Annotated in this window: 49 protein-coding genes, 1 pseudogene and 1 CRISPR repeat array; of the genes and pseudogenes, 18 read left to right on the top strand and 32 right to left on the bottom strand. The window is 59.6% G+C overall.

Annotated features, from left to right (window positions below; genetic code table 11):
- Positions 1 to 77 precede the first annotated feature (77 nt).
- The 31 genes and pseudogenes from Q8N04_11315 to Q8N04_11165 all read right to left on the bottom strand — a co-directional run bounded on the left by Q8N04_11315 (position 78) and on the right by Q8N04_11165 (position 31,045).
- The gene (locus Q8N04_11315) at positions 78 to 395 is read right to left on the bottom strand and encodes a hypothetical protein (protein ID MDP3091261.1); all 318 of its coding nucleotides are present in this window, start codon (positions 393 to 395) and stop codon (positions 78 to 80) included.
- A 24-nt stretch (positions 396 to 419) separates the two neighbouring features.
- Complete coding sequence (locus tag Q8N04_11310) at positions 420 to 584, bottom strand: hypothetical protein (GenBank protein MDP3091260.1); 165 nt, start codon at positions 582 to 584, stop codon at positions 420 to 422.
- On the bottom strand, positions 581 to 838 hold the full coding sequence (locus tag Q8N04_11305; protein ID MDP3091259.1) for a hypothetical protein: 258 nt from the start codon (positions 836 to 838) through the stop codon (positions 581 to 583). The genes Q8N04_11310 and Q8N04_11305 overlap by 4 nt, the downstream gene beginning before the upstream one ends.
- A gap of 300 nt (positions 839 to 1,138) precedes the next feature.
- Positions 1,139 to 1,275, bottom strand: a pseudogene (locus Q8N04_11300) (transposase).
- A gap of 351 nt (positions 1,276 to 1,626) precedes the next feature.
- Positions 1,627 to 2,424 (bottom strand): sulfate adenylyltransferase subunit CysD, encoded by a 798-nt coding sequence (cysD, locus tag Q8N04_11295; GenBank protein MDP3091258.1) that lies wholly within the window; start codon positions 2,422 to 2,424, stop codon positions 1,627 to 1,629.
- Between the two features lie 204 nt (positions 2,425 to 2,628).
- On the bottom strand, positions 2,629 to 2,931 hold the full coding sequence (locus Q8N04_11290) for a hypothetical protein (protein ID MDP3091257.1): 303 nt from the start codon (positions 2,929 to 2,931) through the stop codon (positions 2,629 to 2,631).
- A gap of 949 nt (positions 2,932 to 3,880) precedes the next feature.
- A complete protein-coding gene (locus Q8N04_11285) occupies positions 3,881 to 4,246 on the bottom strand; it encodes a hypothetical protein (GenBank protein ID MDP3091256.1) in 366 nt (121 codons plus the stop codon).
- Positions 4,247 to 4,272: 26 nt separating this feature from the next.
- Positions 4,273 to 6,651, bottom strand: coding sequence for a hypothetical protein (locus Q8N04_11280; GenBank protein ID MDP3091255.1), 2,379 nt, complete (start codon positions 6,649 to 6,651; stop codon positions 4,273 to 4,275).
- A 20-nt stretch (positions 6,652 to 6,671) separates the two neighbouring features.
- On the bottom strand, positions 6,672 to 7,046 hold the full coding sequence (locus tag Q8N04_11275) for a hypothetical protein (protein MDP3091254.1): 375 nt from the start codon (positions 7,044 to 7,046) through the stop codon (positions 6,672 to 6,674).
- 93 nt (positions 7,047 to 7,139) lie between these two features.
- On the bottom strand, positions 7,140 to 8,129 hold the full coding sequence (locus Q8N04_11270; GenBank protein MDP3091253.1) for an alkaline phosphatase family protein: 990 nt from the start codon (positions 8,127 to 8,129) through the stop codon (positions 7,140 to 7,142).
- Positions 8,130 to 8,595: 466 nt separating this feature from the next.
- Positions 8,596 to 9,564, bottom strand: a complete 969-nt coding sequence (locus Q8N04_11265; protein ID MDP3091252.1) for a hypothetical protein — start codon at positions 9,562 to 9,564, stop codon at positions 8,596 to 8,598.
- Positions 9,565 to 9,866: 302 nt separating this feature from the next.
- Positions 9,867 to 10,109: a hypothetical protein gene (locus Q8N04_11260; GenBank protein MDP3091251.1), complete on the bottom strand. Its 243-nt coding sequence runs from the start codon at positions 10,107 to 10,109 to the stop codon at positions 9,867 to 9,869.
- Positions 10,110 to 10,340, bottom strand: a complete 231-nt coding sequence (locus Q8N04_11255) for an alkaline phosphatase family protein (GenBank protein ID MDP3091250.1) — start codon at positions 10,338 to 10,340, stop codon at positions 10,110 to 10,112.
- Positions 10,310 to 11,551, bottom strand: coding sequence for a hypothetical protein (locus tag Q8N04_11250; GenBank protein MDP3091249.1), 1,242 nt, complete (start codon positions 11,549 to 11,551; stop codon positions 10,310 to 10,312). Before Q8N04_11250 ends, Q8N04_11255 begins: the two co-directional genes overlap by 31 nt.
- A gap of 166 nt (positions 11,552 to 11,717) precedes the next feature.
- Complete coding sequence (gene larB, locus Q8N04_11245) at positions 11,718 to 12,479, bottom strand: nickel pincer cofactor biosynthesis protein LarB (protein ID MDP3091248.1); 762 nt, start codon at positions 12,477 to 12,479, stop codon at positions 11,718 to 11,720.
- A 210-nt stretch (positions 12,480 to 12,689) separates the two neighbouring features.
- The gene (locus tag Q8N04_11240) at positions 12,690 to 12,989 is read right to left on the bottom strand and encodes a universal stress protein (GenBank protein ID MDP3091247.1); all 300 of its coding nucleotides are present in this window, start codon (positions 12,987 to 12,989) and stop codon (positions 12,690 to 12,692) included.
- A gap of 103 nt (positions 12,990 to 13,092) precedes the next feature.
- Positions 13,093 to 14,421: a SulP family inorganic anion transporter gene (locus tag Q8N04_11235; protein MDP3091246.1), complete on the bottom strand. Its 1,329-nt coding sequence runs from the start codon at positions 14,419 to 14,421 to the stop codon at positions 13,093 to 13,095.
- A gap of 15 nt (positions 14,422 to 14,436) precedes the next feature.
- On the bottom strand, positions 14,437 to 15,201 hold the full coding sequence (locus tag Q8N04_11230; protein ID MDP3091245.1) for a hypothetical protein: 765 nt from the start codon (positions 15,199 to 15,201) through the stop codon (positions 14,437 to 14,439).
- A gap of 46 nt (positions 15,202 to 15,247) precedes the next feature.
- Positions 15,248 to 16,051, bottom strand: a complete 804-nt coding sequence (modA, locus tag Q8N04_11225; GenBank protein MDP3091244.1) for a molybdate ABC transporter substrate-binding protein — start codon at positions 16,049 to 16,051, stop codon at positions 15,248 to 15,250.
- A 36-nt stretch (positions 16,052 to 16,087) separates the two neighbouring features.
- Entirely contained in the window at positions 16,088 to 17,467 is a 1,380-nt protein-coding gene (locus Q8N04_11220) for a hypothetical protein (GenBank protein MDP3091243.1), read from the bottom strand.
- Between the two features lie 704 nt (positions 17,468 to 18,171).
- Complete coding sequence (locus Q8N04_11215) at positions 18,172 to 19,002, bottom strand: hypothetical protein (GenBank protein ID MDP3091242.1); 831 nt, start codon at positions 19,000 to 19,002, stop codon at positions 18,172 to 18,174.
- Positions 19,003 to 19,031: 29 nt separating this feature from the next.
- Entirely contained in the window at positions 19,032 to 19,787 is a 756-nt protein-coding gene (gene bioD, locus Q8N04_11210; protein ID MDP3091241.1) for a dethiobiotin synthase, read from the bottom strand.
- 4 nt (positions 19,788 to 19,791) lie between these two features.
- Positions 19,792 to 21,465 (bottom strand): dihydroxy-acid dehydratase, encoded by a 1,674-nt coding sequence (gene ilvD / locus Q8N04_11205; GenBank protein MDP3091240.1) that lies wholly within the window; start codon positions 21,463 to 21,465, stop codon positions 19,792 to 19,794.
- Between the two features lie 274 nt (positions 21,466 to 21,739).
- The gene (locus Q8N04_11200; protein ID MDP3091239.1) at positions 21,740 to 22,000 is read right to left on the bottom strand and encodes a hypothetical protein; all 261 of its coding nucleotides are present in this window, start codon (positions 21,998 to 22,000) and stop codon (positions 21,740 to 21,742) included.
- Positions 22,001 to 22,415: 415 nt separating this feature from the next.
- On the bottom strand, positions 22,416 to 22,898 hold the full coding sequence (locus tag Q8N04_11195) for a hypothetical protein (protein ID MDP3091238.1): 483 nt from the start codon (positions 22,896 to 22,898) through the stop codon (positions 22,416 to 22,418).
- A gap of 290 nt (positions 22,899 to 23,188) precedes the next feature.
- Complete coding sequence (locus Q8N04_11190) at positions 23,189 to 24,589, bottom strand: sigma-54 dependent transcriptional regulator (protein ID MDP3091237.1); 1,401 nt, start codon at positions 24,587 to 24,589, stop codon at positions 23,189 to 23,191.
- On the bottom strand, positions 24,586 to 26,574 hold the full coding sequence (locus Q8N04_11185; protein ID MDP3091236.1) for a PAS domain S-box protein: 1,989 nt from the start codon (positions 26,572 to 26,574) through the stop codon (positions 24,586 to 24,588). Before Q8N04_11185 ends, Q8N04_11190 begins: the two co-directional genes overlap by 4 nt.
- Before the next feature lie 122 nt (positions 26,575 to 26,696).
- Positions 26,697 to 27,026, bottom strand: a complete 330-nt coding sequence (locus Q8N04_11180) for a DUF190 domain-containing protein (GenBank protein ID MDP3091235.1) — start codon at positions 27,024 to 27,026, stop codon at positions 26,697 to 26,699.
- Positions 27,027 to 27,130: 104 nt separating this feature from the next.
- Positions 27,131 to 28,822, bottom strand: a complete 1,692-nt coding sequence (locus tag Q8N04_11175; protein ID MDP3091234.1) for a proton-conducting transporter membrane subunit — start codon at positions 28,820 to 28,822, stop codon at positions 27,131 to 27,133.
- Between the two features lie 209 nt (positions 28,823 to 29,031).
- Positions 29,032 to 29,547, bottom strand: coding sequence for a peptidylprolyl isomerase (locus Q8N04_11170; GenBank protein MDP3091233.1), 516 nt, complete (start codon positions 29,545 to 29,547; stop codon positions 29,032 to 29,034).
- Positions 29,548 to 29,656: 109 nt separating this feature from the next.
- A complete protein-coding gene (locus Q8N04_11165; GenBank protein MDP3091232.1) occupies positions 29,657 to 31,045 on the bottom strand; it encodes an MFS transporter in 1,389 nt (462 codons plus the stop codon).
- A gap of 127 nt (positions 31,046 to 31,172) precedes the next feature.
- Between Q8N04_11165 and Q8N04_11160 the strand changes: the two genes are divergently transcribed.
- From Q8N04_11160 to Q8N04_11130, 7 genes are all read left to right on the top strand, one after another.
- Positions 31,173 to 34,559, top strand: coding sequence for an AsmA-like C-terminal domain-containing protein (locus tag Q8N04_11160; protein MDP3091231.1), 3,387 nt, complete (start codon positions 31,173 to 31,175; stop codon positions 34,557 to 34,559).
- Between the two features lie 85 nt (positions 34,560 to 34,644).
- Entirely contained in the window at positions 34,645 to 35,793 is a 1,149-nt protein-coding gene (locus Q8N04_11155) for a Xaa-Pro peptidase family protein (protein MDP3091230.1), read from the top strand.
- Between the two features lie 109 nt (positions 35,794 to 35,902).
- A complete protein-coding gene (locus tag Q8N04_11150) occupies positions 35,903 to 36,865 on the top strand; it encodes a 2Fe-2S iron-sulfur cluster-binding protein (protein ID MDP3091229.1) in 963 nt (320 codons plus the stop codon).
- Positions 36,866 to 36,877: 12 nt separating this feature from the next.
- Entirely contained in the window at positions 36,878 to 37,312 is a 435-nt protein-coding gene (locus Q8N04_11145) for an archease (GenBank protein ID MDP3091228.1), read from the top strand.
- Positions 37,313 to 37,377: 65 nt separating this feature from the next.
- Complete coding sequence (locus tag Q8N04_11140) at positions 37,378 to 38,832, top strand: RtcB family protein (protein MDP3091227.1); 1,455 nt, start codon at positions 37,378 to 37,380, stop codon at positions 38,830 to 38,832.
- 34 nt (positions 38,833 to 38,866) lie between these two features.
- On the top strand, positions 38,867 to 39,217 hold the full coding sequence (locus Q8N04_11135) for a PilZ domain-containing protein (protein ID MDP3091226.1): 351 nt from the start codon (positions 38,867 to 38,869) through the stop codon (positions 39,215 to 39,217).
- Positions 39,218 to 39,301: 84 nt separating this feature from the next.
- Positions 39,302 to 40,021: a hypothetical protein gene (locus tag Q8N04_11130; protein ID MDP3091225.1), complete on the top strand. Its 720-nt coding sequence runs from the start codon at positions 39,302 to 39,304 to the stop codon at positions 40,019 to 40,021.
- On the opposite strand, the gene Q8N04_11125 is transcribed toward Q8N04_11130, so the two are convergent.
- A complete protein-coding gene (locus Q8N04_11125) occupies positions 39,987 to 41,684 on the bottom strand; it encodes a tetratricopeptide repeat protein (protein MDP3091224.1) in 1,698 nt (565 codons plus the stop codon). The two genes, Q8N04_11130 and Q8N04_11125, sit on opposite strands and share 35 nt — an antisense overlap.
- 211 nt (positions 41,685 to 41,895) lie before the next feature.
- Here Q8N04_11125 and Q8N04_11120 point away from each other — a divergent pair, with 211 nt between their 5' ends.
- From Q8N04_11120 to cas2e, 11 genes are all read left to right on the top strand, one after another.
- Positions 41,896 to 42,882 (top strand): WYL domain-containing protein, encoded by a 987-nt coding sequence (locus tag Q8N04_11120; GenBank protein ID MDP3091223.1) that lies wholly within the window; start codon positions 41,896 to 41,898, stop codon positions 42,880 to 42,882.
- 164 nt (positions 42,883 to 43,046) lie between these two features.
- Entirely contained in the window at positions 43,047 to 43,736 is a 690-nt protein-coding gene (locus tag Q8N04_11115; protein ID MDP3091222.1) for a vWA domain-containing protein, read from the top strand.
- 20 nt (positions 43,737 to 43,756) lie between these two features.
- Positions 43,757 to 44,191 carry a hypothetical protein gene (locus Q8N04_11110; GenBank protein ID MDP3091221.1) on the top strand — a complete coding sequence of 145 codons (435 nt, stop codon included), beginning with the start codon at positions 43,757 to 43,759 and terminating at the stop codon, positions 44,189 to 44,191.
- Positions 44,192 to 44,452: 261 nt separating this feature from the next.
- Entirely contained in the window at positions 44,453 to 47,185 is a 2,733-nt protein-coding gene (gene cas3 / locus Q8N04_11105) for a CRISPR-associated helicase Cas3' (GenBank protein MDP3091220.1), read from the top strand.
- Positions 47,169 to 48,734 carry a type I-E CRISPR-associated protein Cse1/CasA gene (gene casA, locus Q8N04_11100; GenBank protein ID MDP3091219.1) on the top strand — a complete coding sequence of 522 codons (1,566 nt, stop codon included), beginning with the start codon at positions 47,169 to 47,171 and terminating at the stop codon, positions 48,732 to 48,734. The genes cas3 and casA overlap by 17 nt, the downstream gene beginning before the upstream one ends.
- Before the next feature lie 18 nt (positions 48,735 to 48,752).
- Positions 48,753 to 49,298: a type I-E CRISPR-associated protein Cse2/CasB gene (gene casB / locus Q8N04_11095; protein ID MDP3091218.1), complete on the top strand. Its 546-nt coding sequence runs from the start codon at positions 48,753 to 48,755 to the stop codon at positions 49,296 to 49,298.
- A gap of 33 nt (positions 49,299 to 49,331) precedes the next feature.
- A complete protein-coding gene (cas7e, locus tag Q8N04_11090; GenBank protein MDP3091217.1) occupies positions 49,332 to 50,408 on the top strand; it encodes a type I-E CRISPR-associated protein Cas7/Cse4/CasC in 1,077 nt (358 codons plus the stop codon).
- A complete protein-coding gene (cas5e, locus tag Q8N04_11085) occupies positions 50,408 to 51,223 on the top strand; it encodes a type I-E CRISPR-associated protein Cas5/CasD (GenBank protein MDP3091216.1) in 816 nt (271 codons plus the stop codon). The genes cas7e and cas5e overlap by 1 nt, the downstream gene beginning before the upstream one ends.
- Positions 51,220 to 51,918, top strand: coding sequence for a type I-E CRISPR-associated protein Cas6/Cse3/CasE (gene cas6e, locus Q8N04_11080; GenBank protein ID MDP3091215.1), 699 nt, complete (start codon positions 51,220 to 51,222; stop codon positions 51,916 to 51,918). Before cas5e ends, cas6e begins: the two co-directional genes overlap by 4 nt.
- A 24-nt stretch (positions 51,919 to 51,942) precedes the next feature.
- A complete protein-coding gene (gene cas1e / locus Q8N04_11075) occupies positions 51,943 to 52,863 on the top strand; it encodes a type I-E CRISPR-associated endonuclease Cas1e (protein MDP3091214.1) in 921 nt (306 codons plus the stop codon).
- Positions 52,844 to 53,155, top strand: a complete 312-nt coding sequence (gene cas2e, locus Q8N04_11070; GenBank protein ID MDP3091213.1) for a type I-E CRISPR-associated endoribonuclease Cas2e — start codon at positions 52,844 to 52,846, stop codon at positions 53,153 to 53,155. The genes cas1e and cas2e overlap by 20 nt, the downstream gene beginning before the upstream one ends.
- A gap of 79 nt (positions 53,156 to 53,234) precedes the next feature.
- Positions 53,235 to 54,483: a CRISPR direct-repeat array (repeat unit 23 nt; unit sequence GTGTTCCCCGCGCGAGTGGGGAT).

The raw sequence follows: 54,483 nt of genomic DNA, 5'->3' as shown, positions 1-54,483 counted from the left end.
GCGACGGCAACGGTGCTGCTTGAGCGTGTGAAAAGCTATTTGATGGAAATCTAAAAATCTGTGTGAGGAAAACCCGATCAAATTTTCCCCACAATGCAGGGTTGCAGGCAAAATTGATGAGAAGACCGACAGGCTGCTAGGACTGTTCCTACTATGATCAGCACGAAATAAGGAACGGCGGGCTGTGTGTTCTTGAACTTTAAAAACAGATACACAAAGCCAACATAACCAGCCATGGATATCAGGCCCATCTGTATGCGCACGCCGTTCCAGAACGTATCGGCGGATACCATTCCTTCAGGAAGCTCATAGGTGAACGTAAGAAACTTGAGGGCAATCTTCAAACCGGCGCCCGCCAGCAGCCTTTCGACCAGATACACCGGCACGGCAACCAAAATATATCGCTGCCAGTTGAATTTCTATATGACGGCTTGAAAGGTCGCAGTCAGGAAAACTGCAAAGGCCATATTCCCCAGGCCAAAGCTGGTCACGCCCACGGCCAACACCGGCGCCAGGCCTGCCGCGATTTCCGGCCAGCCGATATAGTTGCCAGGCCTGATCCAGGCATTGAGCCAGCCGATCAAGCAGGCAACGCGACGGTGGCCAACCCCACCTTGATGGGATACTTGGACATCATGGCGATGCCCACCGTCAATGGAATAGCCATTGACCCAGCGATCAATCCGGCTGCGACATCGCGACCAGCGTATTGTGCCTGAAAATCAGCTGATCCAGGTATGGTAACCGGCCCTGTATTTACAGGCATCTCGTCCCTTGTACTGTTTGTATCTTTGGGTTCGTGTGACGATACAGTTCTTTCTTTTTCACGAGTTGTCATCGGTAGTGTCTCAACATCATTCGCACAGATTGAACTGGTTGATAAAGTCCGGCAACATGCGTTCTACTTCCGAGGGGAAAAGTAGTTGATCTAAGGAAGGTCTGAATAATTCCCGATTTCTATCAACCAGCGTACGAAACGCAGGGAATCTGGTTGGTTCCTGACCAGAACTTCGAATTAATCAGACCTTCCCTAAGAGAATTCGCTCGAAGATCGTCAGGCTCTCTTCAGGGTTTTGGCCAGGCTGGCGGAGAGGGTGCCAGGCGCTTCTTGACGATGCGCCCCCGGCGCGTAGATGGACATCGCGATCCAGATTTGTGTTGTGCGGCGTTCTCTTCGGTGCCAAAGCGCGCCTTGAAACGAAGAAGCTGCTTGATCCACTTGAGGAACAACTCGATCTGCCAGCGCAGCCGGTAGCGCTTCGTAATCGTGAGTGCTGCTGTGTATCGGTGTAGGGCATCGGCTTGTCCTTCGTCTATATCATGCTGTTCACAACTCCCGCTGCGGTCCTCATATCTCATATACATACAGCTACATACAGCAAGAAGAAGGCCGCGACACGGTATTCCTTCAATGGTGGAATGTAACCTTCTCGTGAATAAGGAGAAACCGTGCACCGGCGTTGCCGAACGACTCGTAAGCACAGAGCCACATGCTCAAGTGCAAGTGCATAGACACACGCTCGTGCGGGCCTACACGCGGGCGCAGTCACGACAATCTGTCGTGCAGGGAAAGACCACAGATTGGGAGATCGGGAAAAAGGGAGTAGGCCGCACGAAACCGAGCGGTTACATGTGTCCGAGCTTGCGGAGGGTTTCCATCCCGCGGCCTTCGTCTTGCGCCCGCCCGGAACGCTCAGCGATCGTCGTGGTCCGCAATTCCGTGATGATCTGCGGAATGGTGATGGCGCACGACGATACCGTCCCTGTGCAGGGCACGCAACCGAGGCTTCGATAGCGGGTACCGTTGCCTCGGTCGAAGTAGAGGTTGGGCAAAGGAATCTGCTCCAGTTCGAGGTATTCCCAAATATTGAGTTCGGTCCAGTCGAGGAGGGGATGTACGCGAACGTGTGAACCGGCGGGAAATGTGGTCTTATATTGATCCCAGAGTTCAGGCGGCTGATCGCGAAAATCCCATTCTCCGTGTTTGTCGCGGAGCGAGAAGTACCGCTCTTTCGCCCGCGTGCCTTCCTCGTCCGCGCGAATGCCGAGGATGACGGCGGTCCACCCGTGCTGGGCAATGGTCTGTTTGAGCGCCTCGATCTTTAGGGCCGAGCAGCAGGCGACGCGTCCGACCGTGTGGTTCATGCCGGCGGCCAGCGCCTCGCGGTTCTGGCCGACGACCAGATCGAGCCGCCATTCGCGGCAGAGCCGGTCCCGATAGTCGATCAACTCGGGCATCTCGTAACCGGTATCGATGTGGACGAGCGGAAACGGCACGTGGCCAAAGAACGCTTTCCGCGCCAGCCAGAGCAGCACCGTCGAGTCCTTGCCCATCGACCAGAGCATGGCGAGATGGTCGAAGTGTTTGTAGGCTTCACGAATAATATAGACGCTTTGGTCTTCGAGTTGGCGCAAGTGGTTCATTTGCTATTCCCCAGTTCTTCTCCCGCTCGTCTCATCGATGCGAGCCACGTTTTGACACCTGGCGCAACGCGATGCCATCGCTCACCGTCACATGCGACTCGCTGAAACCTCGGAGCAGCTGCCATCGAACCGCGCACGCCGGTTCCCCGGTAGTCCGAAACACAGCGGAGCGAGTTGCATCATGAGCTTGTACTCGTAGTACAATCAGTGCACGCAAAACTCCAGAAAGGTCAGCGGGAAATCATGCCGCTCAGCGAGCTGCCGTTCATACTCGGTATAGAGACAGGCGAGGTAGCCGCCACAGTAATCCGGCGTGACACCACGGTCGGCAAAGGTCTGCCGAACCGCCTCATGATCGATCCGGCGCGTCACGCGTCGAGGGTTCTCCTCCCGAACTTCGCGGGCGATGCTCGCCGGGATCTCCCTCGGCACATCCAGCCCGGTCTGCTTGCGCATCCACTCGGCGATGGTCCACTCCGCTCGCGACATGTCTCCGATGCGCGTCATAGTGTCAGCTCTGCACGAGCTCGGTTACTCACGGGCGTCGAGGGTCTCTTCCATGACGACCGCTTCCGCGGCGAACTAGTCTCACAGGTCATGCCCTTCCCGCTGCCCTTCCCGCTTCCACAACTCATGGGCTTTCTTCGTAATCTGTCCCACATCCCGTCGGGGAGCTCGACTGGTTGCTTCGTCGTTGCTCCGGCGAGAGTCGCACGGGTCTGCGAGGCGCCGCGCTTCTTCTCTGTCCCCTTCGGATTCATCAGGCCCTTGGTTCGAACGCTGGCTGGAGGTAGACAGGGTAGGAGGCTTCAGAGGAACCTTCGTAGTCCTGTCGAACCCAGGCTAGGGCCCCTTGAGAACCATGATTTCCTGGGCCATTGCCAGGAACGCCCACAGGGCAGTACCGTCTCCCTGAAACGCATGAATTAGTGCTAGGACTGTGACATGATCGCCTTCTGAAACAGTCCTGACAGCTCCGGGGCGACCACAGACTCCACGAACTGCTACCTCGATAGAACCCGTCTGGTCCTCAAGCGTAAAACGATATGAGTCATACTGCTCACACGGAGACCCATCTTCCCAGACTGTGGGAAGCCCGGCCTGAAGCGTACGGACCGTTCCCTGTAGGGTGACCGAATGAAGATGATAAGACATGCCTGACCTCAGAACACTGTGGATCGGTAGAGAATCATTGGCAGCAACTACTTCTCCAACCCATACCACAATCATTAACATTAGCGGCGTGAGGGTTCTTGTTTTGTGATCACCCAGATTGGACTCCATCATGTTCCCAAGCTCTTATCGTGACGGATGAGGAGTCTGGGCAATACCACCGGCTAGGAGCCTGTCCGAGTATTCAAAAATATGCCAATTTCAGGGGTATCTGAACACCCCTCACCGAAGTGCGATCGTTGATCCTGCGCCAAATGTGCACGTAGAGATTTTGCGAAACCGATTACTCGGACAGGCTCCTAGCATTCCGAATTTCCCAATTCCCCAAATTTGCGGTGCCTCCTGCGACAAACACATTACCGTTTAAAAACAGACTGCACGTAAAACTCAGATCTCGCGAGGCCCAAAAACTTCCGTTTGAGATGAATCCCCCGTTTCCATCGCGAATTTCCCAAGTACCAGCCGAAGCAAGGCCACCACCGATGAACGGGTTTCCATTTGAAAGACGTACTGCGCATTGGCTTGAGCGGCTAGCCCATAACGACCCCTGCGAGACAAACGACCAGAGCATGGCGAGATGGTCGAAGTGCTTATAGGCTTCACGAAGAATATAGACGCTCTGGTCTTCAAGGGCGCGAAGATGCTGCATGGCATTCCTTTGCCCGCCGCCTGCGTTTAGTAGGCGGCGGGACCGGAAAACGTGCGATTCGATACGAGATCCAGCACGTGCAATCCGTCGAACTGGGCCGCCGTCCGGCCGATGGTGATCAGTCCGATCAGCCCCTCCTGTGGAATCCACTCGTCCGCTACCGCAGCCACCTGCGCACCGTCGACGAACACGCTGAGCCGGCCGCGATCGAGATGAATGAAATTGATCCGTTGAACCCGCAGGCTGTGCCAGGGGCGCTGAGCCAATTTGACCGTAATTTCCCCCAGCACCGTCGTGCGGCCATCGAGCACGCGCCTGGAGGTTAACTTGCCCGTCGTGGGATTGAGCGTGACCGCATAGAAATTTCGGTTGTCGCGCACAGCCAGCGCGATCCCGGCTTCGCCGGCTCCGTCCGCCGACAGATCTTGCACTTGCACGGTGACATCCGGAAAGGTGGTGCGGATGCGGTCGGCTAGCAGGAGATGCGCGCACTCACTTGCCACACAAGGGCGATCCTGGACGACCAGGTTGCCCCGCGTGGGGATCTGGCCGTCCGGGAGCACACGCCAGCCGGAGGGCTCCGCTCCAGGCGTGCTCCAGGCCACAAATCCCGCGGGCGGCGCATCGAGCGCGTCCTGGTCGAAGTTCCACTGCCACACGATATCTTGCCGCCGCGGTTTGGCGTGGACTTCGACATTGAGTACATCCGATGCACGAACCGGCGTCGGCAATGTCACCTGCTCGGTGTTCGGCAGCAAGGCTTTCACGACATCGTTCCCGACCAGATAGGGCCAGACGCCGACGGCGCCGGAGACGCGATCGTGCCAGATTTTCGCGGTCTGCAATCGTTCCTGCAGATGCGCCGGTTCGCGAGGCACACGCAGGGCCTCCACCAGGACCAGCGCATAGGCCGCCAGGAGCTTCTCGACGGGAGTCTCCACCTGGCTCAACGCCTGCTCGGCTTCCTGGCGGGCCTGCTCCAGCCACGGATGACCATGGCGCCGCTCCCAGGAGAGCCACTGAATCCGGTCCCAGGCGAGTTCGGATAAGAGCCGGCCGTGCAGCGATCCTCCTGAGGCGGTATCTTTCAGTAGCGCTTCATGCGCCGCGAGCGCGGAGGGGGCATCGTTGTTCCATCGATAGAGCGCGCCGAGCTGCCGCCGCCGTTCGGGGGGCGCCTGTCCGCCGGCTGTCACACGTTCAAACGATTCAATGGCCTGATAGAGGGCCTCCGCTGCCGTGGAGTGACCCATTGCGACCTCGGTGAGCTCCTGGCGCCAGGTCTGCGCCTGAAGGTTCCAGTACAGCTCGGCCAGCCTCGTCGCCACGGCCTCATCCGGTCCTGAGATTCCGCTCTTGGTCAGACCCTCCCGAAGAAATGTCTGGAGCCGATCGTCGGCAATGACGGTGTGCAGCGCCGGATCGGCTTGATCGATGAGCGTGAGCCTGGTCAGCAGCCTCGCTCGTTCGGTAGAGCGCGGCATCTGTTCGGCGCGGGCCAGCCCGGCGGCAAAGGCTTGGTTCGCGTCCTTCCTGTCCCACCAGCGAGCGGAACCCAGGACAAGCCCGCCGGCCCCCAAGCGACTCTTCACCTCATCGTTCTGCCGCCCACCGGGATCGGCTGATTGCGGAAGACGCCCGTAGTGAATGCCGACCTGCACCGGGGCACCGGAAAGGGCCTCGTTGACGACGGCCTGATCGACTGGATATCCCAGCTTTCGCAATCCTGAAACCACCACGAAGCGGACCGTCACTTCCCTGACAGGACCGTACCGGCGCAGGACGCCGCTGGCCCACCACACCTCTCCGGGGCGCAGCGCGAGGGGAGCCGTCAGCGGATCCGGGTAGGATACCCGAACCTCGACGGTATGGCCGGAAACCCGTACCGGCTCTTGGCCCGTGAGATTGTTCAACGCGAACGGCCTGACGGGCGAGGCGTTGAGGACCTCAAGGACGGGGCCTGGTCCCCCATCTTTGCCGATCACGGCAGGGGAGACGACGACCGCCGGCATATAGTCCTTCCAGTAATCGGCATGACGATGCGTTTCGGACAGCAAGCCGAAACCGACCCCCCGCCCCCCCGTCTCGAAGATTCCGGTTTCCGGTTGATCCTGGACTAATTCACGATGGGCTTTCAGCGTGTCGTCCCAGCAGGTCCTGTCGGTTTGCTCAGATGCGCCTCGTTGGCGTCTGAGTGTCAAGCAGCCCAGATCGAGCGCAGCCCACTCCGCCACCCGGTTACCGGCGAGCGCCGCACCATATTGCGACACCATGCGAGCCGGGCCGCTCTGTCCGGACGTTGTCGGCTTGGCCCCAATGGCCGCCGATCCGTCGTGAGCCAGTGTCGGCCCGACCATTGCCAGCATCACGAACAACCATTTCGTCAAGCGATGTTGCATTCCCATAGTGCCTCTCTGTTCCTTGTTCATGGAGCGAGGGGATACTCCGGTTGTCCCCCATGCGGGTAGGTCCGCTTGCAGCGCACGATCAAGGTTGCGGTGCCCCGTCCGTCCACGCATTGATTGAGCGACGAGGCATACGCTACCATTCCCTCCGGCGTCACCTCAAAGGGAAAGTCGAACGTAAAACTGATAAATTTGTAATGCCCCGGCTGTAACTGAAGCACGCGAGGCTCCGACGTCCGATAGGCATCGGACGTTTCAATATCGGAGGTCCAAATCGAGGGCGTCACGCCCGGCACCTGCCACCAACTCTGCGACACAATCGAGGTGGCATTGATGGTGATGGGGTATTGAATTGCCGATGGCTCGCGCGATTCGGCAATGGCGGCGGACCCCATCCACGCAGTCCATGCGACAACGGCGCAACCCAGGATCATGCGCCGGATTTGTGGAGCGAGATACGATCTGTACTCGGAAGAGGTCATGAGTCCTCACCGTCCCTTCGTTGGAATAACGGAGACAACACTGGTGTCGCGAAAGATCTCCTCGACTGCACGGCTGTCCCACTCGGTATGGGTCTCAAGTTGAAGCGCCCGCAATACGGTGGCTCCGGTATCGACAAGGGAGACGGACTGACGAATCGCATGTCCGCTCTTGATCCCGGCGCCGGAGGCAATCCATGGGACGAGCGATGAGACTGTCGTGGATTGGCTCGGCGCCGCGCCGGTTCCACTTAAGGACGTGACGAGCACCGTGGTGCGCGTGAGCAGTCCGTGTTCTTTGAAGATCTCCAGCACCGACCCCATGGCCCGATCCACCGACCGGAGCGCCGCGCGGTAGTCCGTCGAGGTCCAGCCCTGCGCGACACCGGCGCGCCCTCCATCCGGCAGATGCACCACGAGGAGATGCGGCAGCGCCAGAATCGCATGCCCGTATCCGTGCCCGCTCGCGGCCTTCTTGAAATACTGCTTGATGTAGGAGACGAGCCGCTCAGGACTGCACTCAGGCTTGAGCGGCCCGCACATCTGGTAATCCGTATAGGGTTCCGGTTTTGCCAGCTGGTACAGCGATTCGTCCATGAAAAAGATGGCGCTGTCTCGTCCGCCGCTGAGGTCGAGATAATCGAAGACCGTCGGAGGCCGGGGATAGCCTCGGCTGAATTCAAACGCGTCCCAGGTGATGCCGTGTTTTTCAACCGGCAGTCCGGTGAGGAGGGAGGCCATCGCGGGCAGCCGGAGAGGGGGCGTGACGGTCTTGGCCGACCACGTCGCCGATCCCTGGTTCACCAGCCGACTTAACACCGGCATCGGCCCCGCCTTGAGTGCCGGTTGATCGATGCCCTCCAGCACAAACAGAATCACATGCTCAGGAACCGTCTGTTCCGACGAAGATGAAGGTGTCGCGGGAACGGCGTGAGCCGTCGCTGCCCAGGCAGACGCACCGGTCAGAAGCAAGGCGATGACGAAGGACATAGTCTTCATGGGCCGCTCTCTCCCTGGTTATTGCCGAAAGCTACTGCAAAGAGAGTTCCGCAGTCTGCTCAGAGTCAGCAGTGTGCGGAGGATTGAGTAACTCCGCACAGCGATTCACGAATCTGTCAGTGGACCGCTCATCCACTGACAGGAACCGGATGAGCCATCTCCTATGTCGCCGGTGATGCCGTGCGTGGAGGCACGTTGCGCCCGGTGGTCGTGTGTGGCCGCACGGCACAGCGTTCTGTGTGAAGCGTGGCTTGTCGAGTTGATCTGGTTCATCTGGTTTGTTTTGTTCAACGAGTCGGCCTTGTTCAACCAAACACACGAGACAGACCAAATAAACGAGAGAAACCAGCGGCTGCTCCCCCTTCACGAGGCTCGCTTCACGAGTCACGGCCTGTGAATGACGGCGGACTTTTTCCGCATCCTGACAGGGCGCGTACGCGATCGTGCAATGAGTCTACGCTGCTCCTCAGAAATATTGGGTAATGCCGAACGGAACGAGCGAGTTCGGTGTCGGGGCCGGCAACTGGGCGAAGTCCACACGCAGCAATGTGTTCGAAAGAAACCTCGGCACCACTCTGAAGCCGGCCCCGATATTCACGGCGCCACGCCAACTGCGCAGCTGACCTTGGTCAGTGAAGCGTTGGAAGGCGCCGGCATCTGAAAAGACGACTCCTTGGAGCGCCCAGCGTGCCGCGAGCTGGATCGCGTGGCGCAGTTCAAGGTTGCTATAGGTCTGCGCCCGGTTTCGAAACAGATTGTCCGACAGTCCCCGGACTCCGGCGATACTGCCGAGGAGGACGCTGTGGTTGGGATTGCCCCTGTTGACCGCTTCGGCGACGCCGTTGATCATGAGCACCGGCGTCGAGGCGAGGGGGATGCCTTGCAGGTAGCGAAGACGCGCTTCATGGCGATTCTGGTTGGCGCCTAGAAAGTAGCCGGGGCGGAATTCCGCTGAGACATGGTCCCACGTCACTTCGGGCGCGAGGCCGACAAAGTATCCGTTGGAGGGATGCGGTCCTTTCGCGTCTTCGACGGTCTCCTGATACGCTCTCAGAACGGCTTCGTATCGCAACGGCGATCCGTAGAGGCAAGGACCTTTGAGTTCATATTCTCCTCCAAGGCACCGGCGATCCCAGGCCGCCTGTGAATCGGAAAATCTGATGCCGTTCGCATTGTACGAGGCCTCTGCTTCCTGAGCCCACCGGATGGGGTGGAAACTGTGCTGGGAGAGCCACCGGTCAACGTTGGTGCTCCGCTGGCTATAGCTCAATTGACCGCCAAGCTGGGTTCCTGTCCCGCCGATGTTGTATTCCACCAGGCCGGCGGTAGCGCTGAGATCTGGCAGACTGCTCCCTGTCGAAAAGTTGAGGATCGGTGCCAGGGTGAACTTTTCCAGCACCTCCACCGTCAACATCCGATCCCCGACGGCGACCACGACACAGTCGAAGAGGCTGCGGTTGCGGATACGGCGTTCAAATTCCTGCAGTTCGGTCCGAGTAAACCGGCCAGGGACTGTGCGAGGGAGCAGCCCCAGAATGGTGCCTTCTTGCGTGCGACGAAGACCATGAATGATGACCGCTCAATCTCGATCTCATTGCGGACCATGATCGCGCCAGCGGAACTGGCCGCATCGTGATGCCCGCCCGACCCCGATCCATAACCGGGCGTGGTGGAAACGCTGACCGCGAGCAAGCCAAAGACCATTCGCCTGATCATTTCGAGATGAGTCATAAGAGTCTACCGTCCCTTCGTCGGAATAGCGGAGATGGCGTCGGCGTCGCGAAAGATCTCCTCGATCACACGGCTGTCCCATTCCATATGGGTCTCGAGCCCGAGGGTCCGCATCACCGTCGCGCCCGTATCGATAATGGAAATCGGCTGATGGATGGGGTGACCTGCCTTGATCCCAGCCCCGAAGGCAATCCATGGGACGAGCGATGAGACTGTCGTGGATTGCCCCCTGTGCCACGCCGGTTCCACTTACTGTAAGGACGTGACAAAGACCGTGGTGCGTGTGAGCAGACCCTGTTCTTTCAAGATCTCCAGCACCGCTCCCATCGCTCGATCCACCGCCCGGCGCGCCGTGCGATAGTCCTTCGAGGTCCAGCCCTGTGCGGCGCCGGCGCGCCCTCCATCCAGCAGATGAACCACAAGGAGATGAGGCGCCGGGAGGGAGGGTCTTACATGGTGAGCGAGCGGGCATCCTCCAATTGGTACTGCCCTCGGACGACCATGGGATAGAGAGAAAAGATGGGGGTGTGGGCGGGCACCAGGGCGCTGGTGATACCCGGGAGCAGTTGCAGGTGCAAGTTGATGAAATTAAAACTAAGCCCTTCCTGCCACAGCTGCCGTCCTGCTCCGGCGTAGGCCCCGATCTTTTCCGTGGTGTAGGTCCGTGTCAGCAGGCCGGCACCGCCCTGCAGCCCGTATTCATGCAGGTCGGGGGCACCCTGGAGGAGCAAATTGACGGCGGTCGCGTCGAACCAGACTTTGATGTTGCAGCCGATTTGCACGTATGGGCCGAGGGTGTTTGTGCCGTCGAGAAAGGCCCGGGGAAGTCCGATCTCGAAGGGGAGATCCGGGGACATGGCACGGTTCACCGTGCCCACGTTCGGGTTGTCCATCGGCGCGGCGGACACGAAGAGGAGATGCGGGTCGGTCATCTCCACATCGAGGACCTGATCGTCGTAGAAGCTGACCAGCCTGCCCATTTCATACCGCAGCGGAAACGAATATCCCATTTTCACGTACCAGATGCGGACGCCGGCATCGAGAGGGTCCTCCGGGGAGCGGCTGATCTTGAGGTCGAACGGCAGCATGATGTGCCAGGCTCCGGTCCTGGCCTGCATGAAGGGGGCGCACGCGCCGGGAAATTCCTTGTGCACGGTGGGATTGTCCGGCTCGAAGGTCCTGATCTGGCTGGTGAAGTGCTGGGCGATCTTCGCTTCCTTGGACAGGCGATATTTCCGTTGAAAGTAGTCCGTAGCCAGCTGTTGGGCAATCGAGAAGAAGTAATCCGGCATGTCGGTCTCGATTACGATCCGCTGTTGAGTTGCGACGGCCTGGTCGCCTCCAGGACGGTGCGGCTTCAACGCGGCGGTATAGAAGTCGAGTTCGGTGGTGAGGCGCTGGATGTCCTGCTGAATCTGCCTGGCGAGGGCCGCATCGTGGAAGCGGGTTCTCGGGAGCAGCTCGAAGGCTTTGCGGAGGCAATCCAGCTTGTGGCCGTACCGCTTCGGCTCATCGGCGAAGGCGTCGGCGGTCGCCATCATCAGGTTGAACTGCTCTTCCGGCGTCAGGCCAGCCCCGGCAAAGCTATGGTCCTTGATGAAGGTGAATGCCATCGGGCCGAACGATTCGGCTTTACGGATGCAGAGCGTAAGAAGGAAGTTGTAATGCGCTCGTGCTTCTTCAGGGGTCATGTGGTGCTCCTCGTAAGGTTATGATTCTACTTTGAGGGTTTCTGCCTGGGCAAGATGCGGCCTCCAGCGAATACGATTTCCAGGGTGGCGCCATCCATGGGCCGCAGTGGCGAAAAGCCGATCGATGACAAGTTTTTCTGAACAGGTCTCTCGAGGAAGGGAGGGGTCAGAACCGATCGGCCGTGCGCAGAATGCGCGCCGCGGCGAAGGCGGCGCCAAAGCCGTTATCGATGTTGCAGACCGTAATCCCGGAGGCACAGCTCGTGAGCATGCAGGCCAGCGCCGTCACCCCGCCGAATGCAGCCCCATATCCGACCGACGTCGGGACCGCGATCACCGGGATTGAGACCAGCCCACCCACCGCACTGGGCAGCGCCCCTTCCATGCCCGCCACCACAATCGCCAGGGCAGTCCGGTCAAAGAGCTCGCGGCGGTCGAGGAGCCGGTGAATGCCCGCGACCCCCACGTCATAGAGGCGTTCGACGCGAATGCCCAGCAGGCGCAGCGTCTCGGCGCATTCCTCCGCCACCGGCACATCGGCCGTGCCTGCGCAGACGAGCGCGACAGGGAGCTTGCCGAGCGGCGCAATCGGCGCCTGCTCCCAGGTCGCCGTGCGCGCGAGTTCGTGATAGTTCAGCAAGGGCAGTGTCTGTGTCACCGTGACCGCTTTTTCCCGATCGAGCCGCGTGATCAGCACGTTCTGGCCTGCCCGCGCAAGTTCCTCCGCGATCCCCACGATCTGCTCCGCGGTCTTCCCCAATCCGAAGATGACCTCAGGCGTCCCTTGTCGCAGTGCGCGATGGTGGTCGACCATGGCATAGCCGAGGTCGGCGAACGGGAGATCCTTCAACTCGCGCAGCGCGTCCTCAAGACTCACGCCACCGGCACGGACACGTTCAAGGAGGTTGTGCAGTTGGAGTATATCCATGATCAGGGGTTGCAGCGGTCACACTCGAACGGCGTAGCGGTCACCCGGCGCAGGGCGCTCGTCTCGATCATCTGTAGACGAGTCAATCTAGATAATGGACTGTTTAACGTGGGCGGACCAGGAGCATAGATGCGTCCACCTTGGCGACCAATTGCTCGGCTACTGAGCCGAGCACCAGACGGTCCAATCCGCGACGATTTGCCGTTCCCACTACCAAGCAAGTCGGCCCCATTCGTTGGCCGCATCGGTAATGGCTTCTGTAATACCAGTTAAGCCATATTCTGCTTGAGCTTGCAGTAAACGGGTTTCCAGGTTCAACCCATTCTTCACAGCAGCCTTAGCCTGCTCCCATAGTTCTATGCCTGCCTGCTGATCAGCATCGTCTGAATCGGCAACAGCATAGACGATGCACAGCGTGCCATGACAGGAGGTGGCAATGTTCTCCGCTTCCTTTAGTGCTTCCAGCGAAATCTCGCTTCCGTCGATAGCAACCATAATTTTCTTGAACATAATGGTGCTCCTTCCTGGATATGTGATTTTCGTCGAAGGACACGGAAATCTGCCTCCCTGTCCTCAGATGTCTGCGGCGTTATCAGTGTGAACCAGGTCGGCGCTAGCTTACATTGCTGCCGTTCCTTTTGAGGTCATCAATGTACCTTTTCACAATATCCCTTCCAGGCATTTTATCGAGATTGGCATACATCATATAATGGACAATGCCGTGCACCGCCAGGGCAATCAGCAAGCCCTCGAAAATCCCCACCCTGAAGACCAGCACGCCGCATAAAATAGCCAGGATCATGGCATAGGGGCCGTGATGGGTCACATGGACGAGTCCCTCAATCATCTTCCAGCCCGTGAATATCATGATCCCCGCCAAGGCAAACTTCGGAAGATAGGCCAGGTATTCGACATTGAATGTAAAGAAGGTCACCACGCAACCAATAATCAGGACGGAAAACTTGGTATGGGCTCCAGCCAGCGCATTGGTGGTGCTTTTGGCCAGCCCGTCCAGATTGGTCATGCCGCCGAAGAAGCTCGCCCCCATATTGGCGATCCAAATGGCAAGCAAGCTGTTATTGCTGTTGCACTTGCGCTTGAGCGGGTCGATTTTTTCAATCGCCGCGTTGCTCATCACCTGCTCGATCACATCAATCGCCGCCAACAACAAGGCGAATCCGATCATATAGACCACGGTTAACGCACTGTCAAAATGCAGGATCGGCCACGCGAGCTTGAGGTTCATATCGTTGACGGAGAGCATGGGCACCGACACGAGTTGCGCGAGCACTGCGCCGCCGATGATCAGCACGAAATAGGGCACGGCAGGTTGCGTCTTCTTGAATTTTAAAAACAGTAAGACAAAACCGACATACCCGATCAGGGAGATGGCGGCCATCTGGATGCGCGCGCCGTTCCAGAATGTATCGACAGATTCCAGCCCCTCGGAAATCTCATAGGTGAAGGTCAGAAATTTGAGGGCGATCTTCAAGCCGACGCCCGCCAGTAATCCTTCGACTAGATACACCGGCACGGCGATCAAAATATATCGCTGCCAATTGAATTTCCAGATGATGGCTTGAAAAGTGGCCGTCAGGAACACGGCGAACGCCATATTTTCCAGGCCGAAACTGGCCACGCCCACGGCCAGCACCGGTGCCAGACCTGCCGCAATGCCCGGGCAGCCGATATAGTTGCCCGGCCGGATCCAGGCATTGATCCAGCCGATCAAGCAGGCGAAGGCAACGGTCGCCAACCCGACCTTGATGGGAAACTCGGACATCATGGCGATGCCCACCGTCAGGGGGATCGCCATGGACCCCGCAATCAGCCCGGCCGCGATATCACGGCCAGCGTATTGTGCCTGAAACGCGGCTGATCCAGGTATGGTGACTGGGCACGCATAGACTGGTCCCAAGCCCACTGCACTCTTTGTATCCATAGGCGTTCGTATGTCCTACCGAGAGGATAGCTCGCTGCTTTCAAGGGTTTTATAGGGCTGCAACTCGGCCAGCGCTTCCCGGAATCTGACGGCGAGGGCCGCCAAGGGGGCCTGTGTCAGCCAACTGCCCCATGAGGTTTCGGCCACCATGTACTTTTCAGGATCAAAGGTCAGGGTGAAGGCGATGGTGGCTTTAGGGATGTTCGGCATCTCCCGAATGTACTGATTAATGTCAGCCACCGGCCCGTGTACGTGCTGGACTTCGCTCAGCAGGAGGTGCAACAACGGCCCCCGAACGATGACCCATCCCGTTGTGCTCTCTTCCCCTCCCATCGTGGCAGGCCGGCCCAAGGCCACGCCAGGCATGCCGGTTTGGAGGGGAGTCGTCCCCTTCTCGCCTCCCCCAGAGCCCGGCCGTCCCAGATGAAAAAACACCCGCTCGTCAGGCGTGGCTTGCGCCAAGGCGTGGGAGAGCGCAGGAGCCAGGAGAACGATTTCATCCTCACGGAAGGCCCGGCGCCTGATCGCTTCCCCGCTGATCAGACGGTGCAGAAAGTTGCGCTGCTCGCCATAGAGCACCCGGTGGAGCAACGTGCCGATCTCCGTCGGCGACAACGTGACTGGGTGGTCGTTGCGTTGTGCCCCATTCTCCGGCACCAGGCGCACCTCGTTGAACCCGGCGACGAACATGACTCTTCCCTTGACCTCGGGGATCTCGGCACATCCGATGAGGGTGAGGCTCAGGAGGAGCGCTAACCTGTGTCTCAGAGGGTTCATCATGCTTGCACGAATCCGCGGTTATTCTTCACAGCTTGAGCACCGGCAGTTAATCCATTTGCGAAGACGTGGGCTGGAACCCGTGTTTGCGTAACACGCGCTGCACGGCTGGATCGAGCATAAAGTCCAGGAATTTCCGCGCAAGAGGGAGCGCGGACGGCTTACAGGTCCACACGACAGCCGCGCCAAACTCCACGGGAGCGTGGAGGCCGTCCGGTGCGTCATCAAGAATCCGGACGGTCCTGTTGTGCAACGCATCGACGCGGTACACGATCCCGACGTCTGCTTCGCCGCTGGATACGAGGCCGATAATCTCGCTGTGATGGCCGTAGATGATCCGAGATTGCAGCCGCTTCGCGGGATCGACGTTTGACATGAGCTGAGCGGTGATGGCTCCCAGCGCATCCGTGGCCGGATTCGCGACTGCAATGCGGCCGGCGGCGTCCGACCCCAGCGTCTGAAAGGACACAGGAACCGCAGCAGTCTCGGCGGAGGCGATCAAGACCACGGACGTCCTGGCGTAAATTCTCGGCGGTCCATCGATGGTCAGTCCTTGGGATTGGAGATGGCTCACTTGATCGAATGAGGCGGGGAGAAACACATCCAGGGGCGCGCCTTGCGCAATCTGTTCGCGTTGCGTTCTGGATGGACCGTAGATAACGTGCACCTTGGCAGGCTGATTCCGGGACTCGAAGATCGGGAGCACTTCGCGGAGTACGGGCTTTAAACTGTGCGCGGCGCCGATCGTCAAGACTTCGCTATACGCCGGCTGCTCGGCCAGGCTCAACGCCACCAGGAGCGACGCGAGGCACCAGGCGCTCCTCCGTTGCCATTCCATTCTATATGCGACCATGTATCCTCCAGGCCCTAAACAGATATCCCGTAGGCACTACCAATAGAACTGATATAAGACTCGGATGCTATTCGTCACGAGATCCTGAGTGCTGACGGTCGGACGACCGGCTGCGTATCCGCCGGTGCCCATCGTGACGTTGGTAAAATCGGCCACGATGCGGTGATCGTACGTTCCGTCCAAACTATAGTTCAGCGCCACGCCGGCCTCTTTGACCAGATCGTGAGAGTGGCCTGTGTTCGGGTCGAAGATGCCGTAGCGGACCGCTACCTCCAGCTTCCGCGGCACCACGTAATAGCCGAGCATCGCATACCAGCCCATGGCGTTTCCCACGGAAGAGTTGCCCCCGCGAACCTGCTGCTGGCGAACGTATCCCTCCGCCTGGAGGGCCCAGCCTCGATATCTGGCGATGAAATCCATCTCCCACGTCTGGAAGTCGATGATTCCCGCCCCCACCAACCGGCCGTTGCCGGAGACCCCCAGGACCTGGTTCCGGACGGCGGTGATCGGATCCGACAGGTTCACACCGGGATTATAGGCGTAGCCCACGGCGATGGCGACTTGGGGCACTGTGGAATAGAGGATGTCCCCCTCGCCGTAGAGGGGATTCCCCGACACCTTCCACAACAGTCGCCCCACATACATCAACTCGTTGGCGTTCACCCGGGTGCCATCCTGGGCAATCGGGTTGCTGAGCCGGTCCAGGGTGGTCCCCATGCCGTTGAAGACGCCGATCGCATAGTTGACCCGGTACTTGTTTTCGTCGCTGAGGATGGTGATGCCGATATCACGACGATTGATGGCGTTGGCCATGAAGGCATTCTGCACGATCATGCGGGTCGTGAACGTCAGGTTGGCGACGGACTGGATCTGGGCTCGATTGAACCACGTTTTGTACTGGCCGACCACGACGTTGGCATAGGGCACGTGCCAGGAGGCCACGTAGGCGTTGACGAGCGAGAGGCCGCCCGTTGCGGTGGGATTCCCTTCCTGACGATCAGCCCCGATGGTCACGTCGTATCGCAAGTTTGGATCGAATGCGTACCCTAAAAACTGTAACCGCATGGCCTGGGTACTGAGCGTCGTTGCCGACTGATCGGCGCGCCTCCCGGCTTCTGCAGGCTTGTCGCCGGCAAAATTATTGCGATCGCCGATGGTGCGCCAGGCTTGGTTGTACTCGTTGTGGTTGAATCGAAATTGCATCAGGCCGCGGAGCTTGAGAAAGAACTGATCCCCGGTCTTGATATTGAGCCCTTGGCCATAGTTGAGATGAAACGGCGGAGCCGAGGGGTGCTCCCGCTCCTCGACGATTCGGGCACCCTCGTCATATTCCTCCTGGGTGATGATGTGTTTCTCCAGGAGATATTTAAGACCGGGATCTTCCCTCGTGACGTATCCCCAGCGTCCCTCTTTCATCACTATCTCGCCCTCTTCAACGGCCCACGCGACGGGAAGCAGACCTGCGAGGGAAAACATCAGTCCGAGAACCAAAGGCCGCCGTATGCGCAGGGTGTCCATTTCTGTGTCGTCCAGGAGCGATTTGCAGGCGGTCGCCCGCCGCCGAGTTCCGGATTTCCGCCGCGAACGAGCCGTGGGAGAGATTCGCCTTGAGGCAGCGAATCGCCGCGCTCTGTTATGACTCAGCCGCATTGAAGCAAGTGGAGATCCCACGATAGAGCTACTACAGCAAATTTTAGACCAAGGAAGCCGCTGTTATCAGCGGTGCGGACCAGCGTAGTTCAAGCAAGTGCCTTGTCTGAGGCTCATGGGGCTTTTGGTGGATGCAGCATGAATCCAAAGACCCAGCGAAACATTAATATCTGATCTGGTGAAGCGGCATCTTGTGGCTTTTAGGGAAGGGACGTCGACCGAGCAGGCCCGACAACATTGTGGGAGGACTACTGACACCGCGCACCGCTGCATGAGAAAGACGTATCGAAATCAGCGCTGCTCACCGCAGGGTGCATCGGCGCATGTAGTCCTGTGCATCGGCGAACAGGTCGCACGAAGGAGAGTCACGACCTGCTGGCCGCGGAGACCACCTGGATTAACGGGAGAGCTTGCCTTCAACGTCCGCGCACGACCCCGCTGGGAGCGGCGCCATCAGGTGGGATTCATGGTCAGGGATTACAGAAGTCGCACTCGGCGGGCGACGCCGACGCCTGTCCTGCGGTCGGCGGGCGCTCTTCTCGCAAGCCGCAGCCTAGACAGCCGACAATGTCCATCCGGACCCGGCGCGTCGGCAGCCCGCACGCCTCACAGGGCAGTCCCCGGAGGCGCTCTACGATATCGAAGCCAGGCCTTTCGCAGCGCGGGCAGCCGCTCAGGGCCAAGCGGGACAGATCCCGGGCGGCGCGGCCGATGGCTGCCATCCGCGTGGGATTGACGTGCGCGCGCATATCGCTTTCCACATGCGCCGCCCCGTGCTGTTCGAGCACGACACGGACCGCCGCCTCGAGTTTCTCCGTCGTCATCAGGCCCTTATACACGCCTTTCGAGACCTCCGGTTCCCCGTTGCGCACACCGATCACCACGATGGCATGCGAGGGGAACCCGACGCTCTGGGCGAAGGCCAGAGCGTCCGCCACGCTGCTGACCAGCCGAGACCCCCAGTTGGTCTCGGCGGTGAGATCGACGCCGACGAGCTCGAGCCTACTATCCCGGCCCATCAGGATGACGAGCTCGCGCCCGCCGGCGACCCACGGCAGCCACGGATGGGGTCCGAAACTGCCTTCGCTGGCGAGCCCAAAGTCAGCCTCCGGTACGGCAGCCAGCGCCGCCTGCGCCTTCAGGCGCACCGTCTCGAGCTGCGTCCCCAGTCGGGGCACTTCCCGCGTGAACGTGCCGAAGCGATCGGTGTCCAACCCTGGCGGCGCTTCCACCTGAAGCCCGAGCGCCTCCTCCAGGACGGGGGCAATGGCTTGCTCCTTGGCGTGCATCGTGGCCAACACCGCGAGGCGTCCTCTGAACCAGGACTCAGTCATTGGTCTTCGCGCGCAACAGAGAACCTGGCTCTGCGCGGCCCCTCCTTGTCAAAGGCGTTCAGCAGCGGACGAAGAACCAGCCGATAGGCGGCCCGTCGGCGGGCTGGACTCCGCACATACGGGACCGGACCGAGCACCGGCACGCCATGCCGCCGCCTGAGCCACTCCGCATTGTCCCGCTCGGACGGATCGCTCACTGTCTGGACTTTCGTCAAGAGGACCGCGCGGATTGGGATACGGCGCCTGGCGAGCGCGTCCAGCGACAGGCCGGTATGATTCAACGTCCCAAGCCCGGCGCGCGCGACCAGGAGGACCGGGATTTTCAAGACCTTGATCAGGTCGATGATGTCACGCCGTGCGTCGATGGGTACGAAGAGCCCGCCCGCGCTCTCGATGACCAGCGGACGCGCGCCAAAGGAGCGGGCAAGTGCAAGAACGCGGGCGAACGACGGCATTTCCTTCCGCCGCGCCGCCGCCACCCCCGGCGCCAGCGGAGCCCGATACCGATACGGACATACATGAGCCAGAGGGTCGTCGCACCGGGCCGCAGCTTTCAAGGCCAGCGCATCGGCGGGCCGGCGCTTGTCGATGCAGCCGCTCTCGTAGGGCTTCATCGCCGCAGGGTGGAGGTCCGCGTCCGCCAGCAGCGCGCGCAGGGCGCAAGCCGCTTCGGTCTTACCCACGCCGGTGTCGGTCCCGGTCACGAAGAAGCGGAACGCCTCATCGCCGATCAACGTTCTGTGTCTCCCCATCGGGCTAGTCCGTTACGGCTCCCGTGCTGGCACTCGACACTTGCTTCGCGTACTTTGCCAGCACGCCGCGCGTATAGCGGGGCGCGGGCGGTTGCCACGCGGCGCGGCGGCGCGCGAGTTCTTCATCGGGCACGTTGAGCCGCAGCAGGCGCTGGTCCGCGTCGATGGTCACCGAGTCCCCCTCGTTCACCAGCGCGATCGTCCCGCCCACTGCGGCTTCCGGGGCGACATGTCCGACCACCATGCCGTAGGTGCCGCCGGAAAATCGGCCGTCAGTGATCAGACCGACGGAGTCACCCAGGCCCTGGCCGACGAGGGCCGCAGTGGGCGAGAGCATCTCGCGCATGCCGGGGCCGCCCTTGGGGCCTTCATAGCGGATTACCACCACGTCGCCGGGCTGGATCCGGCGCGCGAGGATCGCCTCCATGCAGGCCTCTTCCGAATCGAACACGCGAGCCGGGCCGGTGATCTTGGGGATCTTCACCCCGCTGGTCTTGGCCAGCGCGCCTTCTTCAGCCAGATTGCCTTTGAGGATGGCCAGATGGCCGTGCTGGTACAGCGGTTTGGTCCAAGGCCGGATGACATTCTGATCGGTGCGCGGTTCTTCCGGCACGTCCTTCAGTGCCTCGGCGATGGTGTGACCGGTCACGGTCAGCGCATCGCCGTGCAACAGGCCGTGGGCCAGCAGCAGTTTCATGACCTGTGGAACACCGCCCGCGCGGTGCAAATCCGTTGCCACATAGCGACCGGACGGTTTCAGATCGCACAGCACCGGCACGCGCCTGCTGCATGCCTCAAAATCATCGAGCGTCAGCCGCACTTGTGCAGCGTGCGCGATGGCAGGCAGATGCAGGACGGCGTTCGTGGAGCCGCCCAGGGCCATCAAGACAGCCATGCCATTCTCGAACGCCTGGCGGGTGAGGATGGCGCGCGGGAGAATTTGCCGTGTGATGGCCTGCACCAGCACCTCGGCAGATTGCGCTGCGCTCGCGGCCTTTTCCTCATCCTCCGCGGCCATGGTCGAGGAGTACGGCAGGCTCATGCCCATGGCCTCGAAGATCGACGCCATGGTGTTCGCGGTATACATGCCGCCGCAGGAGCCCACGCCCGGGCAGGCGCGGCGCTCGATTTCCAGCAGCTCCTGTTCGTCTATTTTATGCGCGGTGTACTGACCGACCGCTTCAAAGGCGCTTACGATGGTGAGGTCGCGGTCTTGATAGTGGCCCGGTTTGATCGTGCCTCCATACACAAAAATCGCCGGGATGTTGAGGCGCGCCATGGCGATCATCGCGCCCGGCATATTCTTGTCGCAGCCGCCCAGGGCCAACACGCCGTCCATGCTTTGCCCGTTGCAGACGGTTTCAATGGAATCGGCAATCACCTCCCGGGAGACCAGCGAATACTTCATGCCTTCCGTCCCCATGGCAATGCCGTCGGAGATCGTGATGACGCCGAAGACTTGCGGCATGGCGCCGGTCGCCTTGAGCGCCTGTTCCGCTCGATCGGCCAACGGTCCCAGCCCCGCGTTGCACGGGGTGATCGTGCTCCGGCTATCGGCCACCCCCACGATCGGCTTGTCGAAGTCTCCATCGGCGAAGCCGACGGCTCTCAACAAGGCTCGGTTCGGAGCACGGTGGAACCCCTGGGTCACGGCGCGACTTCTTAGATTGTCGGGCATGCCGCTCCTTTCCTTTCACTCAGTCATTCAGGCCGAAGCCTTCGGGTCGCTCCCTGAACCCATTGCAACCTCGACGCACAATCGGATGCCATCGCATCCCTTCTTGTCCGCTGCATCAAGCCACGCAAAGGCCGTTCCACCATCCACGCGATCTGGAATTGTGCGCGTCGACGCTTGAATGAGCCTCTGTCTCGATGGCGTTAGGTCGTGAGTGGATGCACGGCTGCACCGAATGCCGTGCGGCGCTGCACAGTGACCAGCCGCCGCCCGTTCTCTACGGTTCCAGTTTCTGGATGTAGGCGGCGTATCCGTCTTTCGCGATAAAGACCCGGACCTCATCGCCCGGCTTGGCGCCATCGCGGTGGGACTGTTCGTCAATGGAGCTCCGCCGTTCATTGCCGCTGAGCTCTCGGATCACGTAGCGATTTCCCTCGACGGCGAGGATCGTGCCTCTTACACCGTCAAGGCCGCATCCGACAAGCAGGCTGCCGACCGTCATGACTCCCGCCAGCGTGACCATACGCTTCGCTGCCACGATTGCTCTCCTTTCATCACGATGCTTCACCGGAAGAGAAACACGTCATCGAACACCATCCGCAACCCGATTTGGAACGTATCGCTATGATTCTGAGCCCCGCGCGCGGCCCGCCACACGAGATCCTACTGGAGGTTGGGGCTCTTACACCATCGGAATCCAGTCTGAAACACGGGCGCCTTCTCCTCAAAGGTGGAGGGATCGCCGGCGAAGACCTCCCCGAGGTAGCGCAACTCCCGCGTGAACGTGATCACCTCGAACCCTGCCGCCTAGTAGGGCTTGGTGGTGTATCGCCCGCCGAGGCCGGAGTTGAGCTGAGATTTGGTTCCCAGATTCAGGTGGATCGCGAGCCCGTTGTCGTACGGGTCGGTGCTCTCCGGAGGCATGAACAGAACCAGCTCACAGGCGCCATGGCCTAGGAGTTCCACAGTTGACGATTGCCGCTCAGGGGGAATAATTGAGCGGCTGCGACAGACACCGAGGGGATGGCCCCAAAACTGCGATAGAGGACGTACTTCGGTTGAAACACCAGGTCCACCGGCTTGATCTGTCCGTGCTCGTAGACGGGGCCAAAGCCGCCCGCAATGAGTTCCAACCGATCGGTGAGCGAGACCCCTTGAAGGGACCGCGCCAGGTAGCTCGGCTTCTGGCCTCGCGTGGTGGCGACTTCCGCGAAATTTTCCATCTCGAGTTGCCCGGGATAGACGACCCGGGCATCATCGGTCACAAACGGTCGAACCGCCGAGGCTTCGTTCGCTTGCATCAGTGCGACGAGACCGGCGAGGTATCCAGCAACCAGGCGAAGACCGCGGCCAGCGGTTGTTCCTATCCGCGTCACCAGCGGAATCCCAAACCAGAATTGGGAATAGACCGGTGCGAAAAGAAGACTGAGCGTCATGACAACTCCTTGCAGCCCGTTCTCGCGTCACGGGCGGAGCTGCCACCACGCTCATTCAATCAGAAAGAGGAGGCGATCAGGACAGTCAGTGGCCCAAGGACACGGAGTGGGTGTCGCTTTGAATCTGGTTCTGTGAGAACAACTACCGTCCGGGTCCATCAGAGGCCTCGCTCGTGTGTCCGTCCATCAAGCCGTTTCTCTCTCTGCACTACAATTCTGAGGCGCACAAACCACAGCCTCGTATACCGGACTCGATTCTGCCCGTCAAGCAGAATTGAGGCGGACCAGCACTATGTTTTTCGGCGCCGGTCGAGCATCCAACGGGTGATGCCGAGGTGTTTGGCCGCAAGGGTTTTATTGCCGTCGGAACGCCGAAGGACTTCGGCGATGATGCGGTCTTCCAAATCCGAGAGAGACTGTTCACCGAGTCGAAACGTCAGGTGCACGTTGTTCGGGTCGTCCGGAGCGGGAGCTTCCGGTGCGTGGAGGGGCCTTGTGCGGGGACTCGCGGAATGCTCGGCTTGCACATCGGCTGGAAAATTCCCGGCTTCGAGCGAATCGCCCGGGCAGAACAGCACGGCCCGCTCGATGAGATTGCCCAATTCGCGAACGTTACCAGGAAAGGCATAGCGGCGCAGGACTGCCTTGCCGCTCTCTCCGATCATGCGCACCGGCTTTTTGAGGGCGACGGCGGAGCGGGCCATGAATTGTTCGGCGAGGGGGAGGATGTCTTCGCCTCGTTCGCGCAGCGGCGGGACGGTCAACGTGACGACGTTCAATCTGAAGTAGAGATCCTCGCGGAACTCGCCTTTGGCCACGGCCTCTTTGAGATTGCGGTTGGTGGCCGCCATGAACCGGACATCCACGGGGATGGTCGCCGACCCACCGACGCGGCGCAGGGTCCGTTCTTCGATGACGCGGAGCAGCTTGGCCTGTAACGGGAGCGGCAGGTCGCCGATCTCGTCGAAGAGGACCGTTCCGCCCTCGGCCATCTCGATCAATCCGGCCTTTCGTCCCAGGGCGCCGGTGAATGATCCTTTTTCATGCCCGAACAATTCGCTTTCGAACAGCTCGCGGGGGATCGACGGACAGTCCACCTCGATGCAGGGCTTCTGTCCCCTGGCGCTGTTGTAGTGAATCACGCGGCTCATATACTGTTTGCCGGTGCCGGTTTCGCCTTGGAGCAGCACGGTGACTCGGTCGGTGTTTGCCAGTTCCCGGAGCTGACTCAGGAAGGCCTGCGTAACGGGGCTCCTGGCGATAATCCGATCCAGCGCATACCGTTCCGCGTCCTGTCCGCTCTGTAACCGGACCTGGCGTTGCAGGGTGAGCAGTTCGGTGGCGCGGCGGAGCGCATGCTGCAAGTCCTCCATATCGATAGACTTGGCGACGAAGTCGAAGGCGCCGAGCTTCGTTGCTTCCACCGCATCCTTGACGGTTCCCCTCGCCGTCAAGAGAATGACCAGCAGATGAGGGGATGTCTGTTTGACCCGGGCCAGCACGTCGAGCCCCGAGAGGTTCGGCATGACCAGGTCGAGAATGAGGATGTCCGGTTCAAACGAGCGCAGCAGGGCGAACGCCTCTTCGCCGGAGCCGGCGGTTTGCACGATATAGCCCTGATCGCTCAGCCGGAGGGCAAAGGCCTCGCGCACCGAGGGCTCGTCTTCTACCAGTAATAATTGCCAGGTCATGCGAGGCCTCGTGTTCCAACGGGCAGCCATACATCGACCACGGCGCCGCTGCCAGGCGGGCTGCTGATGGACAGCTGCCCGCCATGGCGCTCGACGATGTCATGCGTGATCGTCAGTCCGAGCCCGACGCCCTTGGCCTTGCCGTTGGTGAAGAAGGGTTCGAAAATCCGCTGTAAGTTGTCCGGGGCGATGCCCTTGCCGGTGTCCGAGAAGCGGAGGAGCACCCCGGCGCCGCGCTTGGTTTCAGGCCCGATCGTGATCGCCAGCTCGCCTCCGTCCGGCATGGCGTCGATCGCATTCATCGTGATGTTCAGACACACTTGCTGAAGATGGGCGCGCGAGGCCTCGACCATCGGCAGGTTATTTGCCATCGTCTTCCGGACGGCGATGCGCTGCTTGGACAGATTGGGACGGAGCAGGGCCAGCGTGTCGTCGATGAGCGAGGGCAGATCGCAGGGCCGGAGATCGAACGGCCGCGGCCGCAGCTGTCCCAGGTGCGATTCGAGCAGTTCGTCGATCCGCGCCGCCTCGCGCGCGATAAGACGGCAGCGGTCTCTGGCGGACTGGGGGAGCTGGTTCTGCTCGGCCAGATGGGTGGCGAGGCTGCCGAGGCCGATCAGGGGGTTGCGTACTTCATGCAAGATCCCTCCGGCCAATTGTCCGACGAGCTTGACCTGTTCGGTATGGCGCAGCGCTTCCAGCATCTGTTCCCGTTCGCTCAAGTCGGTGAGGATGGCCATATAGAATTGGGTGGTGCCGTCCCGGTCTTTCACGGGGCTGACGCTTTCCCAGACCAGAAATTCAGACCCGTCTTTGCGCCGGTTGACGAAGCGGTCGGCGAACGCCTGGCCTGCGCGAATCGCTTGCCAGAGTCGATCGTAGAACTCCGGCGCATGTTTGCCGGATTTCAAGATGCCGGGACGCTGCCCGAGGGCCTCTTCGCGACGCCAGCCCGTCATCCGTTCGAGCGCGGGATTCCATTCCAGGATGCGGCCGTCGGTGTCGGTGAGCATGATGCCGTCCTGCGCGGACATGAAGAGCCGGTGATAGAGATCCCGCTGCGTGTCGGCCCGCCGCCGCCGTTCCAGGACCGTGGCCACCGTGTTCGCAACGGCGCAGAGGAATTCCTGTTCTTTGCCGGTGAAGTCTCTGACCTGTTTCGAATGAGCCGTCATGACGCCGTAGACGCGGTCCTCGACGAGCATGGGGACGCACATGCCGGCGATGCCGCCATGTTCGGTGAGGAGCTTCGAAGGGGTAAACCGGGTTTCATTCCGGAGGTCCCGCACGACCACGGGCACGCGCTCGCGAATGGCAAAGCCGGCCTGTGAATGCGTGCCGCCTTCGATCGTCAGTTTGCCGATCAGCTCCTCTTCGAGGCCGATCCCCGCCACGACGGCGAGGTGATCGTCGGACTCCCTGGCGATCAGGATCTTGCAGAGCTCGACGCCCAGCGCTTGCGCCGTATGTCGCACGGCCTCGTTCATGAGGTCTTGAGCCGAGGCGTCGCTGACGGCAAGGGTTCCAATGCGGGCCAGCACCGTTTGGAATCGGGCGACCTGGGAGGCTTCATGCTCGAGGACGGTCCGCTCCGTCACGTTCTGCAGGACGAGGAGCACGCCGGTATCTTCGTGGTAGGGGACCACGTTGAATCGGCAGTCATAAATCAGTGGCTGTCCGTCACGATGGGTCAGGTGATAGGTCATGGTCCCGCGAGTCCCCAGCGACTCCTCGTTCCATGCGAGCGCGTCGGCGAATAGCCGTGCTCGCAGGGAGCCGCCGGACTTCGATGGAGCAAGGTCCTCCTTGGCCGGGGTTTCCACCAATTCGCCGAATTGCGCATTTTCGAAAATTAATATGCCGCGCGCGATCAGGCAGAGCCCACCCTCGATGCAGTCGCTGACCCATGCCAGGATTTCAGCGGCGGCGACTTCCGGTTTTGCTACGGCAGGTTCGCGGGAACTGCCGGGTTGTGCTGGCGGCATATCGAGGTACCTACGAATCGGGCTTGTGGTAAGTATCGGACCCGGTCACGTGCCGCCACAGTATACCGAGTCGAACAGGAAGCCGTCGAGAGAAGGAGAGGGATTCCGGCCGAACGATCGGCTCACTTGGATGCAAAATGGTCCCGCCGGCTGACCGCCACGTCGGTCACGAACATGGCGCCGGAATGCCGATTGAAGAGCGGGCCCAGGCCGGCCAGAATCGGTTCCACCTTGTCTTCGGGTACGACGGTGAACACCATCACCTGGCTGCTGGTGTCGTTGAACAGCAGATGCCCCTCGTGAAAGCCGTGATGGCCCTTGCCCGAGATATTGTTGATGATCGTATAACCGGTGGCTCCGGTCCGGTCCAACAGCTCGGTGATAAACTTCAACTGGTCGCCTTGCACGATGATCTTGATTTCTTTCATCGGATGCAGTGTCAGGCCTCTCATGGTGATCTCCTCCTCGGTTCAGACTGTCGAATTTTCATCTTGCTTGTTTACACCGGCGCTCGAGCTGCCGGTGATGTCCCGTTCGAATCTTGCAATCTTTTATGTCAGCCGGGCGGCCGACGAGACGCCGCACGTAACGGTTTGAGCCCCGGGCGCAGGGCCCGCAGCAGATCCTCGACATAGAGGCCGGCGAGGAACCCCACGTAGAGGCGCGTGTGCAGAGTGGTGAATCCTGCGGGGAGCATCGGCTGGTAGCCGTGCGCCTTGCCGTAGAGCAGCATCCAGACTCCGATGATGATCAGGGTTGACGCGACGATGACGGCATCGAAGAGGCCCTCGTGCCAGGCGGCCGCTTGGAAATAGGCGGCGACATGGGCCGGCGCCGGATAGAGGAAGTGCGTAAAGGCGTCCCCGGCCCAGAGATAGGTGAGGACGATGAAGGTCAGGGTCGCGAGCATCGTGAGCGAGACTTTCCAGGAGGCGGCCACGTTCAGCCGGTAGAGGCTGAAGATGGCCTGGGCCGAGGTGACCCAGGCGAAGAACAGAAAGATCATGGTGCTCTGTGATTCGAACAGGGAAATATGGACCAGGCCGTGGGTCATCAGTAGAATCAGGAGCGGCAGAATGAGCGTGATGGCGAGTCCGGTTCCCCAGGGAACGAACGAGAACCTCGGCGTGTCGCTGACCCTGCGAGGCTCGGGCAGCTTGTACTCGGTTCTCGCCTTGTGGATGTGATCGCCTGAATTCAAAAACAGCGTGGCTTTGAAAAGACCGTGGGCGCACAGGTGAAAGATGGCGAGGGCGAAGGCGCCCAGGCCGCATTCCATGACCATATAGCCCATCTGTCCCATGGTCGAGTAGGCGAGCGTGCGTTTGATGCTCGATTGGGTCAGCATGGTTGAGGCGCCGATCAAGGCGGTGAGCGCGCCCACCACGAACAAGATATAGAGCGTGGTCGGAGACTGGCCGAACAGCGGCGCCAGGCGGTTCACCAGAAATCCTCCGGCATTCACGATGCCGGCATGCAACATCGCCGAAACAGGAGTCGGTGCTTCGATCGTGCCGGGCAACCAGATATGAAACGGAAACTGCGCGGACTTGGTCATAATCGCGAAGACCATCAGCAGCGTGCTGCTCGTGATCGCATCCGATTCGAACGGGGTTCCGGTCCAGAGGGTCGGGCGGCTCGGCATCGCCTCGAGTGCGCGGAACAGCGCCGTCAGATCAAGTGTGCCGAAGGCCGCATAGAGTGTCAGGATCGCCAGCAGGAGTGCGACATCTCCGAACCCTTGGATCAGCAGAGTCGTCCGTCCCGCTTGGCGGGCCGCGGCACTGGCGCGGTTAAAGGAAATGAATGTGGCGAGCAGCCAGGTCACGGTGTGCCAGGCGAGGAAGAACCACAAGAGGTGCCCGCTCGTGACCAGAGTCAGGAGCGCGAAGGTCAGCAGGCCGAGCAGCCCGAAGAACCTGACGTAATCGGGATCGCCCTGCATATACTGCCGGGAATAGACGTGGATCACCAAGCTCACGACACTGATGAGGATCACCATGATTCCGGCCAGGCGATCGTAAAGCAGTGCGGGGGTCAGCAGCGCCGGCAGCCCTGGGAGCGTGAGAGCGAGAGAGTCAGAGCCGAAGATCTGATAGAAGGACAGGAGGGCGGTCCCGGTCGAAAGAGTCAACGCCGCCACGCCTATTTGAGCAACTCGTTCGCCGAGCAGCCGTCCGAAGAGGACCGTCACGATGCTCGCGAGTAACGGAGATGCGATAGTGATGAGTATGGGTATCGAGTCCATGACACCTCGCGTCTTAAAAGTGACTTGGTATCAAGGTTCAGCAAGAACAGTACCGTTGCGATCGAGGCGCTGATTCCCGATGAAAAGGTGAAAAACGATGCTTCGCTGTGATGCTGCGGAGGTTGGTTGATGGGAAGTGTCCTGCAAGGAGGAGGAGCCGGGTGCGCAGATGCACGGTCGTGCAGGCGCGCACTAAAGTTCAGAGAACGCTATTCTTTTACCGTCACGGTCATCGTGATCGGCTCAATCGGGTTGTCGGCGGCGTCGCGGGCGGCGGCGACGATCTTATCCAGAACTTCGATGCCGCGAAAGATTTCCCCGAACACGGTGTAGCGCCGGTCCAGTCCGCTGTTATCTCCCACGCAAATAAAAAACTGCGAGCCGTTGTCGTTGAAGTCGCGCGTGCTGTTGCTTTCGCGCGGCATCTTCGCCATCGAAACGGCGCCGCGTTTGTGCGGGCGATCGCTCGGCTCGGGGGTCAGAAAGTAGCCGGGGCCGCCGGTGCCGTGCGTCGTACGGTCGGGGCTCTTGCTGAAGGGGTCGCCGCCCTGGATGAGAAAGCCGGGGACGACGCGGTGGAAGGTCGTGCCGTCGAAGAAGCCCATCTTGGCCAGATTGATGAAATTCTCGACGTGGCGCGGGGCATCGTCGGGATAGAAGCGGATCTTAATCTCGCCGAACTTGGTGACGATCGTCGCGCGCGGATCCTTCTTTTGAAATTGCATAGTCATAGCCGTGCAATGTAACAGGGGCGCCGCTTTCGAGGCAAGGCCTTGGGGCAGTGCTGAGTGCTGAGCTTTGAGTGCTGAGTAGGCTCGACTCAGGACCCAGAACTCAGCACTTCTCTTGCGCGAGACCTTTTTCCGGGTCGATCCAGAGCCAGAGTATCCCGCCGAGGACGGCAACCAGCGCGGCGGTGCCGAGCGACAGGGGCCAACCCCACTGTTCGGCAATCCAGGGCGTGACGGTAGGAGAAATAGCCCCTCCGATATTGGCCCCCATGTTCATCAAGCCCGACAGACTGCCGGCGTGTGTCTTGGACAAGTCGCTGGTGGAAGACCAGTAGGCGCCGACGCTGAAGTAGAGCCAGCCCGCGCCCAGCGACAGACTGGCGATGGCGAGATAGGGCGAATCGATCCAGGCGCCGAGTCCGATCGCACAGCCGGCGAGAAGCATTCCCGCCATACCTGCCTGTCGGCGACCGGCCGTGAGTCCATGACGGATGGCCAATCGATCCGTGACCCAGCCTCCGATTGGACAAAAGATCAGAATCGCGAGGAAGGGCGCGGATGCGAAGAATCCGCCGCGCAGGATATCGAAGCCGCGCACGTTGACGAGATAGAGATAGAACCAGGACATATACACATAGGCGACATAGCCCAGGCAGCTATAACTCAGGACGAGCCACCAGACTGTCGGAGTCTGTCGCAGCGCTGCCCAGGGAATAGAAGGGGATGGAGCCTGACCGGTTGTGGCTGTGGTGCCGGTGTTTCGATTGGTGGTCCGCTTGGTAATCCATGGATGCTCGAGCGGATGATTGCGCGCGATGAACCACCAGATGACGGCGAGGCCTAAGCCGAGGACGGCCGACAGGTAGAAGGCCGTCTGCCAGCCGAAGTTCACCATGATCCAGGCGGTGATGGGCGGGGTGATGGCGGCGCCGACGCCGATGCCTCCGATCGCGATGCCGATCCCGAGCCCGCGCTCTCCCGCCGGAAGCCAGTCGGTGACGACCCGATTGAAATTCGGCAAGGCCACCGCTTCGCCGACACCCAATAGAAAACGCGCAAGCGCGAGCGCGCCCATGATGCCGAGCCATCCGGCCAGCGGCGAGGCCGGAGCCATGGCGGTCCAGGCGGTGAAGACGGACCACCAGAGCAGCGCCAGAGTCAGAATGATCCGCGCGCCCCAGCGGTCGCCGAGCCAGCCGCCGGGAATTTGAAACAGGGCATAGCCGATGACGAAGGCCGAAAAGACAAACCCCATCTGCTGATCGGTCAGGCCCAGCGCCGGCATCATATGGCGGGCCGTCACGGAAATGTTGACGCGGTCGATATAGGTGACGACGCTAATGGCAAAGAGCAGCCCGAGAATCACCCAGCGGATGCGCGTGAGAGGCGGAGAGTCATGATCAGAGGAATCGTGTGGGTGCAACGCTAAGTCGATCCAGTGGAGGCCGGCATTATAGCGAGTCGAGGGCAGGGGCTCTAGCGCAAATTCCATGTAGAGCGGTTATTGGTTGACTATGAATTGGTAGAAAACTCCTTGTTCGACGCAGGGTTGGTGGATTTAACTAGAGGCTTCCGGTAAGATCGCAATGGCAATTGTACGTATGGTGCGAGGGGGGAGAGTGTCGCGTCTTCGGCTGTTTCTGGTCATGGTCTTGGCCCTCGCGGTGGGTGTCGGTACCTTCCTGCTCTTTTCCAATACGCTGATCGGCGAAGATTACCTGAAAGAGTTCGTCTTGCAGCAGCTTGAGGAAAGCCTCGGGCGCAAGATTGAGGTGCATCGCGCCAAGTTTGTCATCTTCCCGCGCATCCGCGTTGAACTCACCCAGGTTGCGATTCACGATCCCAATTCCGATGAGGTCGTGTTTTCGGCGAAGCGGATTGATCTCGTGCTTCGTCTGCTGCCCTTGTTGCGCAAGCAGGTGGTGGGGAAGCGGCTCCTGGTTGAAGATCCGGTCCTCACGATTCACCGGAATGAAGCCGGCCACTGGAACATTCTGGATAACACCAATCAGGCGGCGACGGATCAGCGCACGTTGGACATGATGACGCGCGTCTTCATGATCCGCCAGGCCACAGTCGTGAACGGGAGCATCACGGTCATCGATGAGGGCAGGCCCGGTGGGACCAGAACGCTGAAGCTGGAGCGGGTCGAAGGCGGGATGATGATTCGTCCGGAGCGCGCCATGGCCGACGTGCATCTGTCGGTGGCGCAGACCGGCCAGGATGGTCTGTCGGCCGTGTCTCTTGTAGGGCAAATCAAACGGGTCGAGCGGTCTGATGCGTTGACGGCTGAAGAGCCTGCGGCACCGGCAGAGCCGCCGCCTGCGGCGACACCCACGTCAGTGTTTCAGTTCGAGGGGCAGGTGGATGCCGCGAATGTGGTGCTGCGAGACGTGGCGGATTTCTTCGGTCCTCGGCCGGTCCCCGAACAATTGGACGGGATGGTGAATGTGCAAGGTCAGGTGCGGATCATGCCGGGCCTTGCCGGATACGATGCGGTGTTGTCGAGCATGACGGCGCGCCTAAATCAGCTTACGTTGACCGGCAAGGCCAATCTCGCGGGATTACTCACGGCGCAGCCGACCTTTGCCGTGACGTTTAACTCGTCGCTGGTCACGCTGAAGGAATTGCTCAACATCATCCCAGCTCAATGGATCCATCCCCAGCTCCCGGCGGTGTTGGCGGAGCGGCAGATCGACGGAAAAGTTCAGGTGGTCAATGCCACACTCACCGGATCGGCGACCTCGGGGCCGCAATTGTCGGTGACGGGAGAATTCCGTGTCCAAGAGGGACAAGCCTTGCTGGGAGAGGAGCACGTGCTCACCAAAGACCTGGCCGGGGTCATTGTCGTGGAGACCGGCCGTGTGCGGGCCGCGAGTTTCACCGGCAGGTATGGCGCCATTCAGATCACTGAGGGGAAGGCGACGGTGTCTTTTCTCGAAGCCGGACCGTGGCTGGAATTAGAAATCACCGGCAGCATGGCGGCCACCGATTTGGTGCAGCTGCTTGCCAAGACGGTCAAGGCCGAGGGGTTCGTGCATCTGCTGGCCGGTCTTCGCGATGTCGAAGGGACGGCTTTGCCGACGTTTCGGTTGGTGGGGCCGCTGAACGAACCCGGGGGCGTGACCTTTGCCGGGGGAGAGATCGCGGCCCGGTACATCAGTCTCACACATCCGTCTTTGCCGGAACGTCTGACGGCGCTTCAGGGGAAGTTTGTGTTAGCCGATGGCGGAACGCGATTTGAGCAGGTGACGGGGCATCTGGGCGATACGATTCTTCAGGTCCAGGGCGGCCTGTCAGGCGGGCCGGCGAGCGTGTTTCAAGAGTTCGTCGTTCGTGCGAACGGCGATGCCGGCCATATCATGCGATTTGTTCCCGCTAAGGTGATTCCGGTCGGGATGTTTGAAGGGCTGCTCAGTGCGGCCGTGCAGCTGAGCGGTGCCACGACGGCGCCGCATGTGCGCGGCAACGTGGTGTTGACGGAATCCAAGGTGGTGGTGCCGAACGCGATCGAGAAGCCGATCGGCGCTCCGGCAATCCTTGAGTTTGAGGGCAACCTGACGCGGGCGAACATCGCGACGGTCACACGCGTTGAGCTGGTCTTGCCCTCCGTGCGGATCCCCGTGAAGGGTGCGATTCAGATCGGAGACAAGTTTTCCATTGATGCGACGCTGGCCACGGGAGAATTGTCCTTGTCCGGTCTGCCTGAGTGGATTGCGAAGGGCGGGTTCGAAGCCGGCAATGTCGAGGTGTCGCTGGATGTAAAGGGGAAAGACACCGATTGGAAAACCTGGAAGACGACGGGATGGATGGCGGTGACGAACGGCCTGGTGCTGGTCAAGGGGGCCGGGCATATCGACGATCTGTATGCCCGGGTGAAATTGGTGCGGAATGGAGCGGAGGTGAAGCGGCTGTCGTTCAAGGTGCAGGACAGTGATCTGGCGTTGGAAGCGACGGTGCGGAACTGGCCGGCCAAACCGGTGATCACCGGCAAGATCGAGTCGAATCAGCTGGACCTCGACCTCGTGATTCCTAAAGGCGAGCGCTCGCCGATGCGGGAGTTGTTGGAGACATTGGCTTCTTCCAGCCAGGTCACTATGACGGCATCGGCTGCCCGGGCGCACTATCGGCATCTCAAGTTCGGCGGGCTGACGGCGCGGATCACGATTCAAGACGGCGTGCTGGATATCGATCGGATCGGCGGAGACTCGACCAACGGCCAAGTGGCCGGCCGGGTGGTCGTGCAGCTGCCTGCCAAAGCGCCGGCCGAGACAGAGGTTTCCCTGCGGGCTACCGGAGTCTCGGTCGAGGATCTCCTGCGGCTGACTCATGCGGACATCCAGGGCGTCTCGGGCCAGGTGCGGCTGAACGGGACCATCCGTGGGCATGGGCGTAATCCTCATGGGGTCTATCCTTCGCTGAATGGGAAAACCGAGGTATTGCTGGAGAATGGACGCATCTTGAAGTCGAAAGAGCGCGCGATTTGGAAAATCTTGAGCATCCTGAACCTTCCGGCGGTGCTGCAGGGGAAAGTGGATTTGGATAAAGAGGGCTTGCCCTATAATCGCATCTCCGCCACGGTGGCGATTCAAAACGGATCGTTCCAGACGGAGAATCTGGTCGTCGACAGTCCGATCCTCAAGATTACGGCGGCGGGCAACTACGATCTGCCTACGGATCAGCTAGATATGGTGGTGGCGGTCAGTCCCTTCGGGTCCTATGCCACGTTTCTCAAGACGATTCCCTTGTTCGGACGTATCTTTGCGGGTGAGCGCAAAGGGATGACCACAGCCATTTTTTCGATCAAGGGCGCCGTGGAAGATCCCGAGGTGACGTATCTACCGATGAAATCATTTACAACGGGGTTGTCAGGCCTGGCACAATTGGCTGTCGATGTGTTGAAGAACACACTGACACTTCCGATGGATCTCATGACGCCGAATGAGGAGAAGCCTGCCGCGCCTGAGCTTGAGTTTGTGCCGGAAGGCGCACGGACGACGCCTTGACCGTCATTAGACCCCATGTTAGCATCAGCCCATTCATGCGCCGAACCACCTCAAGCCGGTCCGAACTCCCTCGTCTCACCCATCCATGAAACGAACTACGGCCGCACAACCTGACGTTGCGACGCTTTTTATCGCCGCCAGCGAACTTGATTCGAATCTCTATTATGCGACGCGGTTTGTCGCGCCGGACCCCTTCATCTATATGGAGGTGAAGGGCGAGCGGCTGCTGGTCATGAGCGATCTTGAAATGGATCGAGCCAAGTCGCAGGCGTCGGTGGATCGGGTGTTGTCATATTCCGAACTGGAAAAGAAGGCGAAGTCGAACGGGACCAAGGAACCGAGCACGGTCGATATCGTCCATGTGATCCTTCGGGAAGCCAAAGTCCGGCAGTTGCTGGTTCCCGCTAATTTCCCTTTTATCCACGCCACGCGGCTTCAAGAGCTGGGTTACAGTATGAAGCCGAAGCGCGATCCCTTCTATGAGCGGCGCGTGGTGAAGACCGCCGACGAGGTGCGATGCATCGAAGCGGCGCAGCGCGCAACGGAAGAAGCGGTGGCGGCGGCCCATGCGACACTCAAACAGGCAACCATTCGCGGCGGCGAGCTGTGGCTGGACGGGGAGGTACTGACCTCCGAACGCATTAAGAAGCTGATCAACGTGAAGTTGATGGAGCGTGATTGCGTGGCACAGCATACCATTGTGGCCGGCGGCGAACAGGCCTGCGATCCGCACCATGAAGGCACGGGCCCATTGCCTGCGAACCGCAGCATTATTTTCGATGTGTTCCCTCGATCCGCCAATAGCCGGTATTTTGCCGACATGTCCCGCACGGTGATCCGTGGTGCCGCCAGTCCTGAACTCAAGCGGTTGTATCAGACCGTGAAGGATGCGCAGGAAGAAGCCATCACGAAGGTGAAGGACGGCGCCGACGGCATGAAGATTCATCAAGGGATCTGCGACCGATTTGAAAAGGCCGGGTATAAGACGGGGCTGGTCGACGGCCGGATGCAGGGCTATTTTCACGGGACCGGCCATGGCGTGGGGTTGGATATTCATGAAGCGCCCCGGATCAGCCGGACCGGCTCGCTCTTGCAGGAAGGCCATGTCGTGACCGTCGAGCCGGGGCTCTATTATCCCGGATTGGGCGCGGTGCGGATCGAAGATATGGTGCTGGTCACGAGCGACGGTTGCCGCAATTTGACCGATTTCCCGAAGGTCTTCGAGCTGGGCTGAGCTGCTGTCACGCGTGATCAGAAACGGGTGACGAGTCAGTTGAGTCGGTAGATCCGGGCCTCCCTTCTAAACGCGTCACGCGGCACCCATCACTGGTCACGGGTTTCTGATGCGCCTTACGATCACTCTCCAACGATTCAATCCCGAACAGGATGCGAAGCCGCACGATGAACAGGTGCGCCTGGATGTGCGGCGCGGCGCAACCGTGCTCGACCTGCTGATCCGGGTCAAAAACGAGCTCGACGGCAGTCTGGCCTTACGGTATTCCTGCCGGTCGGCGATTTGCGGATCGTGTGCCATGACGATCAATGGCGGCGAGAAACTCGCTTGCCGCACGTCGGTCCGGAAGGAACTGGAACGGCACGGGCAGCTACGTATCGCTCCCCTACAGCACCTTCCGGTCATCAAAGATCTCGTCGTCGATATGCGTCCGTTCTGGGGCAAGATTCGCGACATTACGCCCTGGTTGTCGACGTCGATGGCCGTGCCAGCCGACCGCGCCGCCGCGCACGATCCGGGTTCAACGGGACCCGGTTATCACAATGTCGATGCCTGCATCATGTGCGGCGCCTGTGTGGGAGCCTGCACCGTGCATGCCGTGTCGCCCGGGTTTGCCGGACCGGCGGCGCTCGCCAAAGTCGATCGATTTCTGTCGGATCCGCGTGAGCCGGAGAAGCTGAAAGGGGCGCGGCTTGCCGTCCTGCAAGAGCCGAACGGGATGTGGGATTGCACGCGGTGCAATTACTGCGTGGAAGTCTGCCCGAAAGATGTGAAGCCGATGGAGGCGATCATCCGGCTGCGACGGGCTGCGCTCGACCGGGGATTGGCGTCAACGGGTGGCGCGCGCCACATCACCGCATTTGTCTCGATCATTGAACAGCAGGGGCGGCTGAACGAAGCGATCATGCCGCTTAAAGTTGTTGGCTTCGATCTGTCCCGCTTTCTCAGGATTCTTCCTCTCGGCGTCAGGATGTTCTTCAAAGGGAAGGTGCCCAATCCATTGGCGCACCGGATTCCAGGATTGGCGCAAGTGCGAGGGATCTTTCAGCGGGCTCGCCGTCCGACGGCGTGATAACGATCATCGATGCCGGCTTCCTTCCAATTTCTTGAGGACGTGGCCCTGGCGGATCTGGCCTTCGATGCCGAGGGCGATTCCGTTCAGGAGGTCTTTGAAGCTGCCTCAAACGCGGTGATGGAGGCGATGGCCGATCCCGCGACGGTCGGTGCGACCTGGGAGCGCCGCATCGAACATGCGGAGAGCGATCTCGCCGAGCTGCTGTTCGATTGGCTCTCCGATTTCGTCTATTGGAAGGATGCGGCGGGCGTTGTGTTCAGTCGCACTTCGATATCGCTGACCCGTGAAGGCGGCCAATGGAAGCTCGATGGGACGCTGGTCGGCGAGCCGGTGAATCAGGCCACGCAAGTGTTGCGCAACGATGTGAAGGGCGTGACGAAACATTTGTATCGGCTGCATCAAGAGAACGGTCGGTGGCGCGTGAGAGTGGTCCTCGACGTATGATGGGGTGGAGTCTGTGACCGGTGACACGTGACGAGCGCCAGGAGAAGGGAAACGACACCAGGTCCATGATGAAGTTAAATACTGCGATGAAGGTGAATCGGATTACGGACGAGGTGTGGGAGATCCCCGTTACGGAGAAATCCGGCATGCTGGTGCCGGCCCGCATCTATGGAACCGAGTCCATTCTCCGGGCCATGGATACCGGTGTGTTCGAACAGGTGACGAACGTGGCCTGCCTCCCCGGCATCCGCCGCTATGCGCTCTGCATGCCCGACGGCCATTGGGGCTATGGGTTTCCGATCGGCGGCGTGGCCGCGTTCGATGTGCGGTCGGGCATTATTTCTCCCGGCGGGGTGGGATACGACGTCAACTGCGGGATGCGGTTGATTCGGACGGACCTTACGCTGGCGGAGGTGCAGCCTAAACTCGAGCAGCTGATGACCGAACTCTTTCGACGCGTCCCGGCAGGTGTCGGGGCGAGCGGCTTTGTGTCGATGGATCGGGTGTCCTTCGATCGAGTGATGACCAAAGGAGCTCGATGGTGTATCGAGCAAGGCTATGGATGGCATCGCGACTTGGAGCGGATGGAGCAGGGCGGATGTCTGCCAGGCGCCGATCCCGACAAAGTCAGCGACCACGCGGTGACGCGGGGAATGAACCAACTGGGGACGCTGGGCTCGGGCAATCATTACCTTGAAGTGCAAGTGGTGTCGAACGACCGGATCTTCGACCGGGAGACGGCGGCCGCCTTCGGCATTACCGGGCAGGACCAGATTGTCATCATGGTGCATTGCGGGTCGCGCGGCTTCGGCCATCAGGTGGCCAGCGACTATCTCAAAGTCTTCGAGAAGGCCATGCGGCGATACGGAATTACGGTGAAGGATCAGCAGTTGGCTTGCGCGCCGTTTCTCTCCGAGGAAGGCCAGGACTATTTCGCCGCAATGAACTGCGCCGCCAATACGGCGTTTGCCAACCGGCAAGTCATCACGCATCAGATTCGCGAGGCCTTTGCCGCGGTTTTCGGCCGGTCGGGAGAAGAGCTGGGTATGGAGCTGGTCTATGATGTGGCGCACAACATCGCCAAGGTCGAGCGGTACCCCGAGGGCGAGTTGGTCGTGCACCGAAAAGGGGCGACGCGTGCGCTTGGCCCGGGCAGTCCTGACTTGCCGGCCTGCTACCGATCGATCGGCCAGCCGGTGATCTGCGGCGGCTCGATGGAAACCGGTTCCTATCTGCTGGTGGGCACGACGAGGGCTTCGGAAGAGACGTTCGGTTCGACCATGCATGGCTCCGGACGCACGATGTCGAGGACGCAGGCCAAGAAATCGATTCGCGGCGAGCAGCTCCAGCAGCAGATGAAGCAGCGGGGGATTCTCGTGAAGGCGGTGTCGATGTCCGGGCTCGCGGAAGAGGCCGGATTCGCCTACAAAAACATATCGGAGGTAGTGGAGTCGGTTGAGCGTGCGGGAATTACAAAAAAGGTAGCGGAACTCCGACCTATTGGCAATATTAAGGGGTAGACACCTTCAGGCTTTCAGGCTATGAGGTCTCCCCGTGGAACATCGGCAACATCCTCGCTTTCCTGTCCAGTTTCGCAGCTCTTTCAGCTCCGCCAACATTGTTTCCGGTGACGGCAACCTGACCGATCTCTCCATCCGAGGCTGCTGTGTGTTCAGCGCAACCGCGGTGAAGCCCGGTACCACGTTGCAGCTGCGTGTTAACGTATCGGACGATCAGCCACCGATTCAGGTCACGCAAGCGGTAGTCCGGTGGTGCCGTGATCGCAGCTTCGGGTTGGAGTTTGCCAGTTTGACGCCGGATGAATGGGCGCGACTCCAACATGTGGTCAAAGAGCTCGAGCTGGAGCCCTATCAGCGTGCCGGTTCATCGGAGGAGGCCGTCTGAGGTCGTCCTTCCTCAGCGCGTGCCTCGAGGGTAACTTTCCTGTCGGCCCTTCGTAAGTCCAACTATCTGAGGAGGTACTCTCCGATGCTTCGTGCACTCATGGTCAGTCTCTTGGCGACGGTTCTCATCGGGGGCCTGCTCTATTACACGCTCAAACGGTCTGACGTGGCGCAAGGGCAGCAGCGGGAGGCGCAGATCAGTCAGGCCGCGCAGCAGGAAGCGCTGATGGTAAGCCGAGCCTTTTCATCCATCAGTGCGGCAGCGCTGGTTGTGGATGTGGCCAAAGTGCAGGAGGCGCTGGTCGGGGCCTGGCGGACCAGCGGTCTTGCCGATGCGATGGTGATCGATAACGGCAATCGGGTATTTGCCGCGTCCAATGCCGGCTATGTAGGGCAGCAGATTCAGGATGCGAACTGGGCGGCCATCCGTGCGCAGAATCGGGAGGTCCTGATTCGAGACGAGCCGGCGCCGGGTCAGGAGCGTCTTACCGTAATTGAACCGATCCAGGACAAGGGATCTACGATTGCGTGGGGCAGGCTCACCTTTGTGCGGGCGAGACAACAGGATGCCGTGCGCAGTCCGCAAGAGCGGCTTGAACAGGTCGGCCGAATTATGGTCCCGGTGTTTGTGTTCCTGGTTGCGGCCATCGGTCTCGCGATGCGGTTCGCGACGTCGCGTATGCAGCAGCGGATCCAGTCCGTGGTGGCCGCGGCTATGACCGCCCAGCCGTCGTCACAGAATGGCGAGAGGTCGTTCAGGGATGGTTTGGTTAGGCCTGATGGCGATAGCCGTAAAGCAGCGTAATGTTGATGCGCCGGCTGAGGTAGTCGTCGCGGAAGGTTACATCATCGGTTTCGTGAAAGAGGTCGGAGTTAAAGACCAGCGCACGGTTGGCACGATAGGGCACCCGGATCGTCCGGGCGCCGGCTTGTGCGAGCCATTCGAGAATCTTCGGTTTGTTCTGCTCGCTGTTATAGGCCGCGAAGTTCCAATCCGCCGGCGCTTCTTTGCTGTACACCACGAGCCCGCCTTTCTCAGGATCCAGGTTCGCCTCATCCGGTGTAATCCAAAAGTTCACATTGACGGCTGCGGCGTCGGCATGGATGGAGAGGCCGCGCCTGGCGCTATCCTGCTTGAAGGCCCAGGCCTGCGTCAGTCGATGATCTTTGAAGATGCCGGGAAGCGCGCGACGGAGTTCTTCGGCAATTTGCAAGAGGAGCGGCGTGGCGAATCCATCGCCGAGAAACGCCCCGAGGTAGCCGTTCTCGTAGTCCTTTTTCCAGATTGTGGATTCCAAGCAAAAGGTGCGTAGGGCTGCCAGGGCCTCCGGCTTGAGCAGTTGATCGATGAATGTGACTTCCGGCAGCTGTCCCAGGTAGCGCGCTTCGATCGCCCGGACATCGAGCTGCGGATTCAAGGCGCCATTCACCAGCCGTTCGCAGGGGGCGCGATAGAGGAATCGATTGAAGGAGGGCGCAATCGCCGCGAGCGCAGCCGGATCGACGGGACATCGGTTGCGTGTCGGGAAGGCCGCGGCCAGCGTAATTTCCAATCGCTCCAGCGCATCGATATAACTCCGGTGCGAGGCATCGAGGCGGCCCCGCTCGATGAGCAGTCGGGTTTGTTCGGCGTCATGCTTCAGCCGCGACCGGAAGAGCGTGGTCTCTTGAATCGGACCGTTGTGATCGTGCTTCGCCTTAGCCACTTGGGAGAAGCGGGCCATGGCGCCGGCATGGTCGCCGTTCCACATCGCCGCGATTCCCAGGTTGTAGAGTGTCTTCGATGAATCCGGCACGATGGTCAAGGCCTGCTGGAATGAGGCGAGGGCGTCATCGATTGCGCCGGTTTCCATCAGCGCCAGGCCGAGGTTGTTCCAGGCTTCGAAGTGCGCGGGTTTCAGCCGGATGGCTTCGCGATAGGAGGCGATCGCATCCCGGAGGGCATTCTGTTCTTTGAGTGCGACGCCGAGGTTGTTGTGGGTGTCGGCGTGGGCCGGGTTCAGGGTCAGGGCTTTGCGATAGGTTTCGACTGCGGCGTCAAGGCGCTGCAGGTCTTTCAGGACGTTGCCGAGATTGATGAGGGCGTCGACGTATTTGGGATTGAGGGTGATGGCCCGCTCATAGGCACGGATGGCCTCTTCGGATTTTCCCGCACGCTGGGTGACGACGCCCAGGTTGAACCAGTACAACGGGGAAGTGGGTGTGCCCTCGATGGCGCGGGTGATGAGCTCGATGGCTTGCTCGTAGCTGCCGACGCGATACGCTAACAGTCCCAAGAGGTGCAGCGCTTCGGGGTGGCCGGGCGCCCTATTCAGCGCCAGCTGATAGTTTCGTTCGGCCTCAGCCAGCTGGCCTGCCTGGTGATGGCGTTTCCCTTGGTCGAGCAGCGTGTGAACGGCGAAACTATCGGACGTGGAGCCGGTCTTGGCTTGACGCGATTCCTGTCGGCGGCGGTTCGATCGATTCATCGGCGGTTCCTGGCAGCATCGACGGGAGTGTTGATCGTCAGGAGCAGCCTATACGAAAAATACGCGCGGGGTCAAAGGGCGGGAACGGGGTCAGGCGCACGGGGGCGCTGTCCCCGGAGGCGTGCTTTCCCAGGGGGAAAGAGGTATTCTGCCGCAGCAGGAGCCGATCGGTCTCGCCACGAACGGGTGTGGGTTCGTACGAAAGCCATCAATGCCGCGAAACGACCAGGCCATTCGCCAACTGATCGTCCTTAGCAAGCTGGAGTCGTCCCGGCAGGGACTCACACTGGAACAGCTTGCCGAAGGGCTCGATTCCTCAGGGACCCGCCACCCGCGCACCGTGCGCCGGGATCTGGAAGCGATCGAATCAGCCGGATGGCCGCTGGTAACGGAGCGGATCGACGGCCGCACGCGCTGGAAATTGTTCGACGGGACGCGGCATGCCCCGGCGCTGCGGTTCTCGCCCACTGAACTCATGGCCCTCACCCTCAGCCGCCGGCTCATTGCCCCGCTCGCAGGCACCGCGCTGCATGCCTCCTTGCAGTCGGCGCTCGGCAAAGCCTCCGCCGCGCTGCCGCCGGACGGGCTCACTCTGGTTCAGCAACTCGAAGACACCTTCTCGGTCGGGCTCGGCCCGCACAAACGGTACAAACAGCACCGCGAGACCGTCGAGCGCATCACCGGCGCCATCGCGAATAAGAAGCGCCTTCAGATGCGCTACGACTCCGCCGCGCGGGGGCGCGTCACGCGACGCGAAGTCGACCCCTACCGGCTCTGGTTTGTCTCCGGCGGCCTGTATCTCATCGGCTATTGCCATGTCCGCAAAGAGCCGCGCATGTTTGCCGTCGAGCGCATCAAGTCCGTCACGCCTACCGACCGGCCCTATCAAATTCCACTGCATTTCGATTTTGAATCCTTCGTCGAAGACTCGCTCACCGTCATGCGCGGGCGGCGCATCGAGGCAGAGCTGGAGTTCGACAAGCCGACCGCCGCCTGGGTGAAAGACCGTGTATGGCATCCGAGCCAGCGGCTCACCCGCCTGAGCCGGGGGCGGCTGCGGATGGCCTTGTCCATCGCGGAGACGCGGGAACTGGTCGGGTGGGTGCTGAGCTTCGGGAGTGGAGCGAAGGTGATCAGCCCGGATTCGCTGCGGAACGCAGTCAAGAAAGAAGCCTCAAAGATTGCAGCACTCCAGTGACCCCGGATGTCACGTGATGGCAGAGTGCTCTTCCGCCTGTTTTCGCCTAACCCCCTAAATAGCCAGGGTTTCAGTCTGCTCGATATTCTGTGTCAGGTGTGACCCGCCCTGTCACAGTCATCTCGTAAGATGCGGTCATCTCAATTTACCCTGGAGGTGATCGCATGAACGACAGACAGAACGGGCAGCAGGCTGCGGGTCCTCAACCGCTCTACATCACGCTCATTCTCGACGAAAGCGGCTCGATGCAATCGTGCAAAGGCGCCGCCCTCGCCGGGTTCAATCACTACCTCGTCACACTCAGGCGGGAGCCGGCCGAGACGCGCTTCACCCTCACCCTCTTCAATGCCGGAAAAACAGAAGTGCGGTACCGGGCGGTGCCGGTGTCAGCCGTCAACGATCTGGATGTAGAAACCTATCGCCCTCAGGCCGGGACGCCGCTCTACGATGCCATCGGGCGCACGCTTTCTCTGGCAACGCAGGAAGCGCCGGTCGAGGCCAGGAGACTCTGCGTCATCCTGACCGACGGGCGGGAGAATGCTTCGCAGGAATACAGCCGGAAGCAGGTGTTCGATCTCATCAAGCACTATGAGAAACAGGGTTGGGCCTTTCTCTACCTCGGCGCCGACCACGATATCTGGGCCGCCGGTGGCGATCTCGGCATTGCGGGAGACAGCCGCATTTCCTTCTGCCGCCGGACGGTCGATCACACGTTCGATCAATTAAGCCAGGCGACTGCGAACTACCGCCGTGGTGACGGGCAGCCAGCGGCCGATGCGTTCATGCCCAAAGAGACGCCACCCTCGCCGACACCATTGTCCGGCGATCAGGAACCGCCTTCGTGGCTGAAGTGACCGGGAGAAAGGAGACCGCCATGAAGACTATCGGCTTGCTGATTCTCGTTCTGCTCTGGAGTCCATTCTCGCTCCAGGCTGAAGACCTCGGCAATCTCAGCGCGAATCCCTTTGATGCCGATTCAACGGCCAACCCTTTCGGTAAAGGCAGCCAGTTTGCGCCAAACGGGATCAACAATCCCTTCAGCCCTTACGGCAGTCCGTTCAGCAACCGCTCGGCGACCAATCCCTTTGCGACCGAGGCTCCGAAACTCTATGATCAGCAGGGGAATTACCGCGGCAAGCTGAGCGCCAATCCGTTCGATGCAGACTCGACCAGCAACCAGTTCGGCCGCTACGGCTCGCCCTTTTCATCCGACTCGCTGAACAACCAATTTGGCGCAGGGAATCCGTTCAGGTCCGACTCGCCGAACAATCCCTATGGGAAGGGATGGAGGATTGAAGGGGAGGAATGAGGCGACAGTGCGTGACCTGGGGCGGGTCATGGCCCTAGTAGATCTACCTGGAAAAGGCTCAGTTCGTGACAGAATGCGAAGGGCCTATTCCCCAAAAGGCGGGGTGATTTATTTTCAATAAAAAGGTAGCCTCAGCCCCTGATCGTTTGGAATACAGTAGATGAGCGAGCTGCGCAGGGAGATAGAGGTTGAAAATTTACAGAAGTAAGTGGGGGAAGACTCGTTGAGCCACGATAGCTGATTCGACCGACAAACTTTACGATGCAGAATCATTTGTTTCAATACTGGGGCAAAGCCGACGAGAAATACGTCGGCGCAACAAGTTGGCATCCGCTGGCGTATCACTGCCTGGATGTGGCGGCGTGCGGGCATGTGCTGCTGAATGCGCAGCCCGCATGGTTAGCGAGTTTGGGGCGGTTGTCGGGAATTTCTTTGGATGAGTTGCCTGATTGGGTAGCGTTTCTCTTGACTCTTCACGATTCAGGCAAGTTCGGCGATGGTTTCCAAAGTTTGCGGCCCGATTTGTGGCAGACCCTTCAGGGCCGGACTGAGGACGCCAGACCTGGGGAACGTCACGACACCCTCGGCTATGAACTACTGATGGAGTTCTTGCCTCAATGGCTGAATCACCCAGAGCTAGCTCGACGTGGTGGGCAACAGATGCGACCCTGGCTGGCGGCTGTGACCGGTCACCACGGGAAACCACCGAAAAATCTCTCCACCGGGGATTCTGTAAGGCTGCTGCGGGATCACTTTCCCGCTCAAGTGCTGGAGGATACCCGACAGTTTGTTCTCGAAGCGACGGAGTTGTTGATGCCCGATGGGCATCCATTGCCCGTACACCAGGACGGGCAGTCTGAACGCTATCGGCAATCCTCTTGGCTGCTTTCAGGACTTGCGGTGACGGCGGACTGGCTAGGTTCTAACACTCTCTGGTTTCCCTATCAAAAACCAGAAGTCGGACTTCCAAAATACTGGCGGGACACGGCACTCCCCCAGGCACACCGAGCCGTTGCTGAGAGCGGACTTACACCAAACATCCCCATCTTCTCGGGATTCGAAAACCTGTTCCCGAGCATCAAGACTCCCTCGCCCTTACAAGCCTGGGCCGAGACCGTCCATATCACGAACAGCCCTCAACTCTTCGTGCTAGAGGAGCTCACAGGCTCCGGCAAGACTGAGGCCGCGCTCACGTTAGCCGCCCGCCTCATGGCAGAGGGCCAGGGGCGGGGTGTCTATCTGGCGTTGCCTACCATGGCGACGGCGGATGCCATGTTCGACCGGGTCCGCCGGGATGATGTTTGGCGGCGATTCTTCGCCGGTGGAGAAGCGCAGCTTGCCTTGGCTCATTCAGCGGATCGACTGAAACTTCGCCTGGAAGAAGCTAATCGACAGGATGCTGGCTATGGTCCTGGAGAAGAGGAATCAGCCTCAAGAAATTGCACAGCCTGGCTCGCAGATAGCCGCAAGAAAGCACTGTTGGCGGATTTTGGCGTGGGTACTTTGGATCAGGCGCTACTCGCAGTGCTGCCTGCACGACATCAGTCGCTGCGGTTGTTGGGACTGGCCAACAAGGTGTTGGTGGTGGATGAGGTTCATGCCTGCGACTCCTATATGGGTGAGCTGCTGGTTAGTCTGTTGCGTTTTCATGCTGCTCTGGGTGGGTCGGTCATTTTGCTTTCAGCAACCCTTCCACTGTCCCAACGCGCCCGCTATATCAAAGTTTTCGCCGAGGGTGCGGACATGGCGGTGGCGTGCCCGATGGAAGTTGGTTATCCACTAGCAAGCCATTTTTCCACCAATGGGCTTGTCGAACAGCCGCTTGAAACTCGCGCGGAATCTGCCCGTCATGTTGTCGTGCATGCGCTGCATGAAGAAAGGGAAGTCCAGGAACGCTTGCAAAACTCGCTTGCGCAAGGCCGTTGCGTTGTGTGGATACGCAATAGCGTGGCGGATGCAGTAGAAACCTGGAAAGCCTGGAATGCCTCTTATCCAGAATATCCGGCGACGCTCTTTCATGCTCGCTTTGCCTTAGTTGATCGCCTGCGTATTGGTAAGGAAAAGATTGAGGTTGTCTTCGGCCCCGACAGCACACCCGTCGCCAGACGCGGAAAGCTGGTTATCGCGACTCAGGTCATCGAGCAATCGCTGGATGTGGACTTCGACGACATGGTGACCGACCTCGCTCCGATTGATCTGGTGGTCCAGCGCGCCGGGCGGTTGCAACGTCACAAACGAGATGCCGACGGTAACCGGCTGCAAGATACCAACATTGTCGATGGACGCGGGGACGCACGGATGGCTGTGCTTATGCCCATGCCCGTAGAAGATGCAGCCAAGCGCTGGATGATTGATTTACTTCCGAGGGGAGGGATGGTTTATCCCGATCACGGAAAACTTTGGCTGACCGCTCGCTGGCTTTTCCAAAACGGCGGGTTCGATTTGCCACGGCAAGCGAGAGACATGATAGAGGCCGTATATGATGAGGCAGCTTTCGACAGCTTGCCTGAGGGACTCAAAGAAATAGCGCTGAGAGCCGAGGGTGCTAGCCGCGCCGACCAAGGGGTGGCGCGTGGTAACCTGCTCGCTTTTGACGAAGGCTACAACCCCACCAGCCTGCAATGGCAGGACGAAGGCGAAGCTCCCACCCGTCTTGGTGAAAAAACAGTACGTGTACGATTGGCTCGCCTGCTGGATGGTGTTCTTCGACCCTGGGCACAAACTACGACCGGCATGGAATGGGCACTATCCGAACTTACCGTCCCCTATCGTCTGATTGCCAAGGAAAGTGAGCGCATGGCAGCAGCATTAGCGGCAGCTAGATTCACCATGCCCGATGAAGGTCGTTATGTCGTCATCATCGCGTTAAATAAAGACGGCGAGACATGGCGCGGCTATGCCAAAAGTATGCGCAACGAGGAAGTCTGTGTCGCATATTCATCTGTCATGGGACTCACCGTCGAAAAAGGAGTGAAAGATGAATCTGATCAATGAACCCTGGATACCTATCCGGCGGGTAGACGGGACATGCGAAAAGGTCGAAGCCTGGCGCATCACCGATTTCACTGAGGGCAAGAGCCCCATCGTCGCCATCGCCTCGCCGCGCCCTGATTTTGACGGCGCGCTCATCCAGTTTGTGATCGGACTGCTGCAAACCACGTGCACGCCAAGCGAAAGTAAATGGTGGGACTGGCGAGAAAGTCCACCAACACCGGAGACTTTGCGGGAGCGATTTGTGACGGTGCTTGAAGCCTTTGAGTTGGAAGGTGCAAGAGCCTTCATGCAGGACTTCTCGCCTTCTGAGTTAAGTAACAGGCTGAACATTGCAGCACTCTTGATCGAGGCCCCAGGTGAGCAAACCTTGAAAGAAAACAAGGATCACTTCATCAAACGCGGGCGAGTGGAACAGCTTTGTTCGCACTGCGCAGCAACTGCCCTATTTACCCTCCAGACTAACGCACCCTCTGGCGGCCAAGGACATCGCACCGGTCTGCGTGGCGGAGGGCCGTTATGCACGCTGGTGCTCGGCGGAACGCTTTGGGAAACTTGCTGGCGAAATATTCTCACAAAAGCCCGTTATCTTGCGACCGCCGATCTTAACAAGTCTGGTGACGCAGATCGCTTTCCTTGGCTAGCTGGCACGCGCACAAGCGAAGCGGATCCACCGGCAGGGATGACGGGGCTGGTCGATGTTCACCCTGACCAGCAATTCTGGGCCATGCCAAGGCGTATCCGTCTGCAGTTCGATAAACTCGAAAAAATATCATTCTGCGATCTTTGTGGGGCAAAGATCATCTGTGCATGCCGTCATTTTGTCACCAAAAATTATGGTGTGAGCTACAAAGGATTTGAGCATCCCTTGAGTCCGCATTATGTCAAAGACGGTATTGCTAGCCCGGTGCATCCACAACCAGGTGGCATCGGTTATCGGCATTGGCTTGGCCTAGTGGAAAATAGCACAGACGGCAACGTGGAGCGCCGACCTGCCAGGGCAATCGAGCAGTTTCGATCTTTAGCACGGGAAGATGCGCGGCTATGGGCGTTCGGGTTCGATATGGACAACATGAAGGCGCGTTGTTGGTATGACGCTACCATGCCTATCTTTGTTGTGCCAATGGAGATAGAGGTGAGCTTCAAGGGACAGGTGGAATGCCTGGTTCGTGGCGCTAGTTGGGTCGCCCAGATACTGAGATGGCGAGTCAAGGATGTCTTGCTTGGCAAAGAGAATACACGTGGCGATCTGTCCTTCATTCAGAACCATTTCTGGGGTGCTACAGAAGCTGGTTTTTACGAACACGTCCGACGTTTGCGGGACAACTTATCTATGCCTCTTGGGGAGTTAAGCGTGCTGGAAAGCTGGCTCGCAGATCTCCGTATGGCAGCGTTCTCTGTGTTTGACCACTATGCTCAAGCCGGGGATTTCGATGCTGTTGATCCCCGACGGATGGCGGTGGCCCGTAATGACCTAAAGAAGACGCTTGCTGGCAAGAAACTACGCCAACTACTCGGTCTGCCTCAACCCGTCCATAAAAAAACGGCCTAATTTTATAAGGAGATGTTCATGAGCGACAAAACCAGACCGGACAACCCCTTTCCTCAGGGCAAACCCGACCATCCATCGTTCGCTGTTCTTAAGACCTGGTGGCAGTCTCTGGAGACTGATCGTGGTGAACGTGCCGCGCTGCGCCGAGCGGCCAGCCTCACCGAGGTGATGCTGAGTCCGGCCTTTCACCGCCTGCTCAATTCGTTACGTCGGGCAGGTTGCGGCGTGGCGGACTACCGTTATCCGAAGCTCGCTGCCATTGCCGGATTGGCGGCGCGCGTCAAGACGGAAACATCTGAGACGCTTGCTACCCGCATGGGTAGTCCTAAAAGCGGAAGCGACAAGGCCGCCATGTCTGACTTGCGGGTTCGCCGTGTGCTCGCCTGTGACGACGTAGAGGAGTTGTATACCCTGTTGCGACGGGCACTTGCCTTACTGGGCGACCAAGCGAACTTGGCAGACCTTGCGGCGACACTTTGGCACTGGTCACCGATGGACGAAAAACGTTCGAACGATCCACGCCGCCGACTGGCATACGACTATTACGCTGTCGCACCACTTTGACCAGAAGCTTTAACAATGGAGATGGAGGAAACCATGACCACATTTCTGCAACTGCACATGCTCACAAGCTACCCGCCCGCCTGCCTTAATCGCGATGACCTCAACCGCCCAAAGACCGCCATTATGGGAGGGGTGCCGAGACTCCGTGTATCGTCTCAGAGTTTGAAGCGGGCATGGCGGACATCGGAGCAGTTTGAGGCTGCCCTAAAAGGTCACATGGGTACGCGTACCAAGCTGATGGGTGTTCAAATTTATAATCGCATGGTCAAAGCTGGTCTTAAAGAGAAGGATGCCAAGGAATGGGCCCAAGAAATTGCTGGAAAGTTTGGTGCCCTTAAATCTAAGAAAGATGGCAAACCGTTCAATGATCTTGAAATCGAACAGCTTGCTCATTTCAGTCCTGAGGAAGAAGCAGCCATTAATGCTTTGGCGGACAAACTGGCCGCCGACAAACGTAAAATGACAGAAGAAGAGCTGAATCTACTTCGCAAAGAGCACACGGCCGCGGATATTGCTTTATTCGGGCGCATGCTCGCCAGCAGTCCTGGGTATAACACAGAGGCCGCGTGCCAGGTTGCCCACGCCATCACTGTTCATCGCGCTGCTGTGGAGGACGACTACTTTACCGCCGTGGACGACCTCAATACCCACGAGGAGGATGCCGGTTCGGCGCATATCGGTGAGCAGGGCTTTGGGGCTGGACTGTTTTATAGCTATGTGTGTCTCGACTGCGATCTGTTGAGCGAAAACTTAGGCGGTAATGTCGAGTTAGCAAAAAAGGCAATCAAGGCGTTGGTTGAAGCCGCCGCCACTGTCCCCCCAACCGGCAAGCAGAACAGCTTTGCCTCGCGGGCATGGGCACCCTATGTGCTGGCTGAGAGAGGCAGTCGTCAGCCTCGTGGGCTTTCGTTGGCATTTATGAAGCCGGTCAACGAATACGGTGAAGGCATGATTGGCAATGCTGTGACAGCACTTGCTTCGATGCGCATGAACCTGGACAAGGTGTATTACCAAGATAACTCATTGCCGAGTAAGAGCATCAATGCGTTGACTGGCATAGGCGACTTCCAGGAGTTACTTAACTTCGCCGCCGGAACCGGAGGTGCGTAATGCGTGACTACCTCGTGTTTCAGCTCTACGGACCGTTGGTCGCGTGGGGCGACATTACGGTAGGAGAGACACGCCCATCGGCGATGACACCGACTAAGTCCGCCGTACTAGGAATAGTGGCGGCAGCCTTGGGTTTGCGTCGCCCCGATACTGCCCGCACGGAAATGGAACGTGATGAATGGGAGTCATGCCATATCTCCTTGGCTAAGGGCTATGGCATGGCAGTAAAAATGGAGACGCTGGGTTTGCCATTGTCCGACTATCACACGGTTCAGGTACCTTCGTCCGGTTCCGGAAGGAATCGCAAGGTCTTCTCCACTCGGCGGGACGAACTGACCCATGGGGACAAATTTGACCTCAACACGATCCTTTCCCGCCGCGAGTATCGCCAAGATGCTTTCCATGCTGTCGCCTTATGGGCACGAACCACTGCGCCTCACACCCTTCATGAGTTGCGTCGCGCACTACTGGAACCCTGCTTCATGCTGTATCTTGGTCGAAAATCTTGCCCGCTGGCGCTGCCGCTACAACCGGAGGTGAAGAGTGCAGCATCGGTGGAAGATGCGGTGGCGAGTATACAGATTGAAGGTATTTTAGCGCGAGTGGCAGAAGCGGGTGGTGATGCCGGATGGACTAAACCTCTTATGCGTTTCCAGCCCTGCGCGCCCTTGTTGTTGTGGGATAGTGACGCTGAGACTCGCTTGTCGCCAGAGCAAACCGTCATCCGACGCGATGCGCTGCTCTCACGCCGTCGTTGGCAGTTCACGGTGCGTGACGAACACCAAGCCCATCTCGGACAAGGAGGGCAGCCATGAATGGCGAACCCCATTGGCTCTCCCGTGTCACGCCTAGGCCCGACGTTACTTATTCCCAGCTTGTTGATTTAGGCGCGCTCGATCCGTATGGACAGCATCAGGCATTGTGGAAGTTATTCGACGTGGCGAAGAAAGACCGCACAGATCGAGCTGAATTTCTGTTCCGCACTGAGAGCAAAAACCGCTTGCCAGCGTTTTACCTTTTATCCAAGCGCCAGCCTCTCGACCATGCGGGGCTGTGGGATATTGAGTCCAAGCCATATCAGCCTGACATCCAAGTCGGCAATCGCCTAGCTTTCAAATTGCGGGTGAATCCTGTTGTGACACGCGCAGGGGAAGCAGGCAGTCGCAGCAAGCGTCATGATGTAGTGATGGATGCCAAACGCCAGATGAATTGGAAACATCTGCCAGAAGATCAACGCCCAACACTGGCTTACCTAGCGCAGAAAGCCGGTGAGACTTGGCTGCAGGCGCGCGCGGAACGGTTAGGGTGCAAGTTTGATGATGCCGCCGTGCGTGCGGACGGTTATCTCACCTGGCGGAAACATAGTGCCAAGAGCATTGAGCTCTCCATGCTGGATTTAGAAGGTTGCCTGACCATAGTTGACCCCGCACGGTTCACTGATGCGTTACTCAAAGGCGTCGGTCCTGCCAAAGGTTTTGGCTGCGGATTGTTACTGGTCCGGCGTGTGTGACTTAGATGATGTTGGAGTCTTTGTATGGCCGACATTCTGCCTCCGCTGAAACCCATCCCGATTAAGGAGCGGCTGTCCGTGCTTTACATTGAGTATGGCCATCTTGACGTGTTGGACGGCGCTTTTGTGGTCGTGGATAAAAACGGTGTACGAACGCACATCCCTGTGGGGGGTGTCGTGTGTTTGATGCTGGAGCCGGGCACGCGGGTGTCTCACGCGGCTTGTGCTTTGGCGGCCAGGGTCGGAACGCTGTTGGTGTGGATTGGGGAGGCGGGTGTGCGGTTGTATTCGGCTGGACAGCCAGGTGGCGCGCGAGCCGACCGACTTCTCTATCAGGCGAAGCTAGCGCTGGATGATGAATTGCGGTTGAAAGTCGTGCGCAAGATGTATGCGCTCCGGTTTGGCGAAGAGCCTCCCCAGCGTCGCTCGGTTGAGCAATTGCGAGGCATTGAAGGCGCACGGGTTCGCGAGACCTATAAGCGCATGGCGGCGCAGTATGGGTTGCAATGGAAAGCTCGTAACTACGACGTAGACGATTGGGATCAAGGAGACCTCCCTAATCGCTGTCTGTCCGCTGCCACGGCCTGCTTATATGGGATTACGGAAGCCGCAGTATTGGCTGCAGGGTATGCGCCGGCTATCGGCTTCATCCATACCGGCAAGCCGCTGTCGTTTGTCTATGACGTGGCGGATATCTACAAGTTCGAAACCGTCGTGCCCTTGGCATTTCGTATTGCTGCCAAGAATCCTGTGAATGCAGAACAACAGGTTCGTTTAGCCTGTCGTGACAGTTTCCGCGAGACCAAACTTTTGGAACGCATCATTCCTGGCATAGAGGAGATGTTGGCGGCGGGAGAAATTCCACGGCCTGCGCCGTTCGAAGAGCAGGTGTCTCCAGCTATTCCCAATCAGGAGAATCTCGGCGATGCTGGTCATCGTGCTTGAAAATGCGCCACCTCGACTTCGTGGGCGGCTCGCAGTCTGGCTATTGGAGATCCGGGCCGGCGTCTATGTCGGTAACTATTCGGTAAAGGTACGGGATCATATTTGGAGCCAGGTTGAAGCGGGGATCGGAGAAGGAAATGCTGTCATGGCCTGGCGCACGAATAATGAAGCGGGATTTGATTTCGTCACGCTGGGATCAAACCGTCGAATTCCTGTAGTAATCGATGGAGCAAAGTTAGTCAGTTTTCTCCCTGAAAGCGACGCAAATAATCAAAAAGCCCAGCCGTCGTAATGGGCGGCAGGTCTCAAAATTAGTTGGTAGGTTTTACTGGCAATGGATTTGCCTGGTAGATCAATGTGATGAAAGAAGTGTGTTCCCCGCGCGAGTGGGGATGAACCGGGTGGCAAGGAATGGCCGGGGAAGAAGTTGGTGGTGTTCCCCGCGCGAGTGGGGATGAACCGGCCACAATGATAATGATTGCGAATGACAAAATGTGTTCCCCGCGCGAGTGGGGATGAACCGTTTGTCTATGGTGACTATAAGGATTTGAAGGGGTGTTCCCCGCGCGAGTGGGGATGAACCGGCCTATGCGATGCCGGTAACGGAGGAGGGGGTGTGTTCCCCGCGCGAGTGGGGATGAACCGGATTATTTTACCTATGATAATCATCAAATGGGGTGTTCCCCGCGCGAGTGGGGATGAACCGACAAGGGGGGAGCTATGTCGCAGAATTCGTTAGTGTTCCCCGCGCGAGTGGGGATGAACCGGTGTATAACCTCGCCGCCATGATGCTGCTCAGGTGTTCCCCGCGCGAGTGGGGATGAACCGTCCATCAAATAATTCATTCTGGAGTGTGCGCAGTGTTCCCCGCGCGAGTGGGGATGAACCGATCAGTCCTCTTTCTTCATAATGCCACGAGTGGTGTTCCCCGCGCGAGTGGGGATGAACCGGAAGTCGAAGGCTCGTCATAGATCCTGACTGCCTGGCGTGTTCCCCGCGCGAGTGGGGATGAACCGCCTTGAAGAGCTTACCCAAGGCCGGAGCCGTCGTGTTCCCCGCGCGAGTGGGGATGAACCGTTGCCGTATATGCAGTTCTACCCGGCGGACTAGTGTTCCCCGCGCGAGTGGGGATGAACCGGCGAAGGCGCTGCTGGCGCGGCTTGAGAAGTTGTGTTCCCCGCGCGAGTGGGGATGAACCGAAACTACAGGCCGATGAACGCCGGGGCGATCTGTGTTCCCCGCGCGAGTGGGGATGAACCGAGCGGGCGGAGATCCCGCTGATGCCGTAAGAGGTGTTCCCCGCGCGAGTGGGGATGAACCGTTATATTCTGTTCGCAGGACAGAACTGTGTGAGTGTTCCCCGCGCGAGTGGGGATGAACCGTAGTGGAACACCCAGCCATTGCCCTGACCGGTGTGTTCCCCGCGCGAGTGGGGTTGAACCGCCCTGGTGCGGTTGGTTCGTGGTGTTCACGAAGTGTTCCCCGCGCGAGTGGGGATGAACCGGCCGAGAAGAACGGGATTGTGCCGGTCTTAAAGTGTTCCCCGCGCGAGTGGGGATGAACCGTTGAACTGAGCAACGCGAGGCGTCTCTGGTACGTGTTCCCCGCGCGAGTGGGGAT

Origin of the sequence: Nitrospira sp., assembly GCA_030692565.1 — a bacterium.
Lineage (GTDB): Bacteria > Nitrospirota > Nitrospiria > Nitrospirales > Nitrospiraceae > Nitrospira_D.
This window is presented reverse-complemented; position numbering and strand designations above follow the sequence as displayed.

Excerpts from the sequence above, each read along its gene's own strand:
- Q8N04_11305 (MDP3091259.1), bottom strand. The coding sequence starts at position 838 with ATGACAACTCGTGAAAAAGAAAGAACTGTATCGTCACACGAACCCAAA.
- cysD (MDP3091258.1), bottom strand. The coding sequence starts at position 2,424 with ATGAACCACTTGCGCCAACTCGAAGACCAAAGCGTCTATATTATTCGT.
- Q8N04_11290 (MDP3091257.1), bottom strand. The coding sequence starts at position 2,931 with ATGACGCGCATCGGAGACATGTCGCGAGCGGAGTGGACCATCGCCGAG.
- Q8N04_11285 (MDP3091256.1), bottom strand. The coding sequence starts at position 4,246 with ATGCAGCATCTTCGCGCCCTTGAAGACCAGAGCGTCTATATTCTTCGT.
- Q8N04_11280 (MDP3091255.1), bottom strand. The coding sequence starts at position 6,651 with ATGGGAATGCAACATCGCTTGACGAAATGGTTGTTCGTGATGCTGGCA.
- Q8N04_11275 (MDP3091254.1), bottom strand. The coding sequence starts at position 7,046 with ATGGGGTCCGCCGCCATTGCCGAATCGCGCGAGCCATCGGCAATTCAA.
- Q8N04_11270 (MDP3091253.1), bottom strand. The coding sequence starts at position 8,129 with ATGAAGACTATGTCCTTCGTCATCGCCTTGCTTCTGACCGGTGCGTCT.
- Q8N04_11250 (MDP3091249.1), bottom strand. The coding sequence starts at position 11,551 with ATGACCCCTGAAGAAGCACGAGCGCATTACAACTTCCTTCTTACGCTC.
- larB (MDP3091248.1), bottom strand. The coding sequence starts at position 12,479 with ATGGATATACTCCAACTGCACAACCTCCTTGAACGTGTCCGTGCCGGT.
- Q8N04_11240 (MDP3091247.1), bottom strand. The coding sequence starts at position 12,989 with ATGTTCAAGAAAATTATGGTTGCTATCGACGGAAGCGAGATTTCGCTG.
- Q8N04_11235 (MDP3091246.1), bottom strand. The coding sequence starts at position 14,421 with ATGGATACAAAGAGTGCAGTGGGCTTGGGACCAGTCTATGCGTGCCCA.
- Q8N04_11230 (MDP3091245.1), bottom strand. The coding sequence starts at position 15,201 with ATGATGAACCCTCTGAGACACAGGTTAGCGCTCCTCCTGAGCCTCACC.
- modA (MDP3091244.1), bottom strand. The coding sequence starts at position 16,051 with ATGGTCGCATATAGAATGGAATGGCAACGGAGGAGCGCCTGGTGCCTC.
- Q8N04_11220 (MDP3091243.1), bottom strand. The coding sequence starts at position 17,467 with ATGAAAGAGGGACGCTGGGGATACGTCACGAGGGAAGATCCCGGTCTT.
- bioD (MDP3091241.1), bottom strand. The coding sequence starts at position 19,787 with ATGGGGAGACACAGAACGTTGATCGGCGATGAGGCGTTCCGCTTCTTC.
- ilvD (MDP3091240.1), bottom strand. The coding sequence starts at position 21,465 with ATGCCCGACAATCTAAGAAGTCGCGCCGTGACCCAGGGGTTCCACCGT.
- Q8N04_11195 (MDP3091238.1), bottom strand. The coding sequence starts at position 22,898 with ATGACGCTCAGTCTTCTTTTCGCACCGGTCTATTCCCAATTCTGGTTT.
- Q8N04_11190 (MDP3091237.1), bottom strand. The coding sequence starts at position 24,589 with ATGACCTGGCAATTATTACTGGTAGAAGACGAGCCCTCGGTGCGCGAG.
- Q8N04_11185 (MDP3091236.1), bottom strand. The coding sequence starts at position 26,574 with ATGCCGCCAGCACAACCCGGCAGTTCCCGCGAACCTGCCGTAGCAAAA.
- Q8N04_11180 (MDP3091235.1), bottom strand. The coding sequence starts at position 27,026 with ATGAGAGGCCTGACACTGCATCCGATGAAAGAAATCAAGATCATCGTG.
- Q8N04_11175 (MDP3091234.1), bottom strand. The coding sequence starts at position 28,822 with ATGGACTCGATACCCATACTCATCACTATCGCATCTCCGTTACTCGCG.
- Q8N04_11170 (MDP3091233.1), bottom strand. The coding sequence starts at position 29,547 with ATGCAATTTCAAAAGAAGGATCCGCGCGCGACGATCGTCACCAAGTTC.
- Q8N04_11165 (MDP3091232.1), bottom strand. The coding sequence starts at position 31,045 with ATGGAATTTGCGCTAGAGCCCCTGCCCTCGACTCGCTATAATGCCGGC.
- Q8N04_11155 (MDP3091230.1), top strand. The coding sequence starts at position 34,645 with ATGAAACGAACTACGGCCGCACAACCTGACGTTGCGACGCTTTTTATC.
- Q8N04_11150 (MDP3091229.1), top strand. The coding sequence starts at position 35,903 with ATGCGCCTTACGATCACTCTCCAACGATTCAATCCCGAACAGGATGCG.
- Q8N04_11145 (MDP3091228.1), top strand. The coding sequence starts at position 36,878 with ATGCCGGCTTCCTTCCAATTTCTTGAGGACGTGGCCCTGGCGGATCTG.
- Q8N04_11140 (MDP3091227.1), top strand. The coding sequence starts at position 37,378 with ATGATGAAGTTAAATACTGCGATGAAGGTGAATCGGATTACGGACGAG.
- Q8N04_11130 (MDP3091225.1), top strand. The coding sequence starts at position 39,302 with ATGCTTCGTGCACTCATGGTCAGTCTCTTGGCGACGGTTCTCATCGGG.
- Q8N04_11125 (MDP3091224.1), bottom strand. The coding sequence starts at position 41,684 with ATGAATCGATCGAACCGCCGCCGACAGGAATCGCGTCAAGCCAAGACC.
- Q8N04_11120 (MDP3091223.1), top strand. The coding sequence starts at position 41,896 with ATGCCGCGAAACGACCAGGCCATTCGCCAACTGATCGTCCTTAGCAAG.
- Q8N04_11115 (MDP3091222.1), top strand. The coding sequence starts at position 43,047 with ATGAACGACAGACAGAACGGGCAGCAGGCTGCGGGTCCTCAACCGCTC.
- Q8N04_11110 (MDP3091221.1), top strand. The coding sequence starts at position 43,757 with ATGAAGACTATCGGCTTGCTGATTCTCGTTCTGCTCTGGAGTCCATTC.
- cas3 (MDP3091220.1), top strand. The coding sequence starts at position 44,453 with ATGCAGAATCATTTGTTTCAATACTGGGGCAAAGCCGACGAGAAATAC.
- casA (MDP3091219.1), top strand. The coding sequence starts at position 47,169 with ATGAATCTGATCAATGAACCCTGGATACCTATCCGGCGGGTAGACGGG.
- casB (MDP3091218.1), top strand. The coding sequence starts at position 48,753 with ATGAGCGACAAAACCAGACCGGACAACCCCTTTCCTCAGGGCAAACCC.
- cas7e (MDP3091217.1), top strand. The coding sequence starts at position 49,332 with ATGACCACATTTCTGCAACTGCACATGCTCACAAGCTACCCGCCCGCC.
- cas5e (MDP3091216.1), top strand. The coding sequence starts at position 50,408 with ATGCGTGACTACCTCGTGTTTCAGCTCTACGGACCGTTGGTCGCGTGG.
- cas6e (MDP3091215.1), top strand. The coding sequence starts at position 51,220 with ATGAATGGCGAACCCCATTGGCTCTCCCGTGTCACGCCTAGGCCCGAC.
- cas1e (MDP3091214.1), top strand. The coding sequence starts at position 51,943 with ATGGCCGACATTCTGCCTCCGCTGAAACCCATCCCGATTAAGGAGCGG.
- cas2e (MDP3091213.1), top strand. The coding sequence starts at position 52,844 with ATGCTGGTCATCGTGCTTGAAAATGCGCCACCTCGACTTCGTGGGCGG.